Below are 57,671 nucleotides of genomic sequence, written 5' to 3'. Positions count from 1 at the left end.
TCCCCATCATCACGCTCATGATGATCTGCATGAGGTAGGTGAGGTAGGCCGTCAGCGCGCCCACCTCCATCGCCCCGGACTCCACCCGGTGGCCGCCGAACCACAGCACGGCGACCGAGGCGACGTTGGCCACGAGCATCACCACGGGGAACATGCCGGCCTGCCAGCGACCGGCCCGGATCGCGACCACGGTCAGCTCGTCGTTGGCCTGCGCGAAGCGCCGGGTCTCGTGCTCCTCGCGGACGAACGCCCGGACCACCCGGACGCCGGTCACCTGCTCGCGGAGCACCCGGTTGACCTCGTCGATGCGCACCTGCATCACCCGGAAGCTGGGCACCATCTGCCGCACGATCAGCCCGACGGACAGGGCGAGCACGGGCACCACGACCACGATGAGCCACGACAGCCCGACGTCCTCGCGCATCGCCATGACGACGGCGCCGACCATCATGATCGGCGCGGAGACGAACATCGTGAAGCCCATCAGGACCAGCATCTGCACCTGCTGGACGTCGTTGGTCTCGCGGGTGATCAGCGACGGGGCGCCGAAGTGCTGCACCTCGCGGGCCGAGAAGGTGCCGACGCGCTGGAAGATCGCCGCCCGGATGTCGCGGCCGAAGGACATCGCGGTCCGCGCGGCGAACCACACCGCGGCGACCGCGCACAGCGCCTGGACGATCGAGACGGCGAGCATCACCGTGCCGCGCTCGACGATGTAGGCGTTGTCGCCGAGCACGACCCCCTGGTCGATGATCTGCGCGTTGAGGCTGGGCAGGTAGAGCATCGCCAAGGTCCCGAGGAACTGGAGCGCGACGATGGCGGCGATCGGGCGCTTGTACGGCGCGAGGTGGGTGCGGATGAGCCGGAGGAGCATCAGTCGCCCTTCGTGAGCAGGCCGTCGAGGACGGTGGAGACGATCTCCTCGGCGGTCAGGATCCGGCCGTCGGAGAGGTGGGGGTGGCTGCCGGAGAAGGTCAGCAGCCGCGTGACGTGGACGAGCTGCGCCACCGGGACGCGGACCTCGTCGGCGTGCGGGGCGAGCAGGTCGGCCATCACCCGGGCCGCCTCCTCGCGGGGGTGGTGCTCGTGGCTGCGCCCCTTCGGCGGACCGACCATGCCCACCGCCGTCATCAGCGTGAAGATCCCGCGGAAGCGGCTCTGGAGCAGCGTCACCATCTCGGTGACCAGGGCCCGCAGCGGCTGGTCCGGGTCGATGCGGCGCAGGTCCTCGAGGAAGGGCCCTATCTCGAAGGCGTGGTCGAGGGTCGCCTGGACGAGGTCGTCCTTGGACTCGAAGACCCGGAAGATCGTGCCCTCCGCGACACCGGCCGCCTCGGCGATCTGGCGGGTCGTGACGGTCCGGCCGTGCTCGAGGAGCAGGGGCAGGGTGACGTCGACGAGGGCGCGGCGGCGGTCGTCGGCGGACATGGCGGTGGCACGGGTTCGCACCGCGTCAGCCTAGGTGAGTGAGCGCTCACTCACAAGGCGTCGCCCCCCGCCGTCACGGGGCGAGGCGCTCGACGGACCACCCGTCGCCCGCACGCCGGTAGACCAGCCGGTCGTGCATCCGGCTGGCGCGGCCCTGCCAGAACTCGACCATGTCGTGGCGCACCCGGTAGCCGCCCCAGTGGTCCGGCAGGTCCACCTCGTCGGGGAAGCGCTCCTCGACCCGGGCGTAGTCCGCGGCGAGCGCGGCCCGGCTCGGCACCACCGACGACTGTCGCGACGCCCAGGCACCGAGCTGCGCGCCGCGCGGGCGGGAGCGGAAGTAGGCCGCCACCTCGTCGCGCGGCAGCGGGGTCGCCGTGCCCTCGATGCGGACCTGGCGCTCGACCGGGTGCCACGGCAGGAGCAGCGCGCAGCGCGGGTTGGCGGCGAGCTCGTCGCCCTTGCGCGAGGTGTGGTTGGTGAAGAAGACGAACCCCGCGGCGTCGACGCCCTTGAGCAGCACCATCCGCGACGACGGGACGCCGTCGGGCGTGGCCGTCGAGAGGACCATGGCGTTGGGCTCGTGCATCCCCGCCTCGACCGCGTCCCGGAGCCACCGGGCGAACATGTCGACCGGGTCGGGCTCGAGGTCGGGGAGGTCGAGGCCGCCGCGGGAGTACTCCTCGCGCAGGGCGGCCAGGTCGACGGGATGGTCCATGACTCCCGACACTAGACCGGAGGTGCACAATGAGTCGCCCGCCGTCGCGGGCCCCCATCTCAGGGCCGACCACCACAGGCCCCGACGCAGAGGAGCGCACACCCCATGACGCAGGTGCACCACGGACTCGAGGGAGTCGTCGCATTCGAGACCGAGATCGCGGAGCCCGACAAGGAGGGGTCGGCGCTGCGCTACCGCGGCGTCGACATCGAGGAGATCGTCGGCCGGGTCCCGTTCGAGAACATCTGGGGCCTGCTCATCGACGGCTCCTACACGCCCGGTCTCCCCGCCGCCGAGCCCTTCAACCTGCCGGTCCACACCGGTGACGTCCGCGTCGACGTCCAGGCCGCGGTCGCGATGCTCGCCCCCGCGTTCGGCTTCGGCCAGACCTACGACATCAGCGACGAGCAGGCCCGCGCGGACCTCGCCCGCGTCGCGGTCATGGTCCTGTCGTACGCCGCCCAGTCCGCGCGCGGCCTGCACCTGCCGGTCGTCTCGCAGAAGGACGTCGACCAGGGGCACACGCTCGCCGAGCGCTTCCTGATCCGCTGGAAGGGCGAGGCCGACCCCAAGCACGTCAAGGCCATCGACGCCTACTGGTCCTCGGCCGCCGAGCACGGCATGAACGCCTCGACCTTCACCGCCCGCGTCATCACCTCGACCGGGGCCGACGTCGCGGCCGCCTTCTCCGGGGCCATCGGCGCCATGAGCGGTCCGCTGCACGGCGGCGCGCCCTCGCGGGTGCTCGGCATGATCGAGGAGGTCGAGAAGCGCGACGGCGACGCCGCGTCGTACGTCAAGGAGCTGCTCGACAACGGCGAGCGCCTGATGGGCTTCGGCCACCGCGTCTACCGCGCCGAGGACCCGCGGGCCCGCGTGCTGCGCCGCACCGCCAAGGAGCTCGACGCCCCCCGCTACGCGGTCGCCGAGGCGCTCGAGCAGGCCGCGCTCGCCGAGCTGCGCGAGCGTCGCCCCGACCGCGTCCTGGAGACCAACGTGGAGTTCTGGGCGGCGATCGTCCTCGACTTCGCCGAGGTCCCGGCCCGGATGTTCACCTCGATGTTCACCTGCGCCCGCACGGGCGGCTGGTCGGCGCACATCCTGGAGCAGAAGCGCACCGGCCGGCTGATCCGTCCGTCGGCGATCTACACCGGCCCGTCCTCGCGCCCGGCCTCGGACGTCGAGGGCTGGCAGGACGGCTGGGGCGCCTGAGGCCCCAGGCCTGAGCCCGACACCTCGGACCACGCGTCAGACGACGGGCACCGCGAACGCCTGCTCGACGTACCAGCTCGTGCGACCCTTCGCGCCGGCCCTGCTCAGTGAGATGTGCATGTGGTCGCGGTGGCGCAGGGTCACCGAGCAGGTGCGTCGGGTGCGGCAGCCGGAGCTGAGGTACTTCTTCGGCTCGAAGCCGTCCCAGGCGGCGTACATCCGGTCGTTCCAGATGACGTACATGATGCCCATCCGGCGCGCGAGGGCGTCGGTGTCACCGAGCTCGTCGTCGGCGAACGCCTCGACGAGGAACGCGTCGGCGACGGCACGGTCGTCGGCGTCCTTCGCGTCGAGCATCCAGTCGAAGGCCCGGCCGTCCTTGTGCTCGGACTGCCCGCCGCTCCCGCACGAGCGCAGCGTCCCGCCGTACACGCCGCCGCGGGCGACCAGCCACCGGCCGAGCGCCACGGTCCCGGGCTTGTCCTTGCGGGCGCAGGTCCGCTGCGGCTGGTACGGCGCGTAGGACTCCACCGGCAGTGCGTAGCGCTGCGACGTCGAGGTCGCCTGCGAGGGCACCGCGAGCAGGCAGGCGGAGATGGCCAGGGCGAGCACCGTCATCAGTCCCCTGCGCATGTCCCCTCCTCGTCGCCCGTCCGACACGGGACGAGGCTAGGTGCGCCGGGAGGGACGCGTGGGGCGAACGGGGAAAGAAGTGCCTACTGTCCGGCGTGTCGGCTGGACAAGCCCGGCGCGTCCCGGAGCGACTTGCCGAAGCAGCGACTCAGGGGCGAGTCGCGGTAGTAGCCGAAGCCGGCGATCCGCCGGTAGCCCGCGGAGGAGTACAGCTCGATGGCCTCGGGCTGCTTCTCCCCCGTCTCGAGCACGACGGCCTCCAGGCCGGCCGCGTGCGCGGTGACCTCGAGGTGGGCGAGCATCCGGCGGGCCAGTCCGAGCCCCCGGGCGGTGGGTGCGACGTACATCCGCTTGACCTCGGCGGTGAGCCGGGTGCCGTCGACCAGCACGTCCGTACGACGCCGCCAGGCGCCCGAGACCACGGGCACCGCGCCGAGCCGGCCGACGAAGAACATGCCCGTCGGGTCCTCGAACTCGCTCGCGTCGATCGGAGACTCGTCGCGACCGCCGTAGCGCGCGACGTACTCCTCCTGCACCTGCTCGACGAGGAGGACCGCGTCCGGCGCGGTGATGGGAAGACGCTCGATCACCAGTCCCGCGGCCGCCCCGACAGGTGGACCCGCTGCCACGCCGGGGCCGTCGGATGAGAGGCTGTGCACGCTGACAGCGTAGTCAGGGACCTCTCACCACTGACTCCCGGAAGGCTCCTTCCCGTGAACGACGCGATCCAGATCCCCACCGACCTCCTGCCCGCCGACGGCCGTTTCGGTGCCGGCCCGTCGAAGATCCAGACCAGCCACCTCGACGCGCTGGCCGCGACCGGCAGCACGCTGATGGGCACCTCGCACCGCCAGGCGCCGGTGAAGAACACCGTCGGCCGCGTGCGCGAGGGCCTCGCGTCCCTCTTCGACCTCCCCGAGGGCTACGAGGTCGTGCTCGGCAACGGCGGCGCGACGGCGTTCTGGGACATCGCGACCCACGGCCTGATCCGGCGCAAGAGCCAGCACCTGAGCTTCGGCGAGTTCTCCTCCAAGTTCGCCAAGGCCGCCCAGCAGGCGCCGTGGCTCGACGACCCGACCGTGATCACCAGCGACCCGGGCTCGCGTCCCGAGGCGGTCGCCGAGGAGGGCGTCGACGCCTACGCGTGGGCCCACAACGAGACCTCCACCGCGGTCATGGCCCCGGTCGTGCGGCCCGTCGACGACGACTCGATCGTGCTCGTGGACGCCACGTCCGGCGCGGGCGGCCTGCCCGTCGACCTCGCCGAGGTGGACACCTACTACTTCGCCCCGCAGAAGTGCTTCGCCTCCGACGGCGGGCTGTGGATCGCCCTGATGTCGCCGAAGGCGCTCGAGCGCGCCGCCGAGATCGCGGCGAGCGACCGGCACGTCCCGGCGTTCTTCGACCTGCCGACCGCCATCGACAACTCGGCCAAGAACCAGACCTACAACACCCCGTCGGTCGCCACCCTCTTCCTGATGGCCGAGCAGCTGGACTGGATGAACTCCCAGGGCGGCCTCGCCGGCATGGTCGAGCGGACCACGGCCAGCTCCGACGCGCTCTACGGCTGGGCCGAGCGGACGTCGTACACGACGCCGTACGTCACCGACCCGAGCCACCGCTCGCTGGTGATCGGCACGGTCGACTTCGACGACGCCATCGACGCCGCGGCGATCGCCAAGGTCCTGCGGGCCAACGGCATCGTGGACACCGAGCCCTACCGCAAGCTGGGCCGCAACCAGCTCCGCATCGCGATGTACCCCGCGGTCGACCCGGGCGACGTCGAGAAGCTCACCGCCTGCATCGACCACGTGGTCGAGCGCCTCTGACCCGGACGTCCGAGTGGCGGCCGCGACCTCGTCGCGGCCGCCTCAGGCGTCCTTGAGCAGGCGCAGCACGGCGCGCTCGAGAGCAGCCTGGCGCGCGTCGGCGGTGTCGTACGACGACCGCACCCGGATCGTCTTCCCGTGCTCGTAGGCCTCGACCACCCGCGGGTCGACGTACGCCGTCCGGGCCAGCGTGGGGGTGTTGCCGAGGAACTCGGAGACCTCCTTCATCGTCGCGGCGACGGCCCGCTTGCGCGACGCCTTGGTCTCGCCCGGCTCGTCGGTGTCCGCCAGCGCGGCGGCCGCGATGACCGTGGCGTGCCAGGTGCGGAAGTCCTTGGCGGTGGCCTCGACGCCGGTCGCCTCGCGGACGTAGTCGTTGACCTGCCCGGAGTCGAGGCCGCGCCAGCGACGGCCGTCCTTCCAGGCGAGCAGCCGGTCGCCGCCGCCACGCCGGGCCCGCATCACGTCGAGGGCCTCGATGGTCGGCTCGTCGTCGATCTCGATGCAGTGCTCCACGCCGGACTTGCCGACGAAGCAGAAGGTCAGCTTGCCGCGACGCTTGGTCACGTGCTCGCGCAGCAGGGTGGTGAGGCCGAAGGAGCCGTTGGTGTCGGTGTAGACGTCGTTGCCGATCCGGAAGTAGCCGAGGTCGAGCAGCCGCACGGCGACCGCGCAGGCCCGCTCCTGGGTCATCCCCTCGGTGCCGAGGTCGGTGAGCACCCGCTCGCGGGCCTTGGACATCGCCTTGCCGAAGCCGATGATCCGGTCGAACTTCGCCGCGTCCCGGCTGGCGCGCCAGTGCGGGTGGTAGAGGTACTGACGCCGCCCGGCGTCGTCAGTACCGACCGCCTGGAGGTGGCCGTTGACGTACGGCGTGATCCACACGTCCTCCCACGCCGGCGGGATGACGAGCTCCTTGCAGCGCAGCACGTCCTCGGCTGCGAGGCGGTTCCCGTGCTGGTCGAGGTAGGTGAAGCCCTTGCCCGCACGTCTGCGGGTCCAGCCCGGCTGGTCGGGAGCGGTGCGGCGCAGGCGTGGCATGCGGTGAGGCTAGTGGGGCCTCAGGCTCCTCCACAGCACCCCCAGGGCCAGAACCCCGACCACTCCCCCGACCGCCCAGGGCCAGGCGTCCGCGTCCGGGGGCGTGAACACGTCCTGGGCGACGGTGCCACCGTCCGGGGACGGGCCGGGCGGCGACGACGAGGCCGACGACGACGTCGACGTCGGGGCGGTGGCGGCGGGGGTCGTCCCGGCCATCGCCCGCTCGATGCGCGGTGGGATCCCCACCGCGAGCACCTCCGAGCGCTGGCCCTCGCTGCTGATCAGCAGGCCCCCCTCCGGGGTGACCGCGATCCCCTCGCCCTGCTGCTGCGCGGGCAGGTCCCACGAGCCGAGCGACTCCAGGTCGGGGAAGGTGTAGACGGTGGCGCGCGAGTAGGTGCGGAGCACCACGTGGCGACCGTCGGGGAAGAACGCGCCGTCGGTGACCAGCCCGACGACCTGCCCGACGAGGCCGAGCTGGTTCGGCGCGTCGTCGGCCGGCTCCGGGGGCGCGGCGTAGACCTCGCCGGCGAAGACGCCCTTGGTCACGACGTGCAGGCGACCCGTCGTGGGGTGGACCAGCAGCGCCTCGGCGTCCCGGGCCCCGTCGGGGTAGACGAGGTCGAGGGTCTCCTCGTCGACCGTGCGGTCCCCGTCCCCGACCGGCACCCGGGTGACCCGGATGGAGTCCCGCGCGGCCGCGTTGTCGCCGATGTCGCCCACCCAGACCCGTCCGGGACCGGCCGGGGCGAGCGCCTCGACGTCGACCGGGCCGTCGGCCCAGTAGGTGACGCCCACGGTCTCGCCGGTGGTGCTGTCGACGGTGAACACCCGGCCGGTGTCCCCGGAGTCGTTGGTCGTCCAGGCCCGGTCGCCGGCGGCCACCAGCCCGCTGGACTCGACGACCTCCGGGTCCGCGAAGGTGAAGAGCACCCGGCCGTCGTCCGGCTCCGCGCCGGCGGCCAGCCCCATCGCGAAGGGCGCCGCGACCGCGGCCCCCGCCGCGACGGTGAGCACCCGGCGACGGAGGTCAGTCACGGGAGAGGCCCAGCAGCTCGTCGAGGTGCGGGTGCACTCCCCACGTGGCCACCAGGTCGTCGTACTCGCGTCGCAGGTTGCCCCCGGAGACGGCCTTGCCCGTCCGGGTGGCGCGCAGCAGGGTGTTGCGGGGCGTGTGCTCGCTCCCGACGAACTCGACCACGTCGACGCGGTAGCCGACCAGGCGCAGGATCGCCGCGCGCAGCCCGTCGGTGAGGGTGTCGGCGAAGCGCTCGCGCAGGATCCCGTGCCGGGTGAGCGCGGCGTACGGCGCGGGCGTGGGCGCCTTGCGCAGCTGCGCGGCGATGTCGTGGTGGCAGCAGGGGGCCGCCAGCACGAGGGCCGACTCCCACGCGACCGCCCGGGCCAGCGCGTCGTCGGTCGCGGTGTCGCAGGCGTGCAGGACGAGCACCACGTCGGGCGGCTGCGGCAGCACCGCGTCGCCGATGGTGCCGACGACGAAGTCGGCGTCGATGCCGAGCGTGGCGGCGACGGCGGTGTTGTGGTCGGCCGACTGCTGCTTGACGTCGACCCCGGTGACGCGGACCGGGAGGCCGCGCACCGCCGAGAGGTAGCGGTGGGCGGCGAAGGTCAGGTAGGCGTTGCCGCAGCCGAGGTCCACGACGCGCAGCGGGTCGTCCTCGGTCGGGGTGCGCAGCTGTCCCTTGGCCAGCGCGTCGCCGATCGCCGCGTCGAGCAGGCGCAGGAACTCCTCGACCTGGCGGTACTTCGCCTGCCGCGTGGGCTTGATCCGGCCCTGCGCGTCGGAGATGCCCAGGGCCCGGAGCACCGGGTCGTCCTCGGGCAGCAGGCGCTGCTTGGCCTTGTCGTGCCCTCGCTCCGCCTCGACGGGTGCGGCGCGGTCCTGGGTGTGGGTGACCGCCTCGAGCTTCTTGGTCGCCCGCACCTGGTGGGTCTGGGTGGTGGTGTCGACGTGCCAGCTGCCGAAGGGCTGGTCGAGCAGGTCGTCGACCGCGACCTTGGCCGCCTCGCCCGCGGCGACGTTGGTCGTGTGCGCCTGGGTGTCGTCGTACGACGTGACCTGGAGGTGGCGCCCGGCCTTGAGGTCGACGTAGCGCAGCTCCACACGACGCACAGGACGCCCCGCGACCTCCGGGACCCGGCCGCCGCGCTGGGCGCCGGACGCCACGGCGCGCACCAGCGACTCCGGGTCGAGCAGGTGCCCGCGCATCCGGGAGAGGGCCCGCAGGAGGGGTTCGGTGGCCATGGTCAGTCGCCCCGGCTCACAGGAACGACGCGACGAGGACGATCAGGAGCAGTGCCCCCAGCGCGACCGGGATGACGAGTCGACGCTGACGGGGGTTCATGCCCTCATCGTAGGGCGGTGGTTCACGCCCCACCCAAACGCGATGGCTCGAGCCGGAGGGCGTAGGTGACCACGTCGAGCACCGGCACCGCGCCCGACTCGACGTCGCGCACGGGGACCCACGCGACCGCGTCGGTGGTGCCACCGACCTCGACGACCCGCGCCTCGGCGTCGTCGGGCACGGTGGCCGCGAAGACCAGGTGGACGCCGTGGTAGTCCTCCCACCGGCCGCTCGGGGACGTCCCGGAGAAGTGCGCGTCGTGCACCCCGAGCAGGTCGCCGACCTCGCAGGCGACACCGCACTCCTCGGCGACCTCGCGGGCCAGGGCCGCGACCGGCGCCTCGCCGTGGTCGAGGCCGCCCCCGGGCAGCGTCCACGCGCCGGGGTGCGCGGCCCGCCCGGAGAGACGGGTGAGCAGCACCCGGTCGTCGCGCCGGAGCAGGGCGTACGCCGCGACCCGCTGCAGGCGGAACGGCCGGTGGTCGGCGAGCGCCTCGGTCACCGTGGCCACCACCGGCACTGCGCCCGACTCCACGGCCGACACCGGGTGCCAGGCTGCCTCGACGGTCGAGCCGCCCACCTCCACGACCCGCGGTGACGGGGCGTCGGCGGGCACCCACGCGTCGTACACGATCCGCAGGGCGTGGAAGTCGGTCAGCACCCCGTCGCGCGAGGCCCGCGGCAGGTGGGCGCTGTAGACGCGCGCCGAGTCCCCGACGACGGCCTCGAGGCCGGTCTCCTCGACGATCTCGCGCAGCAGCGCGTCACGCGGGTCCTCGCCGTGGTCGAGGCCGCCGCCCGGGAGCGTCCAGAGCTCCTGGCGGCTGATGCGTGGCGCGAGCCGGCACAGCAGGATCTCGGGGTCGGTTGCGGCGCCGCCGGCGGTGCTGGGTCCCGAGGAGGAGGCCGGGGTCCGCAGGATGACGGCGTACGCCGCCACGCGCTGTCGTCTGGGGAGAGAGGCCATGGCACCAACCTGCCATGAGCGGGGTCGTCTGCCGTAGCCTCACCCCGTGGCACCCGCGCAACGAGACCCATGGCTCGACAACACCAAGATGGTGCTCGTCACCCTCGTCGTGGTCGGCCACGCGATCGGTCTCGTCGAGGCGACCCAGGGCAGCCACTGGGTCTACGACTTCATCTACCTGTGGCACATCCCCGCGTTCGTCTTCGTGAGCGGCTACCTGTCGAAGTCGTTCGAGTGGGACCGGCGCCGGATGAAGAACCTGGTCTACACGCTGCTGGTGCCCTACCTGATCTTCGAGCCGGCGCTCTTCTACTACCGCCGGATCGTGGTCGACGAGAACGTCACCGGGCCACTGTGGATCGAGCCGCACTGGACGATGTGGTACCTCATCGTGCTGCTGATGTGGCGCCTCGTCACCCCGATCCTCAAGCTGCACTGGCTCTTCCTGCCGCTGTCCGTGATCGTCAGCCTGGCCGGCGGCCTCTGGGACACCGAGGCGCTGATGTTCCCGCGCTTCCTGGGGCTGCTGCCGTTCTTCGTGCTCGGCCTGCACCTCAAGCCGCGCCACCTCGCGCACCTCGACGACGTCTGGGTGCGGGTCGCCGCCGTGCCGATGCTCATCGGCATCGGGGTCATGGCGGTCTACACGGACACGTGGGCCGAGACCGCGCTGCTCTGGTACGACACGGGCTACAACGATCTCCCGATCGACAACGAGATCGCCTTCCAGACCCGCCTGACGGTGATGATGGTCGGCCTGCTCGGCGCCTTCGCCGCCATGTCGCTGGTACCGCGCCGCTCGCTCGGCTGGTTCACCACCATGGGCGGCGCCACGATGGTCATCTACCTCTTCCACGGCTTCGTGATCAAGACCTTCAAGGCGCTCGGCTGGCCCGAGTTCACCGCGTCCTACCCCTCGCTCGGCCTGGTGCTGACGATCCTCGGGGCGATCGCCCTCGCGCTGCTGCTGGCCAGCCCGCCCGTGCGCCGGGTGCTCGAGCCGTTCACCAACCCGCTGGGCTGGCTGGAGTCCCGGCGCCACCGCGCACACGGGTCGACCGCCCCGGCCGCAGCGCCTGCTGCTCCCGCTGCGGGCCCGGCCACGAAGGCCCCTACGGCAGGGGCAGCGGACCCCACGTCGGAGGCACCGCCGAGCGAGGCACCGAGTCCAGCTCCTCCGCCTCGCGTCGACTCGGAGCCGCTCCACCCAGGTGGGCCGGGTGCCACGTGGCCCGTTCCCCCGGTCGCTGCCGGTGGTGGGGCAGACCCTGCAGCCCCTCCAGCAGCGACGTCATCCGACGACCGAGGTCCCGCGTCCACTCCGTGAGGTCGTCCCCGGGCGCCACGGTGACGGGCTCCCCCAGCGCGACGTCTACCCGGCGCCCGCGGGCGAGGCTCGGTCGTGGCGGACGGCCGAGGTCGTCGGGCATCCCGACGCTCCAGATCCGCTGGCTGCCCCAGAGGGCCACCGGGAGCACCGGGGCTCCGGTCTCCCGAGCCAGGCTCGCGACGCCGCGCATCAGCGAGCGCACGGTGTAGGAGTACGAGACCCCGGCCTCCGGGAACACGCACACGGCCTCACCCTCGTGCAGCAGCCGCCTGGCCCTCAGGTAGGCCCCCGCGGGCGCCTCGCGATCGACGGGCACGTGCTTCATCCGGTCCATGGCGGCCCGCACGCCCGGGACGTCCCACACGTCGTGACGACACATGAAGCGGACGTAGCGCTCCCGCTCGATCGCGGCCTTCTCGAGGAAGAGGAAGTCGGGATAGCTGACGTGGGTCGCCGCCATCAGCACCGGCCCGCTCGTGGGGAGGTGCTCCGCGCCGGAGGTGTGCGTGTCGATCCCCAGCACCCGCAACGCCGCCCGGCCCAGGGCGTTGGTCATCCGGTAGCAGGCCTCGCTCATGCACCCTCTTCGTTCCGGACACCGGCCGCGGATCGGCCGGGCGGCAGGGTATCCCGGGCGGCCGCGCGTCGTGAGGCAGGTGTCAGGCGAACGGGGGCCGCGCGTCGCGGGCGATCGAGCGCCGCCCCGCCCAGCGCCACACCCGGGCGGCCCGGTCGCGGTCGTCGTCGTCGACGAGGTTGCCCATCCAGCGCAGCGCGAGCGTCATCAGCCAGTCCGACCGCATCCCGGCCGGGCCGAGCGCCGCGACGACCTGCGGCACGGTGGCGACGCCGGCCAGCCGGCGGGCGATCGAGAAGGCCTCGCCGTAGTGCTCGCGCAGGACTCCCGGCCAGACGGTGCCGAGGTGCTCCCCCGCGGCCATCGCCTCGGCCACGAACCGGCCGGTCTCGAGCCCGTAGTCGATGCCCTCGCCGTTGAGCGGGTTGACGCAGCCGGCGGCGTCGCCGATCAGCGCCCAGTTGTCCCCGGCGACGTGGGACACGGCACCGCCCATCGGCAGCAGCGCCGAGGTGGGCACCCGCAGCTCACCGGAGAGCCTGAACTCCTCGCGGCGCTGGTCGGCGTAGTAGGACATGAGCGGCTTGACGGCGATGTTGGCAGGTCGCTTCGCGGTGGCCAGGGTGCCGACGCCGATGTTCACCTCACCGGTGCCGAGCGGGAAGATCCAGCCGTAGCCGCTGAGGATCTCGCCGTCCTCGCCACGCAGCTCGAGGTGCGAGCTGATCCACGGGTCGTCGGACATCTCGGAGGCGACGTACGCCCGCCCGGCGACGCCGTAGACGGTGTCGCGGTGCCACTCGCGGCCCAGCAGCTTGCCCAGCGGCGAGCGGACCCCGTCGGCCACGACGAGCCGCTGGCAGGCGATCTCGAAGGTCTCCTCGCCGCGGCGGAACACGACGGCGGCGACCCGCGACCCCTCCATGCGTACGTCGACCGCGCGGACACCGTCGAGGGCCAGCGCGCCGCTCTTGATGGCGACGGTGCGCAGGTGGTCGTCGAGCTCGGTGCGGGCGACCGCGGACCCCCACGACGGCAGGCTGCTGCCCGGCTGCGAGGGCCACGGCAGCAGCAGGGTCTGGCCGAAGCCGTGCGCGCGGAGCCCGTGGTTGACGGTGTGGGCGCGGAGCCAGTCCTCGAGCCCGAGCCGCTGCAGCTCGCCGGTCGCGCGGGGGGTGAGGCCGTCGCCGCACGTCTTGTCGCGCGGGAAGACCTGCGCGTCCACGAGCACCGTGTCGAGCCCGGCCCGGGCACTCCAGGCGGCGGCCGCCGACCCGGCGGGTCCGGCGCCGACGACGAGGACGTCGGTGGCTGTGGGGGTGGTCACCCGGAGATTCTCCCCCGTGGCCCCAACGCCGGCGAAACCGCCGTCCCGGGGGCCTGTCCGACGATCCCCCAGCCCCGCCCTCTTGTGCCGCATGTTTGACACAAGTCGTCCGTCGGCGCCACACTTGTTTGTGCCAAGGGCTTGGCACAAACATCACCACCAGGGGGCACCATGTTCGTCGGCCTGTTCACCATGCTCATCCCCGTCCTCTGTGGCGCCGGCCTGGCGTGGGGCCTGTCCCGACGCCCCGTCGAGGTCCTCGACCAGGACGATCGCGACCTCGTGTGCCGCCTCCGCCGACGGGCGCAGGTGTCGCTGCTCGCGGGCACCCTGGCCGGCGCCGTCGCGGCGTACGCCGTGGCCTGGGGGGTGCCGGACGTGCTCCTCAGCGGCCTGGGGGTCGGTGCCGCGGTCGCCCCGCTGGTCGGGGCCAGCGTGCTGCTGCTGTGCCTGTGCGTCGCGGAGCTCACCACCCCGCACGTCCGGTCCTCCGTGCGGACCGCGTCCCTCGGCACCCGCCGTCTGGCCGACGTCCTGGACGCCCGGAGCCGGGTGGCGGCGATCTCCGGCGTCGGGCTCCTGACGACCCTGCTCCTGATCGGGTGGCTGATGGGCGACCCGGACGACCTCGGCCGGGCCGGGCGGACGCTGGCCACGCAGTGCGGCTCCCTCGCCCAGGCGCGCGGACCGTGGCCCGGCTCGTACTACGGCGCGCCGATGCTCCTCGCGCTCGTCGTCGTGGTCGTCACCGCGGTGGCGACCCTGGTGGCGATCACGCGCCGGGCCCGCACCAGCGCCGCCACGGTGGCGGGGGACGACGCCGTACGCCGCGCGGCCGGGCGCCGCGTGCTCCTGACCACCGCCGCCGTGACGCTGTTCTCCTCCGTCCCGGTCGGCGTGCTGATGGCCTCCGCCCTGCTGGCCCTCGACTGCCGGCCCGACTGGTACCCGGTCCTCGGCACCGTGCTCCTGGCGGTCTGCGCCCTGGCGGGGCTCGTCGGCGCCGCCTGCTTCGGCTCGGCAGTCGTGGGTCCCCGCATCGTCGTACGACACGACCGGGCGACCAGGACCTCGCGGTGACGGCCACCCTGCGGGTGGACCTCGACGACCCCACCCCGCCGTACGAGCAGCTGCGGCGCCAGCTCGTGGGCATGATCGCCGCGGGGGACCTCCGGGTCGGTGACCGGCTGCCTCCCCTGCGCCAGCTCGCCGGCGACCTGGGACTGGCGGTCGGGACGGTCGCGCGCAGCTACCGCGAGCTGGAGGCCGCCGGGCTCGTCACGTCCCGGCGGGGCGGTGGCACCCGGGTGGCCGCGACCCCGGCCCCGCCCGACGGGTCCGGCACCCTCGGCGAGGAGGCCCGCCACTTCGCGCACCGCGCCGCGAGCCTGGGCGTCGGCCTGGAGGACGCGGTGCGGGCGCTCCGCGACGCCTGGTCCTGACCGGCCGGTCCCGCGCGAGGATCACGCCCAGATGGCGGCCGGCCACCCGTCGGAGAACGTCTCGGGCACCTCCGGGTGCGACCGCGCCTCCCCGCGCGCCACCCGGGCGGCCGTCCACGCGACGACGCACGCGTCGAGCAGGTCGTCCTCCCCGACACCACGCCGCGGTCGCTCCGGCGGCTCGATGCCGGCGTCCCGCAGCGCCGTACGCCGCGCCTGCTGGCCCTCGGGACTCTTCTTGCCCTCGGCCACCGGCGCCCCCAGCAGCACCGCGAAGGACGTCTCGGGGTGCACCTCGACGACGCGCACGGGGACTCCACCCCGCACCCAGGAGTCGACCTCGAGGATCTTGTGCCGCAGTCCCCACGACTGCTGGCTGAAGCCCGTGCCGGTAGCGGCACGCTGCACGAGCTGCCCCTCGGCGTACGACGGCGCGGCGTACGCCTCCCGCACCAGCGTGCTGAAGACCGTCGACCGACGGCGACCGAGCAGGACGCGGACGAGACCCTCGGCTGCCCGGGGGCCGTCGTCGGGCAGGCCGATGGGCATGTCGATGCCGACGCACTCCAGCCCCGGCCCGGCCGCCTCGACCAGCTCGGCGATGGTCGGCGCGACGTACACGATCGGGACCGGGCCGCCCAGCCGGACGCCGACCCAGCCGCCCCGGCAGCCGTCGACCCCGAGCACCGCCGGCCACGTCATGCCGGCCAGCCTAGGTCGATGGACTCCGGGAAATGCACCGAGCCCCGGCCTCCCGTGAGGGAGACCGGGGCCCGGTCGTGACTACGTCGAGATTAGTTCTGGTACGAACCGAAGTCGAAGTCGTCCAGCGCGACGGCCTGGCCGCCGTTGCCGAAGTCGTAGTCGTAGCTGTCGTAGCCGGTCACGGAGTACGCCGCGGCGCGGGCCTCCTCGGTCGGCTCGACCCGGATGTTCCGGTACCGCTCCAGGCCGGTGCCGGCCGGGATCAGCTTGCCGATGATCACGTTCTCCTTCAGGCCGCGGAGGCTGTCGGAGCGACCGTTGATCGCGGCGTCCGTGAGCACCCGGGTGGTCTCCTGGAAGGAGGCCGCCGAGAGCCACGACTCGGTCGCGAGCGAGGCCTTGGTGATGCCCATGAGCACGGGACGACCCGAGGCGGGCTTGGTGCCCTCGGAGACCGCGCGGCGGTTCTCCTCCTCGAAGCGCACACGGTCGACCAGGTCGGACGGCAGCAGGTTGGTGTCGCCCGACTCGATGACCGTGATCCGGCGCAGCATCTGCCGCACGATGATCTCGATGTGCTTGTCGTGGATCGACACACCCTGCGAGCGGTACACGTTCTGCACCTCGTCCACCAGGTGCTCCTGCGCCTTGCGGACGCCCAGGATGCGCAGGACGTCCTGCGGGTCCTCGGTGCCGACGGTGAGCTTCTGGCCGACCTCGATGTGGTCGCCGTCGGTCACCAGCAGGCGCGAGCGCTTGCTGACCGGGTACTCCTGGACCTCCGAGCCGTCGTCCGGGGTGACCAGGACCTTGCGGGCCTTGTCGGTCTCCTCGATCTCGACACGACCGGCGGCCTCCGAGATCGGCGAGCGACCCTTGGGCGAGCGGGCCTCGAAGAGCTCGACCACGCGGGGCAGACCCTGCGTGATGTCGTCGGCCGAGGCCACACCACCGGTGTGGAAGGTACGCATCGTCAGCTGCGTGCCGGGCTCACCGATCGACTGGGCCGCGATGATGCCGACGGCCTCGCCGATGTCGACGAGCTTGCCGGTCGCCAGCGATCGGCCGTAGCACTTCGCGCAGGTACCGGTGCGGGCGTCGCAGGTCAGCACGGAGCGGACCTTGACCTCCTCGATACCGGCCGCGATGAGCTCGCCGATCTTGACGTCGCCGAGGTCGTCCCCGGCGCCCGCGAGCACCTCGCCCGAGTCCGGGTGGGTGATCTCGACGGCCGACGAGCGGGCGTACGCCGCGGTCTCGGCGTTCTCGTGCTTGCGCACGATGCCGTCCTCGCCCCGCTCACCGATCCGCTTGGGCAGGCCGCGCTCGGTGCCGCAGTCGTCCTCACGGATGATGACGTCCTGCGAGACGTCCACCAGACGACGGGTCAGGTAACCCGAGTCGGCGGTACGCAGCGCGGTGTCGGCGAGACCCTTGCGGGCACCGTGGGTGGAGATGAAGTACTCCAGGACCGACAGGCCCTCGCGGAAGTTGGCCTTGATGGGCCGCGGGATGATGTCACCCTTCGGGTTGGCCACCAGTCCACGCATGGCCGCGACCTGACGGATCTGCATCATGTTTCCGGAGGCACCGGAGTCGACCATCATGTAGATCGGGTTGGTCCGGTCGAAGTTGGCCTCCATCGCCTTGGCGACGTCGTTGGATGCCTGGGTCCAGATCTCGATGAGCTCCTGGCGACGCTCGTCGTCGGTCACGAGACCGCGCTCGAACTGCTTCTGGACCTTCTCCGCCTGCGCCTCGTAGTCGGCGAGGATCTCGGCCTTGTTGCCCGGCGTCGTCACGTCGTCGATGGAGACGGTCACACCGGAGCGGGTGGCCCAGTGGAAGCCGGCGTCCTTGAGGGCGTCGAGCGAGGCGGCGACCTCGACCTTGGTGTAGCGCTCGGCGAGGTCGTTGACGATCGCGCCGAGGGCCTTCTTGCCCACCTCGTAGTTCACGAAGGGGTAGTCGGCCGGCAGGGTGTCGTTGAAGAGCACCCGGCCCAGCGTGGTCTCGAGCAGGACCGAGCGGCCCTCCTCCCAGTCCGCGCCGGACTCGTCCTCGAGCGGCGGGACGATGTCGTCGAGACGGATCCGCACCTTGCTCTGCAGGGTGATCTCGGCCCGGTCGTAGGCCATGATCGCCTCGGACGGGGTCGAGAAGACCCGGCCGTCGCCGACCTGGTCGTCACGGTCGGTCGTCAGCCAGAACAGGCCGATGATCATGTCCTGCGAGGGCATGGTCACCGGACGGCCGTCCGACGGCTTGAGGATGTTGTTGGTCGACAGCATCAGGATCCGCGCCTCGGCCTGGGCCTCGGCGGACAGCGGCAGGTGCACCGCCATCTGGTCACCGTCGAAGTCGGCGTTGAACGCGCCGCAGACGAGGGGGTGGATCTGGATCGCCTTGCCCTCGATCAGCTGGGGCTCGAAGGCCTGGATGCCGAGTCGGTGCAGCGTGGGCGCACGGTTGAGCAGCACGGGGTGCTCGGTGATGACCTCTTCGAGGACGTCCCACACGACCGGGCGGGCGCGCTCGACCATCCGCTTGGCGGACTTGATGTTCTGCGCGTGCGACAGGTCGACGAGGCGCTTCATCACGAACGGCTTGAAGAGCTCGAGCGCCATCTGCTTCGGCAGGCCGCACTGGTGCAGCTTGAGCTGCGGACCCGACACGATGACCGAGCGGCCCGAGTAGTCCACGCGCTTGCCGAGGAGGTTCTGGCGGAAGCGACCCTGCTTGCCCTTGAGCATGTCGGACAGCGACTTGAGCGGGCGGTTGCCCGGACCGGTCACCGGCCGGCCGCGACGACCGTTGTCGAAGAGGCTGTCGACGGCCTCCTGCAGCATCCGCTTCTCGTTGTTGACGATGATCTCGGGAGCACCGAGGTCGAGCAGGCGCTTGAGGCGATTGTTGCGGTTGATGACGCGGCGGTACAGGTCGTTGAGGTCGGAGGTCGCGAAGCGGCCACCGTCGAGCTGCACCATCGGACGCAGGTCCGGCGGGATGACCGGGACGGCGTCGAGGACCATGCCGATGGGCTGGTTGCCGGTCTTGCGGAAGGCGTCGACGACCTTGAGGCGCTTGAGGGCGCGGACCTTCTTCTGGCCCTTGCCGTTGGCGATGGTGTCGCGCAGCGACTCCACCTCGGCCTCGATGTCGAAGTCCTGGAGGCGCTTCTGGATCGCCGTGGCGCCCATGAAGCCCTCGAAGTACTTGCCGAACCACGTCTTCATCTCGCGGTAGAGGAGCTCGTCGCCGAGCAGGTCCTGCACCTTGAGGGACTTGAACGTGTTCCAGACCTCGTCGAGGCGGTCGATCTCGCGCTGCGCACGGTCACGCAGCTGCTTCATCTCCCGCTCGGCGCCGTCCTTGACCTTGCGGCGCTGGTCGGCCTTGGCACCCTCGGCCTCGAGGGCCGCGAGGTCCTCCTCGAGCTTCTTGGTGCGGTCGTCGATGGAGGTGTCGCGACGCTTCTCGAGGCGCTCGCGCTCCAGGCCGACCTTGCCCTCGAGCGAGGACAGGTCGCGGTGACGCGCGTCCTCGTCGACGGAGGTGATCATGTACGCCGCGAAGTAGATGACCTTCTCGAGGTCCTTCGGGGCGAGGTCGAGCAGGTAGCCGAGGCGCGAGGGGACGCCCTTGAAGTACCAGATGTGGGTCACGGGAGCGGCGAGCTCGATGTGGCCCATGCGCTCGCGACGCACCTTGGAGCGGGTGACCTCGACGCCGCAGCGCTCGCAGATGATGCCCTTGAAGCGCACGCGCTTGTACTTGCCGCAGTAGCACTCCCAGTCCCGGGTGGGACCGAAGATCTTCTCGCAGAAGAGGCCGTCACGCTCGGGCTTGAGCGTGCGGTAGTTGATGGTCTCCGGCTTCTTGACCTCGCCGTGGCTCCACGTGCGGATGTCGTCCGCGGTGGCCAGGCCGATCTGAAGCTGGTCGAAGAAGTTCACGTCGAGCACGATGGCTGCAACCCTTCAGTTGGTACGAAATTCAGTGGGTGAGGGACCGAGGAGGGGCGGTGCGCCGGGGACCGGCGCACCGCCTCGTCACTCAGACTTCTTCGACCGAGCTCGGCTCACGACGCGACAGGTCGATGCCCAGCTCCTCGGCGGCCCGGAAGACGTCTTCCTCGGCGTCCTTGAGCTCGATGGCCGACCCGTCGTGCGACAGCACCTCGACGTTCAGGCACAGCGACTGCATCTCCTTGACGAGCACCTTGAACGACTCGGGGATGCCGGAGTCCGGGATGTTCTCGCCCTTGACGATCGCCTCGTAGACCTTGACGCGACCGGGCACGTCGTCGGACTTGATCGTGAGCAGCTCCTGCAGGGCGTAGGCGGCGCCGTACGCCTCCATCGCCCAGACCTCCATCTCACCGAATCGCTGGCCACCGAACTGGGCCTTACCGCCCAGCGGCTGCTGCGTGATCATCGAGTAGGGGCCGGTGCTGCGCGCGTGGATCTTGTCGTCCACGAGGTGGTGCAGCTTGAGGATGTACATGTAGCCGACCGAGACGGGCGCCGGGAACGGCTCGCCGGAACGGCCGTCGAAGAGCGACGCCTTGCCGGTCTCGTCGATCATCCGGACACCATCGCGCGTCGGGTACGTCGCACCCAGCAGGCCGGTGATCTCGTCCTCGCGCGCACCGTCGAAGACGGGGGTCGCGACCTTCGTGCCGGGCTCGGACTTCTCGGCGTGGATCGACATCAGTCGGTCCTTCCACTCCGCGGAGCCCTTGTCGTCGTGCAGGTCGAGGTCCCAGCCCTGCTTGGCGAGCCAGCCGAGGTGGAGCTCGAGGATCTGGCCGATGTTCATACGACGCGGCACACCCAGGGGGTTGAGCACGACGTCGACCGGGGTGCCGTCCTCCATGAACGGCATGTCCTCGATCGGCAGGATCTTGGCGATGACGCCCTTGTTGCCGTGACGGCCGGCAAGCTTGTCACCCACCGAGATCTTGCGCTTCTGGGCGACGTAGACGCGGACCAGCTGGTTGACGCCCGGGGGCAGCTCGTCGCCGTCCTCGCGGTCGAAGACGCGGACGCCGATGACCGTGCCGGACTCACCGTGGGGCACCTTCATCGAGGTGTCGCGCACCTCGCGCGCCTTCTCACCGAAGATCGCGCGGAGCAGGCGCTCCTCGGGGGTCAGCTCGGTCTCGCCCTTGGGCGTGACCTTGCCGACGAGGATGTCACCGGTGGTGACCTCGGCGCCGATGCGGATGATGCCGCGGTCGTCGAGGTCGGCCAGGCCCTCCTCGGAGACGTTCGGGATGTCCCGGGTGATCTCTTCGGGGCCGAGCTTGGTGTCGCGGGCGTCGACCTCGTGCTCCTCGATGTGGATCGAGGTGAGGACGTCCTCCTGCACCAGGCGCTGGCTGAGGATGATCGCGTCCTCGTAGTTGTGGCCCTGCCACGGCATGAAGGCCACGAGCAGGTTGGTGCCGAGCGCCATCTCCGCCTGGTCGGTGCACGGACCGTCGGCGATCGGCGAGCCGACCTCGAGGCGGTCGCCCTCCACCACCAGCGGGCGCTGGTTGATGCAGGTGCCCTGGTTGGAGCGCTTGAACTTGGCCAGCTTGTAGGTCTGGTAGGAGCCGTCGTCGTTCATCGTCTCGATGGCGTCGGCGGACACCTCCTTGACGACTCCGGCCTTCTCGGCGACGACGACGTCACCGGCGTCGACGGCGGCGCGGTACTCCATGCCGGTGCCGACCAGGGGCGAGTCGCTCGTGATGAGCGGCACGGCCTGGCGCTGCATGTTGGCGCCCATGAGGGCACGGTTGGCGTCGTCGTGCTCGAGGAACGGGATCAGGGCCGTCGCGACCGACACCATCTGGCGCGGCGAGACGTCCATGTAGTCGACCTCCTCGGCCAGGATCGCGTCGACCTCGCCGCGCTGCTGGCGCACGAGCACGCGCTCCTCGACGAACTTGTTGTTCTTGTCGAGGGGGGCGTTGGCCTGCGCGATGACGTAGCGGTCCTCGTCGTCGGCGGTGAGGTAGTCGATCTTGTCGGTGACGACACCCTTCTCGACCCGGCGGTAGGGCGTCTCGACGAAGCCGAACGGGTTGATCCGTCCGTACGACGCGAGCGAGCCGATCAGGCCGATGTTGGGGCCTTCCGGGGTCTCGATCGGGCACATGCGGCCGTAGTGCGACGGGTGGACGTCACGGACCTCCATGCCGGCGCGGTCGCGGGACAGACCACCGGGGCCGAGCGCGGAGAGGCGACGCTTGTGCGTCAGGCCCGCGATCGGGTTGGTCTGGTCCATGAACTGCGAGAGCTGCGAGGTGCCGAAGAACTCCTTCAGCGCCGCGACCACGGGACGGATGTTGATCAGGGACTGCGGCGTGATGGCCTCGACGTCCTGGGTCGTCATCCGCTCGCGGACCACACGCTCCATGCGGGCCAGGCCGGTGCGGAGCTGGTTCTGGATCAGCTCGCCGACCGTGCGCATGCGGCGGTTGCCGAAGTGGTCGATGTCGTCGGCCTGGACCTTGACGGGCTTGTCGTCGGGACCCATCACCACGTTGCCCGCGGCGTCGACGAAATCGGGCGCCTCGACGGGCGCGCCGGCAGCGTGCAGCTCGACGATGTAGCGGATCGCGGCGACGATGTCGTCGACGGTCAGCGTCTGCTGGTCGAAGGCCTCGGTCACGCCGAGCTTCTTGTTGATCTTGTAGCGACCGACCTTGGCCAGGTCGTAGCGCTTGCCGTTGAAGTAGTAGTTGTTCAGCAGCGTCTGCGCAGCCTCGCGCGTGGGCGGCTCGCCCGGGCGCAGCTTGCGGTAGATGTCGAGGAGCGCCTCGTCCTGCGTCTGCGGGGTGTCCTTGTCCAGCGTGAGCATCATCGACTCGTACTGGCCGAACTCCTCGCGGATCTGCTCGGTGGTCCAGCCGAGCGCCTTGAGCAGCACGGTGACGTTCTGCTTGCGCTTGCGGTCGAGACGCACGCCGACGAGGTCGCGCTTGTCGATCTCGAACTCGAGCCAGGCGCCGCGGCTCGGGATGAGCTTGGCGGTGTAGATGTCCTTGTCGGACGTCTTGTCCGCGGCACGCTCGAAGTAGACGCCGGGCGAGCGGACGAGCTGCGACACGACGACGCGCTCGGTGCCGTTGATGATGAAGGTGCCCTTGCGGGTCATCATCGGGAAGTCACCCATGAAGACCGTCTGGCCCTTGATCTCGCCGGTCTCGTGGTTCATGAACTCGGCGGAGACGTAGAGGGGGCGGGAGTAGGTGAAGTCCTTCTCCTTGCACTCCTCCTCGGTGTACTTCGGGTCGACGAACACGGGGTTGTCGAACGAGAGCATCATCGTCTCGGAGAAGTCCTCGATCGGGGAGATCTCCTCGAAGATCTCCTGAAGACCGGACTTCTCCGACACGTCCTCGCCCGCGGCCCGACGGGCCGCGACCATCTCTTCCCACTTGTCTCCGCCGACGAGCCACTCGAAGCTGTCGGTCTGGAGGGAGAGGAGAGCGGGAACCTCGAGAGGTTCGGCGATCTTCGCGAAAGAGGTGCGGTTGGACTTGAGCAGGGAGTTACCAGCGGAGCTGCGCGCGGCCAAGAGGGTGTCCTTCGAAGGATCGTGATCCAAGAGATCGCCAACCGACCACCGCGACACCCGTCCTGACAGGGTGAAGGGCATATGAGGGCAGGCGCAAAGTGACAGGCTACCGCAACACAGGGCTCGCTTCAAAGGCGGGGTCGATGGCTCCGCACTCGTCGTGCTGGCCGTTCGCTCACGCGTTGCCGACGATGATGACCCCCGACCGGGGACAGGTCAAGCACCGACCCGCCTCCGGACCGCACCGCCACCCTCCCGGGTGCCCCGGTCCGGCCCCGTCAGCCCTGCGCCGGCGAGGTGACCAGGTTGTCGACCAGCCACTCGTCGCCGACCTTCTGCATGGTCACGGTGACCTGGTCCTTGTAGGTCTCCGGCTCCGGGGTGATCTTGTTGGTCGTGGGCCGGTCGACGAAGACGAGCACGTCGACGCGGTCCACGCCCGAGCGCACGATCCCCGACGCCACCACCTCGGCGTCGACGGTGGTCTGGGTCTGCGGCGCGTTGTCGGAGATGACCGCGAAGAGCTGGTCGTAGTCCTCGCGGTAGTCGGACGTGAGGTAGCCCTGCGCGCGGGCCTGGTCCTCCTCCAGCGTCTCGAAGCCGTAGGAGAGGACCGGCACGATCGCGCGCTCCGCCGCAGCCTGGGCCGCCCGGGTCGCCTCCTCCTCCGTCTCCCCCGAGGTGGACTGCCACGCCCAGGCGCACCCGGCGACCAGCGCGACGAGCACCAGCCCGGCCACGGCCAGCAGCCAGGTGGGGACGCCGCGGCCTGCGGGGGCCGCAGTCTCAGGAGCGGCACCCCGGGGGCCCTCCTCCACCAGCGGGGGCGCGAGGCGGCCTTCCTCGACCGGCGATGCCGGCGGCTCGGTCTCGTTCGAGGCATCCGTCTCGGGCTCGGCCAGCGTCGCGTCGTACGCCGCTCGCCGCCGCGGATCGAGGAGCACCTCGGCCGCCGCGTTGAGCGAGGCGAAGCGCCGCGAGCCGGACTCGAGGTCGGCGATGCTCGCGCGCCAGGCCGCGCGCACCTCGTCGGCGGAGGCGGCACGGTCGACGTCCAGGACGTCGTACCAGCTGGGGCTCCGGGTCGAGGACTGGGTGTCGGTCATCGCTGCGCCCCCTCGGGCTCGGTCGGGGCGGCCTCGTCGGTCGTCACCGGGTCGAAGTCGTCGACGCGCCACTCGCCGCCGACCTTGACCAGGGTGACCTCGATGCGGAACGGGATCGGCTCCTGCTCGACCGTCTCGCCCTTGACCTCGTAGGAGTCGCTGAAGGTGCCGGCGACGAGAGTGCGGGCCGAGTCCTGGTCGATGCTGGAGACGCCGGTGGCGAAGACGTCGGCGGTCCGGTCGACCCCGGCCTGTGCCACCAGCTGCTCGGCGGTGCCGGCCTCGGAGTCGAAGGACGCAGCGAACTTGTCGGTGATGACGCCCTTGACGCGCTCGCGGTACTCCGGCATGGCGCCCTGCTCGTCGAGCAGGGCGGGTCCGTAGGTGCCCATCCGCAGCATGAACTGCTCGCTCTGTGCCATGACCTCCTCGCGGGAGGACCGGACGTCGTCGCCGTCGCCGCCGCGCGCGAGGAGCACCCACGCGAGGAGGCCGGCTGCCGCCACGGCGAGCGCCACCAGGACGGCGAGCAGCACGGTGCGGAACCGGGCCGGGTGCGTCGGGGTGGTGGTCGGGCTCGTCACTGCTGCGTCATGAGGGGCTGGAGGAACAACCACTTCCACGACTCCTTTCCTAGGGTGGCCGGGGCCGCGCTCGAGCGCGACTCCAGCCTGCGTGCCTCGGCCTCGCCCCAGACCAGCTCACCGGTCCCGGGGTCGAAGGCGGCGACGGGCGGGTCGTACGACGCCGCGGCGCGCGGGGCGTACGACGCGCCGGCGCGCGGGGCGTGCTGGCCGCCGCGGGCGTTGGACTCGGACGCCGGCTCGGTGCAGCGGGCGGCCTCGTTCATGGGTCGGTTCTCCCCGTCCTGCGGGGGCCGCCGGTCGGTGCCCTCGTAGCCGCGGGTGCACACGTGCGGCTCCGTGGTGAGCACCATGCCGAAGTGGGCGTCGTAGTTGCCGGTCGAGGGGGTCCTCGACACGACGGTGAAGCCGCCCTCGACGACGTACGGGTAGATGACCAGGAGCTGCTCGACGCCGGCGATGTTCTCGACGACGACCTCGCCGGTGGTGACCAGGTTGTTGAGGAGCTCGCCGAGCTCGACCTCGTTGTCCTCGATGAAGGTGCGCAGCTGGGTCGCGGTCGCGCTGCCGTTGTCGATGACCGAGCGGAGGTCCTCGTCGGAGCCGGCCAGCGAGGTGGAGAACGTGCTGAGGTCCCGGGCGAACGATCGCAGCGCGCTCTCCGAGGCGATCTGGCCGTTGAGCACGGTGTTGCCGTCCCGGATCAGCTTGGTGGTGATCTCGAAGTTGGCGTCGGCGGCGTTGATGAACGCGCTCCCGGAGTCGATGATCGTCTGGAGGTCCTGACCCGCCCCGCCGAAGGCCGCTCCGAACTCGGTGGTGACGGTCTGGAGGTCCCGCTCGTCCACGCTGCGCACGGTGTCGGACAGGTTGGTCAGCAGCGTGTCGGTCTGGATCGGGGTGCTGGTGCGGTCCGCGTCGATCTGCGAGCGGTCCTCGAGGAACGGTCCGCCGTCGACCTGCGGCTGGAGCTCGACGTACTGCTCCCCCACCGCGGACCGGTTGCCGACCAGCGCGAGGCTGTCGGCGGGGATCCGGTCCTGCTCCTTGTCGATGTCGAGGTGGATGTCCACGCCCTCGTCGGTGAGGACCATCTCCGACACCTCGCCGATCCGGACCCCGCGGTAGGACACCTCGGCCCCGGCGAACGCGCCGCCGGAGTCCCTGAAGTGCGCGACCACCGTGTAGGTGTCGTCGATGAAGACGCGGTCGAGGCGGGCGTAGCGGGCGCCGACGTAGCTGACGCCGACCAGCGTGATGATCGCGAAGACCAGCAGCTGCAGGCGGGTGCGGCGGGTGATCATCGCAGCACCATCCCCGGGACGAGCAGGCTCACGAGGGCCGGGTCGAAGGAGTCCATCAGCTCTCCGTACGTCGGGCCCCGGACGGTCCGCTCCTGGGTGCCGGCCCGGCCGAGGCCCGGCACGGTGGGCAGGCTCGGCAGCGGGACCGGGACGCCCGGGACGGAGGTCGTCTCGGTGGGCAGCGGCAGGTTGGGCAGCTGGTTGATCTCGCGGCACACGTCCTTGTCCTTGTTGCGCTCCTCGCGGCACTCCTGCTGCAGCTTGAGCAGGTCGGTGGGTGTCGCGAGGACCTTCTCGCAGGCGGCGCTGGTGAGGTCACCGCTGGCCAGGCAGTCCAGGACGTTGTTGACGATCACGGTCGGGTCGACCTGCGTGGGCAGGTTGGTGGGCAGCGTGGGGAGCCCGGTCGTGCCCTGCGAGAGGTCGATCTCGAGGGTCACCGACAGGTTGGTGTAGTCGCCCATGTGCAGGTTGCGGGCCACCTGCGGGTCACGGCCGACGACCTCGTCGACGAACGGGTAGGTCAGAAACACGTGGAACGCCTTGGTGAAGTCGTCCCCCGACGCCGCGAGCTGGGTCAGCACCGGGTCGAGCGCCTCGAGCGAGTCGATGGTGGCCTCCTTCGACGCGCGGATCACCCGGACCCCGACCGAGCTGAGGTCCTCGAGCGACTCCAGCATCGCCACGAGGTCCTCGCGCTGGCGGTCGATCGAGTCGAGCGCGCTGGGCAGCTCCTCGAGCGCGGCGTCGATCGTCGGCTGCTCCTCGCGGACGCTGAGGGCCAGCCGGTTGAGCTTCTCGATCGCGTCGACGATGTCGCCCTTGTTGTCGTCGAGCTGCTGCATGAAGTCGCGGACCTGGCGCAGCACCGACCGGGCCGTCCCCTCGCGCCCCTCGAGGGCGAGGTTGAGCTCCTGGGTGATCGTCTTGAGCTGCGCGACGCCACCGCCGTTGAGCAGCAGGCTCAGCGCGCCGAGCACCTCCTCGACCTCCGGGTTGCGGCCGGTGCGCTCCAGCGGGATCTCGTCCCCGCTCTGGAGGCGGTTGTCGCTGGGGGCCTCGGTGGGCGCCGCGAGCGAGACGAACTTCTCGCCGAGCAGGCTGGTCTGGCGGATCTCGGCGACCGCGTTGTCGGGCAGCTCGACGTCGCCGCGCATCTCCAGCTCGACCACGGCGGAGTAGCCGTCGAGGGACACGCCGGTCACCTGCCCGACGGTGACGTCGTTGACCTTGACGGTCGACTTGGGCACCAGGTCGAGCACGTCGACGAAGTGCACCCGCACCGTCATCGGGTCGGAGCCGACGTCCGGGCCACCGGGCAGCGGCAGCTCGTAGACGTCGAAGTCGCACGCCGACAGGGTCAGCGCGGTCAGCAGGAGCAGCACCACGGCCTTGACGCGCTTCATCGCGACACCTCCACGAGACCGCCGAGGGTCGGGTCGAACTGCTGGTCCGGCCGGGCCGGGACGGGCCCCTTCGGGAGCTTGCCCGCGCGCGGGAGCACCTGCTGGATCGTGTCGCACACACCGCCGGCGCCCTTGACCTGGCTGGTGAGCCCGCAGAGGTACGTCGCGGGGTCGGCCTCGATCTGGCCGAGGAGCTCGCCGATGTTGGCTCGGGTGTCGAGGGTGCCGGCCTGCGGGTTGTAGGTCAGGGCGAGGTTGTTGAGCGCGAGCGGCCCGACCTTCAGGATCTCGTCCAGCGCGTCGCGCTGCTTGACCAGCACCTTGGACACCCGGTTGAGCCCCGAGATGTTGCGGCCCAGGACCTCGCGGTTGTCCTTGACGAACGACGACACCTCGGTGAGCGCGACCGACAGGTTGCGCAGGGAGGCCGAGAGCTCCTCCTTCTCGCCCTCGAGCAGGCCGGAGACGTCGGACAGCGACTGGTTGAAGCTGCGGACGGTCTGGTCGTTCTCGGCGAGGGTGCTGATGAACTTGCCGAGCTGCTCGGCGCTGCCGAACAGCTCCTCCTTGTTGTTGTCCAGGGTGGTGGTGAGCCTGGCGAAGTTGCCCAGGGTGGAGCGCAGGTCGGCGCCCTGGCCGTCGAAGTTGTCGGCCGTGACCGCGAGCAGGTCGGAGAGCGCTCCGTTGCGGTTGGCACCGTTGGGGCCGAGCGCGACGTTGAGGGTGTCGAGGCTCTCGTAGATCTGGTCGAGCTCGAGGGGCACCGCAGTCTGCTCGACCGGGAGCGCGACGCCGTCGGCCAGCACCTCGCCGCCGGTGTAGACGGGGGTGACCTGCACGTAGCGGTCGCCGACGATCGACGGCGCCACGATCGCGGCCTTGGCGTCGGCGGGCAGCTGGACCTCGCTGTCGTAGGTCATGGTCACCACGACGTCGGTCCCCGAGGGCTCGACCGACTCGACGGCGCCGATCGGCACGCCGAGGACGCGCACCTCGCTGCCCTCGTAGACCGAGATCGTCCGGGGGAAGTGGGCGACCAGCCGCTTGGAGTCGGAGCCGGTGAACATCGTGATGGCCGCCGCGGTCACCAGGGCGATGACGACGAGCGGGACGGCGAGCTTCCTCAGGGTCTCCATGTCAGCCCACCTGCGGTGCCGGAGGCAGGTTCTGGATGTAGGTGTCGAACCACGGGCCGGTGCCGAGCGTGCTGGCGAAGACCCGGTAGAACGGCGCCATCAGCCGCAGGCTGTTGTCGAGGTTGTCCTCGTTCTTGTTGAGCACGGCGACGACGTTCTCCAGGTTCGTCAGGGCGGGCTTGAGGTCGTCGCGGCTCTGGCGGACCAGCAGCGTGAGCTCGCGCGACAGGGTCGAGGTCGACTCGAGGAGGTTGTGGATCGCCTCGCGCCGGCCCACCAGCGCGCGGAAGAGCACGTCGGCGTCGCGCATCAGGGCGATGATGTCCTCGTCGCGCTCGTCGAGCACACCGGCCACCTTGTCGAGGTTGACCAGCAGCTCGTTGATCTGCTGGTCCTTGGCGGCGACGTTGGCCGAGAGCCGGGTGACCCCGTCGAGCGCCGAGCGGAACTCCTCGGGGGTGTTGCGGGTCAGGTCGGCGAGCGTGGTCAGGGCGCCGGCGAGCTGGTCGGTGTCGATCCTGTCGGTGGTGTCGGCCAGGCCCTCGAAGGCGTCCACGACGTCGTACGGCGAGGACGTGCGCTCGACCGGGATGGTCGAGCCCTCCTCGAGCCTGCCGCCGCCGGCGGGCTCGAGGGCGAGGTACATCGCCCCGAGCAAGGTCTTGACCTTGATCGCGGCCCGGGTCTCCGGACCGAACGCCTCGTCCGAGTCGACCTTGAAGGTGGCGACGACCAGGCCGTCGTCGAGGGCGACCTCGTCGACCTTGCCGACCCGGACGCCGGCGATCCGCACCTCGTCGCCCTTCTTGAGCCCGCCGGACTCGGTGAAGGCGGCGCGATAGGTGTCGCCGCCGCCGATGAGCGGCAGGTCGTCGGCGCGCAGGGCTGCGGTGAGCACCAGCCCCAGCGCGAGGAGGCTGACGAACCCGATGACCACGGGGTTGCGCTCGCGGAAGGGTTTCATCCGAGATCACACCTGTCGGAGCCCGGCTGGTAGGAGACCGGGACGTTGAGGTTGCCGGGCAGCTTGACGCGGCCCTGGAACTCGCAGAGGTAGAAGTTGAACCACGAGCCGTAGATCGCGGTGCGGCCGACCTTCTCCAGCTTGATGGGCAGCACCTGGAGCGCCCGGTCGAGCTCGGCCTTGTTCTTGTCGATGTTGCCGGCGACGGTCCGCAGCTCCTTGATGTCCTTGACGAAGGGCTTGCGGATGCCGGAGAGCAGGCTGGAGGTCTCGACCGACAGGTCGGAGATCTCCTGCAGGGAGCCGAGGATGGCCTGCCGGTCGTCCTTGAGCCCCCCGATGAGGGTGCGGAACGAGCCGATCAGCCGGGACAGCTGCTCGTCGCGGTCGCCGATGTGGACCAGCACCTGGTTGAGGTTCTCGATGAGGTCGCTGATCACCTCGTCGCGGTCGGCGAGGGTCGACGTCACCGACGCCGTGTGCTGGAGGAGCCCCTCGAGGGTGCCGCTCTCGCCCTGGAAGACCTGCACGATCTCGTAGGACAGCTGGTTGATGTCGGTCGGCGAGAGCGCCTGGAACAGCGGCTTGAAGCCGTTGAAGAGGACGGTGAGGTCCAGCGCCGGCTTGGTGCGGTCGACCGGGATCGTCGCGTTGTCGGGCAGCCGGGCGGTGTCGCCGATCTCCTGGGTGAGGGCGATGTAGCGCTGGCCGACGAGGTTGCGGTAGCGGATGGTCGCGAAGGTGCCGCCCGTGACGGCGGTGTCCTCGTCGACGGTGAAGCTCACCATCGCCCGGGTGCGGTCCACGATCTCGATGTCCTTGACCACGCCGACCTTGACCCCGGCGACCCGGATGTCGTCGCCCTTGACCACGCCGGTGGCGTTGACGAACTCGGCCCTGTAGGCGCGGGTCGCACCGAAGGTGAGGTTGCCGATGGTGACCACGAGCACGGCGGTGGCCAGCGTCGTCACCAGGATGAAGATCATCAGCTTGGTGAGGTCGATCGAGGTCTTCACGTCGAGCAGCGGCATCAGCGGGCCTCCCCCAGCGTGACGGTGGCGCCGCGCGCCATGGGTCCGACGAGCAGCACCCCCAGGTCGGGGACGTCCTCGGCGGACGAGCCGATGGACGTGCCGAGCAGCCCCTTGAGCAGAGCCGCCTCGTCGCGGCCGCCGGTGTAGCCGTCGCCGCCGGACCAGCCGGACGCCCGGTCGGTGGCCCGGTCGGTGGCCCAGTCGGTCGCACTGCGCGAGGTGCCCTTGCCGGTCGGCTCGTCGATGCCGTCGACGAAGTCGGGCTGCGTGTTCAGCGGGTTCTCCTGGCTCCATGGCGGGGCGGGCAGGGAGCCGCAGTGGGGACCGCGGGTGTCGCCGTACACGGGGGCGTCCTGAGGCCCGTAGCCGCGCGGCTGGTTGGGCAGGGTCTCGAGCACGATGTGCAGGGTGAAGCCGCGGAACGCCTCGGCCTGCAGGTCACCGGCCTTGACGATGCCCTCGAGCAGGCAGGGGTACTGCGGGGCGTACTTGGCGAGGAGGCGCAGCTGGGTGCGGCCGAGGTCGCCGAGGCGGATCAGGTTGTCGCCGTTGGCGTCGAGGAAGCGCTCGGTGGTCGCGGAGAAGCGACCGATGTCCTTGAAGAGCGCGTTGAGCTTGTCCTCGCGACCCTCGAGGGTCTGGGTCGTGGTGATGGTGTTGCGCAGGATGGTGGCGACCTCGGGCAGCACGTCGGCGTAGATGTCGGACACCTGCGCGGTCAGCCGCAGGTCCTCGACGAGCGCCGGGATCTCGGGGTTGAAGCGCCTGAGGTAGCCGTCGACGACCTCGAGGTTCTCGCCGATCTGTTCGCCGCGTCCCTCGAGGGCGGTGGCGATGGCGTTGAGCGTCATGTTGATCTCGGCCGGCTGCACGGCACGCAGCAACGGGTAGAGGTCCGACAGCACCTGCTCGACCTCGGTGGAGACCTCGGTGCGCTCGATGGTCGCGTCCACCGCGATGCTCTCGCCGGAGGCCTGCTCGGGGACGACCAGGGAGACGTACTTCTCGCCGAAGAGCGTCTTGGGGACGATCGAGCCGGTGACGTTGGCGGGGATCTGGCCACGCTCGTCGGGGTAGAGGCCCAGCGTGAGGCTCGCCCCGTCGGTGTCGGCGTCGATGGCGATGACCTCGCCGACCTGCACGCCGCGGATCTTGACGTCGGCGCGCATCGGCAGCTGGAGGCCGATCTTGGAGGTCCGCAGGGTGACCTCGTCGTAGTCGGTGAACTTCTTGGTGAAGACGCCGTACGCCGCCCAGACCCCGGTGAGGATCAGGCAGAGGAAGACGACGCCGAGCACCTTGTGGTGGCCCGCGATCGAGCGCAGTGGACTCACGGCCGCCTCACCCCGCCAGTCTCACGGTCGTGGTGGTGCCCCAGATGGCCATCGACAGGAACAGGTCGATCACGTTGACGGCCACGATGCTGGTGCGCACCGCTCGACCCACGGCCACGCCCACCCCGGCCGGACCGCCGGAGGCGTTGTAGCCGTGGTAGCAGTGGATGAGGATGACCGTCACAGCGAAGACGAGCACCTTGCCGAAGGACCAGAGCACGTCGCCCGGGGGCAGGAACGCGTTGAAGTAGTGGTCGTAGGTGCCGGTCGACTGGCCGTAGAAGGTGGTGACCACGAGCCGGCTGGCGAAGTAGGACGACAGCAGCCCCACGACGTACAGCGGGATGATCGCGATCAGCCCGCCGACGACGCGGGTGGCGACGAGGAACGGCATGGACGGGATCGCCATCACCTCGAGGGCGTCGATCTCCTCCGAGATCCGCATGGCGCCGAGCTGGGCGGTGAAGCCGCAGCCGACGGTGGCCGCGAGGGCGATGCCGGCCACGAGCGGCGCGATCTCGCGGGTGTTGAAGTAGGCGGAGACGAAGCCGGAGAACGCCGCGGTCCCGAGCTGGTTGAGCGCGGCGTAGCCCGACAGCCCCACCTGCGCCCCGGTGAAGAAGGTCATGCCGAGGATGACGCCGACGGTGCCGCCGATGACGGCCAGGGCCCCCGAGCCGAGGGTGACCTCGGCCAGGATCCGCAGGATCTCCTTGGGGTAGCGGGTGATCGAGCGCGGGATGGCCCGGAGCACGCCGATGTGGAAGGCGAGCTGCCCGCCGAGGTCGTCGAGCGACCCGAAGGGCTTGCGGTAGATGTCTCTCAGATCGGCCATCACGTCATCCCGTCTTCGGGGGCACGATCTGGAGGTAGATCATGCTGAGGACGAAGTTGGCCACGAAGAGCAGCAGGAACGTGATGACGACGGACTCGTTGACCGCGTCGCCGACGCCCTTGGGACCGCCGCCGGCGTTCATGCCCTTGTAGGACGCCACGATGGCGGCGATGAGGCCGAACACGATGGCCTTGAAGAGGCCGATCCACAGGTCCGGCAGCTGGGCGAGCGCGGTGAAGCTGGCGACGTACGCCCCGGGGGTGCCGTCCTGGAGGACCACGTTGAAGACGTAGCCGCCGGCGACGCCCACGACGCTCACCATGCCGTTGAGGAAGAACGCGACGAGCATGCAGGCGAGGACGCGGGGCACCACGAGCCGGTGGATGGGGTCGATGCCCAGCACCATCATCGCGTCGAGCTCCTCGCGGATCTTGCGGGCGCCGAGGTCGGCGGCGATCGCGGAGCCGCCGGCGCCGGCGATCAGCAGGGCGGTGCCGATCGGTGCCGCCTGCTGGATGACCGCCAGCACCGACGCGGAGCCGGTGAAGGACTGGGCGCCGAACTGCTTGATGAGGCCGCCGACCTGGAGCGCGATCACCGCGCCGAAGGGGATGGCGACCAGGGCGGTCGGGACGATGGTGACCGAGGCGATGAACCAGGCCTGCTGGAGGAACTCGCGCAGCTGGAAGGGGCGCCGGAAGAGCGCTCTGCCGACGTCGAGGGCGAAGGCGAAGAGCTTGCCTGCGGCTCCGACCGGGGCGAGGGCCCGGGATGCGGTGAGGGACGACACGATGCGATCAGGCCCCCGGAGCCAGGCCGGCGTTGGAGCTCTCGAAGGACCCGGGAGGCGGGGTGACGCCGTTGTCGCGGCACCACTCCCCCGGCGCGCGCTGGGTGCGCCGCGGGATGCCGTTGGACGGGTCGAGCTGCATCGGGATGGGGGGCAGCGGCGGCAGCTCCTGGCCCTGCTCGGCGGCGAGCTCGTCGGCGTCCTTCTCCTCGGACATGCCGATCGGGCCGACCTTCTGGGCGTTGAGGAACTGGCGGACCACCGGCTCCTCGGAGCTGAGGAGCATCTCGCGCGGTCCGAACATCGCGAGGTGCCGGTGGTAGAGCAGGCCGATGTTGTCGGGGACCGTGCGGGCGGTGTTGATGTCGTGGGTGACGATGAGGAACGTCGCGTCGATCTGCGCGTTGAGGTCGACGATCAGCTGGTTGAGGAACGCGGTGCGCACGGGGTCGAGGCCCGAGTCGGGCTCGTCGAAGAGCACGATCTCCGGGTCGAGCACCAGGGCCCGGGCCAGCCCGGCGCGCTTGCGCATGCCACCGGAGATCTCGCCGGGGAGCTTGTCCTCGGCGCCGACGAGGCCGACGAGGTCCATCTTCTCCATGACGACGTCGCGGACCTCGGACTCGGACTTCTTCGTGTGCTCGCGCAGCGGGAAGGCGACGTTGTCGTAGAGGTTCATCGAGCCGAACATGGCGCCGTCCTGGAAGAGGACGCCGAAGAGCTTGCGGATCTCGTAGAGGTCCTTCTCCGAACAGCTCGCGATGTCCGTGCCCTCGATGAGGATCGAGCCCTTGTCGGGCTTGATGAGCCCGATCAGGGTCTTGAGGAAGACCGACTTGCCGGTGCCGGAGGGGCCCAGCATCACGCAGATCTCGCCTGCCGGGATGGTCAGGCTCACGTCACCCCAGATCAGCTGCTTGCCGAACGACTTGGTGAGGTCGTCGACCTTGATCTCCACGCCCATGGCGCAGCCCTCCCTCCGAGACGACGTCGTCGTACGACGCGTGACACAGCGATCCGCGTCGCTCCCTACGGGGGGACCAACGCGGACGTGGCGGCGAGGTTACGGGGAAATTGCCGCGGCGTCACCAGATGTACGCAGCGTGTCACTCCGAGTGACGATTTCTCGCCCGGTCGGGGGGTGGAGGACGGGACGTCAGCCCGCGCGGCGACGCCGGATCTCGGCGTTGATGGCCGGGACGACCTCGTGGAGGTCACCGATGACGGCATGGGTCGCCTTGGTGACCATCGGCGCGTCGGGGTCGGTGTTGATGGCCAGGATCGCCTTGGCGCTGCTGCACCCGGCCCAGTGCTGGATGGCCCCGCTGATGCCGCAGGGGATGTAGAGGTCGGGCGAGATCCGGCTCCCGGTCTGTCCCACCTGCTCGTGGTGGGGACGCCATCCCAGCGAGGTGACGACGCGCGAGACGCCGAGGGGCGCCCCGAGCAGGTCGGCGAGCTCGAGCAGGTCGTCGAAGCCGCCCTCGCTGCCGGCGCCGCGACCGGCGCCGACGACGACCCGCGCCGACTTGAGGCTGCCGGACAGGTCGGGGGCCGGCTCCTCGGTGGACACGACCCGGGCGACGAGGTCGGACTCCGCGACCTCGGGCGCGTGCTCGACGAGCGTCGCCGGGCCGGGCGTCGCCGCCGGCGCCGCCTCGACCGCATGGCCCGCGACGGTGAAGACCGTGGGCCTGGTGGACAGCTGCATCTCCTCGACCGCCTGCCCGCCGACGACCTGGCGTCGTACGACGAACGGGGCGAGGCCGTCGAAGGCGACCACGTTGGCGGCCATCGCGACCCCGGAGCGGGCCGCGAGGTGGGCGAGCACCTCCCCACCGCGGGGCGTCCCCGCGGCCATCACGACGACCGAGCGGGACGCGGCGAGCACGGTCTCCAGCCCCGAGGCCCACGCGGCACCCGCGAACGCCGCGAAGCCCGGGCCGCCGAGGGCGTGCACGTCGCGCACGCCGTACGCCGCCAGCTGCGACTGCAGCGCGGGCGACACGTCGCCGACGACCACCGCGTCGACCGGGACACCGCCACCGGCGTCGGAGAGCGACCGGGCGAAGGTGAGGGTCTCCAGCGAGACCTCGACGGCGGCGCCGGCGAGGTCCTTCTCCACGAGGACGAGGATCATCGGGCCAGCACCCCCAGCTGCTCGAGCAGGTCGACCACGGCAGGGGCGGCCTCGGGCCCCTTGCCGAGCACGTGCACGTCGCTGGGCGCCGCCGGGGGCAACGACCAGCGCACCCGGGCCGGACCGGCGGGTGCCGCGGCGAGCTCCCGCTCCTCGACGGGGATCTTCTTGGCCTTCATCCGTCCGGGGACGGTCGGGTAGCGCGGCTCCACGCCACCCTCGAGCACCGTGACGACCGCGGGCAGCGGGACGCGGTAGGTCTCGTGCCCGTCCGGGCCGTCGCCGCTCGCGGTCACGACGGGCCGTCCGTCGACCTCCTCGACGGTCACCCGGGTGACGCCGTTGACGACGGGGCGACCGAGCTCGTAGGCCAGCCGGATGCCGACCTGGAAGTCGCCCGTGTCGGCGGCGTCGTGCCCAAGCAGGACCAGGTCGTGGGGGCGCCCCGCGGCCTCGTGGTCCCGGACGACCGCGGCGATCTCGCGGGCGACGTCGGCGGGGCCGAGCTGCTGGCTGTCGGCCACCACGTGGGTGGCCGCGGTGCAGCCGACCGCGAGCGCCGCCCGTACCTGCTCGAGGGCGTCGGCGTCACCGAGGGTGAGCACGGTGGCCTCGCCCCCAGTCGCCGAGGCCGTCTGGACGGCGAGCTCGACGGCGCACTGCTCGTGCTGGCTCATGGTGAAGCCGGCGAAGCGGCCGTCGACCGCCTGTCCGTCGTCGGTCAGCACGATCTCGCTGCTCGAGTCGGGGACCCGCTTGACGCAGACCAGCACGCTCGCCATCTACCTGATCCGCTCGTTGGTCGGGTCGAGGAGCGGGGTCGCGTCGACCGAGCCGACGGTGACCGGGTAGAGCTCCTCCATGTAGGAGACCGCCAGCCGGGTGCCGAGGACCGCCTGCTCGGGCGGGAGGTAGGCGAGCAGCACGTGCTTGCCCAGCGACGGCGCCGATCCGGCCGAGGTGACGTAGGGGTGGTGACCGTGCCCGTCGGTGAGCAGCGCGCCCTCGGGGGTGAGGATCGGCTCACCGCCGAGCATGTACCGCTTCATGCCGCTGGCCGAGGTGTGGTCGTCGACCGTCAGCGTGCACAGGACGGCGGCCGGGTCGGCCTCCCGCTGCGCGAGGTAGGCCTCCTTGCCGACGAAGTCGGCCTGCTTGACCTTGGGTCGCTGCATGCCCGCCTCCACGATCGAGCGCTCGCTGTCGAGCTCGGCGCCGTAGGCGCGGTAGCCCTTCTCGATGCGGCCGGTGGTGCCGTAGACGCCGATGCCCGCCGGCACGGCGCCGTGCGGCGCCCCGGCCTCGAGCAGCGCCTCCCACTGGTCGGCGGCCGACTCCATGGGGACGTAGAGCTCCCAGCCGAGCTCACCGACGTAGGAGATGCGCGAGGCGAGGACGGTCGTGCCGCGGACGTCGATCTCGCGGCAGGACAGGAAGCCGAAGCCGCTGTCCGAGACGTCGTCCTCGGTGAGGGACGCCAGGATGTCGCGCGCCCGGGGACCCCAGATGCCGATGGTGGAGACGTCGTCGGTGAGGTCGGTGAGGGTGGTGGCGCCGTCGTCCTCGGGCAGGTGGCCGGCGAACCACGCCCGGTCGGCCATCCCGTGGGCGCCTCCGGTGACGACCCGGAAGTGGTCCTCCCCCAGCCGCATCACCGTCAGGTCGGAGCGGAAGCCGCCCTTGGCGTCCAGCACCGGGGTGTAGACGACCTTGCCCACCGCCACGTCGCACTGCGCGACGCAGGTGCCCTGGACGGTGGCCAGGGCGCCCGGCCCGGTGATGTCGAAGATGCAGAACGCCGACAGGTCGATCACCGCCGCCGCCTCGCGCATCCGCAGGTGCTCGGCGTTGATGATCGGGCTCCACCAGCGGGAGTCCCACTCGTGCTCGCGCGGCATCACCGCGTCGCCGTACTCCTCGAGCAGGCCGGCGTTGGACTCGTACCAGAACGGCCGCTCCCAGCCGGCCGTCTCGAAGAAGACCGCCCCGAGCTTCTGCTGCGACGCGTGCATGGGCGAGAGCCGCTGGTCGCGGTCGGAGGCGTACTGCTCGGCCGGGTGGATGATGCCGTAGGTCTTGATGAAGGACTCGGTGGTGCGTAGCCGGGTGTGCTCGCGACGCTTCTGGTGGTCGTGGAAGCGGGCGATGTCGCTGTGGTGGACGTCGATCTCGGAGTGGCCGTGCGTCATCCACTCGGCCATCGCCCGGCCGACCCCCGGGCCCTCCTTGATCCACACGGCCGCGGCGGTCCAGAGGCCGGCGACCTCGCTCTCGCCGAGGATCGGGTTGCCGTCGCAGGTCAGCGAGAGCAGGCCGTTGATGGCGTAGCGCATCTCGGCCCCCTCGGCGCCGAGCAGCTCGGGCATCAGCTCGTAGGCCTGCTCGAGCTGGGGGTCGAAGTCGTCGGAGGTGAAGGGCATCTCGGTGGGCGACAGCTTCGCCTGCTCGATCGAGGGGATGTCCTCGGGCTCGTGCAGGATCGCGCGGTGCGCGTAGGAGCCGACCTCCATGTCGGCGCCGTGCTGGCGCTCGTAGCAGAAGGTGTCCATGTCGCGGACGATCGGGAAGGAGATCTCCCCCTCCCGCTCCGCCAGCTGCGGGCAGGGGCCCACGCTGATCATCTGGTGCACGGCCGGGGTGAGGGGGATGCTGATCCCGGCCATGTCGCCGAGCTTGGGGCTCCAGACGCCGGCGGCGATGACGACCGTGCCGGCCTCGATGTCGCCGCCCGTCGTCCGCACCCGGGTGATCCGCCGACGCCCGTGGGACGCCTCCTCGGTGTCGAGGCCGACGACCTCGACGGTCGGCACGACGGTCAGCTCACCGGTGGCCAGGGCCTGCTCGCGCATGATCGTGCCGGCCCGCAGCGAGTCCACCACGCCGACGCCGGGGGTCCAGAACGCGCCGATGAACTGGTCCTCCTCGATGAAGGGGACCTTCTCCTTGACGAACGCGGGCGAGACCAGCTCGGCCTCGATGCCCCACGCCTTGGCGCTGGACATCCGGCGGCGCAGCTCCTCCATGCGCTCCTCGGTCCGGGCGATCTCGAAGCCGCCGGACTGCGTGAAGACGCCCATCTCTTGGTACTGCCGCACGGAGTCCAGGGTGAGGTCGGTGATCTCGCGCGAGTGGTCCACGGTGAAGATGAAGTTGGACGCGTGACCCGTCGAGCCGCCCGGGTTGGGCAGGGCGCCCTTGTCGATCTGCACGACGTTGCGCCACCCGAGGCGCGTCAGGTGGTGGACCAGGCTGTTGCCCACGATCCCCGCGCCGATGACGACCACGTCGGCGGTTGCCGGAACCTCTGCCATGCCGGACTCCTGTTGCGTAATGCGCAACGTGTTGCGCTATGTGCGTCTCGACGAAATGTACGCCGCCGTCCCCCGGCGGTGTCAAGGCACGCGGGGGACGGCGGCGTACGACGTGTCAGGCGCGAGGCTCCGTGATGGGCCCCGACGTGGGACCCGCCGCGGGCGGCTCGTCGTCGGGCACGGGCGCCGGGTCGGCGCCCAGGCTGGCCAGCGCCACCGTCTGGTGGTCGGCCAGGTCGTACTTCTGCGCGTGCAGCACCGCCCGCCGGACGCGGGAGGGCAGGGTCGACTCGTAGGGCTCCGTGCGCAGCGACTTCATCAGCGAGACGCACATCGCCACGATCACCAGCATGAAGGGGCCGGCCACGATGATCACCAGCGTCTGCAGCGCGCCGAGCCCTCCGGACCACAGCAGGATGGCGGCCACCGCACCCTGGGCGACACCCCAGAAGACGACCAGCCAGCGCATCGGCTCCTCCTTGCCGTGCTGGCTGAGCATGCCCATCACGATGGACGCGGAGTCGGCCCCGGTGATGAAGAAGATGGCGATCAGGAAGACCGCGAGGACCACGGTGACCGACGAGAGCGGGTACTCGCGGAGCATCGTGAAGAGCGCGCTCTCGGTCCCCTCCTCGGCCAGCACCCCGCCCAGGTCGCGCACCCCGGTGAGCTGCACGTCGAACGCCGAACCGGCCATGATCGAGAACCACACGAACGACACCAGGCTCGGCACCGCGATGACGTAGACCACGAACTGGCGGATCGTGCGCCCCTTGGAGATGCGGGCGATGAACATGCCGACGAAGGGGGTCCACGACACCCACCAGGCCCAGTAGAAGATCGTCCACCCGCTGATGAAGGCGTCGCCCCCGAACGCCCCGGTGCGGAACGACATGGCGGGCAGGTGCGTCAGGTAGCCGCCCAGGGACTCGGTGAACGTGCTCATGATGAAGACCGTCGGCCCCACCACGAAGAGGAAGAAGACCAGCACCAGCGCGGCGACCGCGTTGGCGTTGGAGAGGAACTGCACCCCCTTCTCGACACCGGTGACCGCCGAGGCGACGAAGCAGGCGGTGAGGAAGGCAATGACCGCGACGGTGACCCAGTTGGACTCCCCCGTGCCGAACACGTCGTCGAGGCCGCCGGTGATCTGCAGGGCACCCAGCCCCAGCGAGGTGGCCGAGCCGAAGAGCGTGGCGAAGATCGCGATCACGTCGATCGCCTTGCCGGGACCCTGGGTGGCGCGTCGCCCGAGCAGCGGCCCGAAGGCTCCCGACACCAGGTTGCCGGCGCCCTTGCGGTAGGCGAAGTAACCGATGGCCAGGCCGATCACGGCGTACATCGACCACGGGTGCAGGCCCCAGTGGAAGAAGGCGTACTCCATCGCGGTGCGCGCCGCCTCGGGCGTGCCGGCCTCGGCCCGGCCCGGCGGGATGCTGCCGTCGGTGGTGGCGGTGAGGTAGGTGAGCGGCTCCGCCACCCCCCAGAACATCAGACCGATGCCCATGCCGGTCGCGAACATCATCGACACCCAGGAGAACGTCGAGAACTCCGGCGTCGAGTCGTCCGGGCCGAGCCGGATGTTGCCGTAGCGGGTGGCCGCGAGGTAGACGGAGAAGATCAGGAAGCCCGCGCTCACGAGCACGAACATCCAGCCGAAGTGGCTGGTGAGCCAGGTGAGGGCCTTGCCGGTGCCGGTCGTCATGCCGTCGGAGTCGAGCGCCCCCCAGAGCAGGAAGGCGACGACGAGTGCGGCGGCCACCCCGAAGGTGACCTTGTCCAGCGGGACGGCGCCGGTGCTGCCGCGGTACTGCTCGTCGCCCGGTCCGGGCGGGGCCTCGTGGGTGGTCTGGGCCATGTCCTGCTCCTTCTCCGGGCCAGGGTTGCGTCCTCCGCAACATGAAGGCGGAGGACGCAACCACTGTCGTGCGTGGAGCGGATCACGTCAAGGCTCCCCGACCGCCGGGGTCGGCGCGGGGTCGGCGCGACGGCGATGCTGGAGACCCTGCTGGAGCCCTACTGCAGCCAGGCGTCGACCTTGTCCTGGTTCTCCTCGACCCACTTGGCGGCGGCGTCCTCGGGAGACATGCCGCCGGAGGCGATGTAGCCGGCCACGACGTTCTGGTCCTCGTTGGTCCAGGTGAAGTTCTGCACCAGGTCGACGGCCGTGGAGTCGGACGCCGCCCAGTCGGTGCCGACGATCTTCTTCAGCTCGGTCTCCGGGTAGTCGCACGCGACGGTCTGCGGGTCGTCCTGGCAGCCCTCCTCGTACGGCGGGAGGGCGACCCGCTGCATCGCCACCTCGGCGTTGAAGTACTGCGGCTCGTACCAGTACCCGATGACCCACTCCTTGTTCTCCTCGGCCTTGCGGAACGCCTCGATGGAGGCGGCCTCCGAGCCGGAGAAGACGACCTTGAAGTCCAGGTCGAGGTTGCTCACGATCGCCTCGTCGAACTGCACGAACGACGGGTCCGCGCCGAGGAACTGGCCCTTGCCGTCGGACTCGGACGTCGCGAACTCCTGGGCGAACTGGTTGAGGTTCTCGTACTGGAGGATCTCCGGGTGCTCCTCGGCGAGCCACGGCGGCACGAACCAGCCGATGATGCCGACGTTGCCCTGCGGCCCCATGTCCATCGCGGACCCGTCGCCCTCGCCCTCGAAGAACTTCTTCTCCAGGTCGGGGTGACCCCAGTCCTCGATGACGACGTCGACCTCTCCGGTGCCGAAGCCCTGCCAGGAGACGTCCTCCTTCAGCTCCTTGTACTCGACGGTGCAGCCCAGCTGGTCCTGGGCGACGGTGCCCACGACGTACGCGCTGGCCTCGTAGCCGACCCACGGGTTGACGGCCATCTGGAGGTCCCCGCACTCGCCGCCACCCTCCGCGGCCTGCGACTCGTTGGCCTCGGTGGCGTCGTCGACGGATCCGCCGCCACAGGCGGAGAGCGCCAGCGTGGCGACGGCGGCGAGGGCCCCCAGACGAGCCCCCCGGCTTCTGGCAATCCTCATGATGCTGCTCCTCTGATCTCGTGGTTGGTTCGAAACTCTGCGGTGGTCACCGGGGCGGCCCGATCGGCAGCCGGATGTTGAAGGCGCGCCGCGGGCCCGGCCCGTCGTCGCGCCGCATGTCGGCGGCCGCCCGGGTGATCCGGTCGAGCATCACGCCGAGCAGGACGATGGTGATCCCGGCAGCGGCGCCCTTGCCCCACGCCTCGCTCCGGGAGAAGCCGTAGACCACGTCGAACCCCAGTGCGCCCGCTCCCACCAGCCCGCCGATGACGGTCATGGACAGCACGTAGAGCAACCCCTGGTTGGTGGCGAGCACCAGCGAGCCCCGGGCCATCGGCAGCTGCACCTTGGTGATCTCCTGCCAGGTCGTCTGGCCGGTGGAGCGGCCCGCCTCGATGGTCGTGGGCGAGACCGCCTTGACCCCGTCGGCGACCAGCTTGATGGCGGCCGGCGCGGCGTAGACGATGGCGGCCACGATCGCGGTGAAGCGGGTCGGACCGAAGAGGGCGAGCACCGGGATCAGGTAGACGAACGGCGGGATGGTCTGGCCGGCGTCCAGCAGCGGACGGATGCCGAGGTCGAAGCGGCGGTCGCGTGCCATCCAGACGCCGAAGACCAGGGCCAGGACCATCACCAGGACGGTGGCGACCAGGGTCATGGTCAGGGTGATCATCGCGTCGTGCCAGAGGTCGAAGAACCAGATGCCGGTGAGGCAGACGAGGGTGGACACGAGGGCGCGCATGCCTCCGAACACCAGGGCGAGGGCGGAGATGGCGACGTAGGAGACGTACCAGGGCGACTCCGCCAGCAACGACTGCATGGGGTTGAGGAGCCAGTTGGTGACGAAGTCCTTGAAGACTTCGGTGACGCCCCCGAACGTGTCGGTGACCCAGTCCATGACCTCGTTGACGCCGTCGGCGAGCCGGTCGCCGATCGTGTAGACGGGGAACTCGGCCAGGCTGAGGTAGGTGCGGGAGAGGTAGACCGCGACGAGGGTCGCGACGGCGCCGACCGCGAGGACGATGCGCCGCATGCGCACGTTGCCACCGCCGCCGCGGGCGACCTTCTCCGCGCGCTCGCTCGCCGCCGTGGTGGTGCGGTCGAGCATCACGGCCATCACCACGATCAGCACGCCCGGCACGAAGGCGGCGCCGACGTCGTTGATGCGCAGGCCGGCGAGGACGGGCTTGCCGAGACCGGGACCGTTGACGAAGGCGGCCAGGGTGGCCATCGAGAGCGCGGCCAGCGTCGTCTGGTTGAGGCCGACGATGATGGTCTTGCGCGCCATCGGGAGCTGCACCTTGCGCAGCCGCTGCCAGTAGGTCTGCCCGGCGGAGTCGGTCGCCTCGATGGTCGTGGTCGACACCTCCCGGATCCCGAAGCCGGCGATCCGGACGAGGGGCGGGAGCGCGTAGAAGATCGTACTCACGACCGCCGCACTTACTCCGATGCCGAAGAACAGCACGACGGGCAGGAGGTAGACGAAGGTCGGCATCGTCTGCAGCAGGTCCAGGACGACGGTCACGACCTTGTTGGCCCGAGGGCTGGTGCCGATCAGGACCGCCAGCGGCATCCCGATGACCACGACGATGGCGACCGACATGCCCGTGACGATCAGCGTGTCGAGCGAGTCCTGCCAGAAGCCGAGGACGCCGAAGGAGAGGAAGGAGAGGCAGACCAGCACCGCGATGCGCCAGCTGGCGATCATGAGGCCGATGTACGTCGCGATCGCGACCACGCCGAGCCAGCCGATCTCCGGCACCGGTCGAGGCGGGCTGGGCACCACGATCATCCGCTGCACCCACTCGAAGGCGCTGCGGAGCATGTCGGCGATGGAGTTGGTGAACTGCATGACCGGGTTGGTGTCGCGGCCGGCGAGCAGCGCGTTGTTGATCTCCGTGAGCTCGTCGTGCAGGTCGGTGCGCGCGACGCCGGGCAGGGCCAGCGTGTTCGTGCCCTTGGTGAAGTACCAGACCACGATCCACACGGCGACGACCCCGGCCGCCGGGATCCAGCGGCTGACCCGGGTCCGTTCGGGCGGCGGCGGCTCGGCCCCGGGCTCGACCGGCTTCGGGGCCGCCGGCGCCGGGGCCGTCGTGGTCACACCGCCTCCTCGGCCACGACGACGCGCATGATGTCCTCCTCGTCCACGACGCCGACGAGGCGGTCGCCGTCGAGGACCCGGATCGGTGCGTCCGACGCGATCGCCGCGCGGGCGGCGTGGCGCACGATGGTCGAGACCGGCAGCGTCGGCCCGTCCATCGACTCCCCCGGACGCGGGTCGCGCATGACCCACTTCAGCGTGAGCACGTGCGCCTTGGGCACCTCGGAGACGAAGTCCTTGACGTAGTCGTCGGCGGGCTGGGCCACCACCTCGTCGGGCGTGCCGATCTGCACGATCGCCCCGTCGCGCAGGATCATGATCCGGTCCCCGAGCTTGAGCGCCTCGGCCAGGTCGTGGGTGATGAAGACCATCGTCTTGCCGAGCTCGCGGTGCAGCCGGATGACCTCGTTCTGCATGTCGCGCCGGATGAGCGGGTCGAGCGCCGAGAACGGCTCGTCGAAGAGCAGCATCTCGGGGTCGCCGGCCAGGGCGCGCGCCAGGCCGACCCGCTGCTGCATGCCGCCGGACAGCTGGTCGGGGTAGGACATCTCGTAGCCGGTGAGCCCGACGAGGTCGACGATCTCGGACGCCTTCGCCCGGCGCTCCTTCTTGGAGACGCCCCGCACCTCGAGGCCGTAGGCGACGTTGTCGATCACCTGGCGGTGCGGCAGCAGCCCGAAGTGCTGGAAGACCATCGAGACCTGCGTGCGGCGTACGTCGCGCAGCTGGCTCTCCGAGGCCGAGGTGATGTCCATCCCGTTGAGGGTCACGGTGCCGCTGGTCGGCTCGATCAGCCGCGTCAGCAGCCGGACCAGGGTGGACTTGCCGGAGCCCGACAGCCCCATCACGACGAAGACCTCCCCCGGTGCGACGTCGAAGGAGACGTCCCGGACCCCGACGACGTTGCCCGTCTTGGTCTTGAGCTCGGCGCGCGAGAGCTCTGCGTCGGGCGTGCCGATGATCTTGTCCGAGCGCGGGCCGAAGATCTTCCAGAGACTGTCGACCGACAGGGCTGCCGTCATGACTGCTCCTCCACTACATGGTCGGTGACGTCGTTGCGACGGTCGCCGGGCGGGTACAGCGGTGAGCCGCCATGGTGGCGGTAGAACGGCACGTCGGCGGGCGGGAGCGGCGTACGTCCCGAGATCAGGTCAGCGGTCTTCTCGGCGACCATCATCACGGGGGCGTAGATGTTGCCGTTGGTGATGTAGGGGAACACCGAGGCGTCGACGACCCGCAGACCCTCGGTGCCGTGCACCCGCATGCTGGTGGGGTCGACGACCGAGAGGTCGTCGGTGCCCATCTTCGCGGTGCACGAGGGGTGCAGCGCCGTCTCGGCGTCCTCGCGGACCCAGTCGAGGATCTCCTCGTCGGTCTCCACCGACGGCCCCGGCGACAGCTCGCCGCCGTTGAACGGCGCGAACGCCGCCTGGTTGAGGATGGAGCGGGCCACCCGGACCGCCTCGACCCACTCACGCCGGTCGTTGGGGGTCGAGAGGTAGTTGAACAGCATCCGCGGCTTCTGCCGTGCGTCGGTCGAGGAGATCCGGACCCAGCCCCGGGTGTCGGCGTACATCGGACCGATGTGGACCTGGTAGCCGTGGGCGTACTTGTCCTGCCCCGCCGGCGGCGAGCCGTCGTAGCGGATCGCGATGGGCAGGAAGTGGAACATCAGGTTGGGCCACTCGACGTCCTCGTTGGACCGGCAGAAGCCGCCGCCCTCGAAGTGGTTGGAGGCCGCGGTGCCGGTGCGCCTGAACAACCACTCCAGGCCGACCAGCGGGCGGTTGCGCCACTTGAGGCCCTCGACGATCGACACCGGCTGGAGCGAGGCGTACTGGATGTAGACCTCGAGGTGGTCCTGGAGGTTCTCCCCCACCCCCGGGAGGTCGTGGACCATCTCGACGCCCAGGGGGCGGAGGTGCTCGGGGTTGCCGATGCCCGAGAGCTGCAGCAGCTGGGGCGAGTTGATCGCACCGCCGCACAGGACGACCTCGCCCGCTCCCACGTACTCGTGCCGTCGCCCGGCGCGGAAATACTCGACGCCGACCGCGCGCGTGCCCTGGAAGCGCACCTTGGTGGCGTGGGCGAAGGTCTCGACCGTGAGGTTGGGACGCCCCATCACCGGGTGCAGGTAGGCCCGCGCCGCCGACATCCGCACGCCCTTGACGATGTTGCGGTCGAAGCGCCCGAAGCCCTCCTGCCGGTAGCCGTTGACGTCGTCGGTCAGGGGGTAGCCCGCCTGCTCCGCCGACTCGAAGAAGGCGCTGAAGAGGGGGTTGGTGGCCGGGCTCCGCTCCAGCCGCAGCGGGCCCGACCCACCGCGCCAGGCGTCCGCGCCGACCTGCCCGTCGGGCATGACCAGCGACTCCATCCGCTTGAAGTAGGGCAGGCAGTGGGCGTAGTCCCACGTCTCCATGCCCGGGTCCGCGGCCCACCGCTGGTAGTCCATCGGGTTGCCGCGCTGGAAGATCATCCCGTTGATCGAGGACGACCCCCCGAGCACCTTGCCGCGGGCGTGGTAGACGCGACGGCCTCCCATCGCCGGCTCCGGCTCCGACTCGTACCTCCAGTCGTAGAGCGGGTTGCCGATCGGGAAGGGCAGCGCACCGGGGGCATGGATCAGCGGGTCGAACCGGTCCGTGCGCCCCGCCTCCAGCACCAGCACCGAGGTCGAGGGGTCGGCCGAGAGCCGGTGGGCGAGGGCGCACCCGGCCGAGCCTCCACCCACGATGACGACGTCGTACCGGTCCTTGCCCATGTCTAGTCCCCGGACTCCTGCTCGGCGCCGAACCAGTGCTGCACGGCGGGCCTGATGTTGTGCCAGACGTGCTTCGTCTCGCGGTACTCGTCGAGCCCCGCCGCGCCGAGCTCGCGCCCGGTGCCGGACTGCTTGTAGCCGCCCCACTCCGCCTGCGGGACGTAGGGGTGGTAGTCGTTGATCCAGACGGTGCCCATCCGCAACCGGCCCGCGACCCGCTGCCCGCGCCCCGCGTCGCGGGTCCACACCGCGCCGGCCAGGCCGTAGATGCTGTCGTTGGCGATCGCGACCGCCTCGTCCTCGTCGCGGAAGGTCTCGACCGTGAGCACCGGCCCGAACGACTCGTCCTGGGTCACCGACATCGCGCTGGTGCAGCCGTCGAGGACGGTCGGCAGGTAGTAGAAGCCGTCCGCGAGGGCCGGGTCGTCGGGTCGCGTGCCGCCGCAGCGCAGGACCGCGCCCTCGGCGAGGCCGCGGGCGACGTACGCCTCGACCTTGTCGCGGTGAGCGGCACTGGTGAGCGGTCCCGTCTCGGCCTTGTCGTCGAAGGGCCCGCCCAGCCGGATCTGCCTCGCGCGGGCGACCAGCTCGTCGACGAAGTCGTCGTGGACCGACTCCTCGACGAGCAGCCGGGCGCCGGCCGAGCACACCTGGCCGGAGTGCAGGAAGACAGCGGTCAGCGCGTAGTCGAGCGCGACCTCGAGGTCCGCGTCGGCGAAGACGATGTTGGGGTTCTTGCCGCCCAGCTCGAGGGCGACCTTCTTGACCGTCGGGGCGGCCGCGGCCATCAGCCGGCGTCCAGTCTCGAGCCCGCCGGTGAAGGAGATCAGGTCGACGCGGGGGTCGGTGGCCAGCGGCGCCCCGGCCGTGGCCCCGGCGCCGAGAATCAGGTTGCCGACGCCGGCCGGGAGCCCCGCCTCCTCGAGCAGCCGCATCAGGTGGATCGCGGAGTGCGGCGTGAGCTCGCTGGGCTTGAGCACGAAGGTGTTGCCGGCCGCCAGGCAGGGGGCGACCTTCCAGGAGACCTGGAGGAGCGGGTAGTTCCACGGGGTCACCAGGCCGCAGACCCCGACGGGCTCGTGCACGATGCGGCTGACGACGTCGGCGTTGCCGGTGTCGACGACGCGCCCGGCCTCCTCGGCGGCGACCCGCCCGTAGTGGCGGAATACCGAGACGATGTCGGCTACGTCGTACTCGCTCTCGACGTACCGCTTCCCGGTGTCGAGCGACTCCATCCGGGCGACGACCGCCGTGTCGCGCTCCAGCAGGTCGGCGACCCGCAGGAGCAGGTCGCCCCGCTCACGGCTGCTGGTGCCGGGCCAAGGCCCCTCGTGGAAGGCGCGGTACGCCGCGGCGATGGCCGCGTCGGTGTCCTCGGCGTCCGCCTCGTCGACCTCGGCCACGAGGGTGCCGTCGGCGGGGCACCGGATCTCCCGGCGTCCGCCGGCGAGCGCGCTCGTCCACATCGCGTCCACGTAGAGCTCAGGCAAGGCCAACCACCTTCCGGGCGGCAGCGTGGCGGCGAAGCCGACACGCTCGGCCCATCTCGTACCGCGGGCGGCAGCGTGACGGCGAGGTCGACACGCTCAGCCCATGGATCCCGTGTTGCGTATGTCGCAACCGGATGCTCCGAGCGCAACCAGCCAGACACTCCGAGGATGCTGCGAGGACACCGTGCCGTCAAGGGCGATTGGACCAGCCCCGAGACATGGAGACCTACCTGTGACCCCAGCCGAGCCGGTGCGAGACCTCGACGGCGGCCTCGGTCACGAGCCGCACGACCTCCGCGAGGCGCTCGGGCGTCAGCCGGAACGACGGCCCGGAGACGCTCATCGAGGCCACCACGTCGCCGTGCGCGTTGCGGACGGGTGCGGCCACCGCGGTGAGGCCGACCTCGAGCTCGTCGACCGCGAGCGCGTAGCCCTGGGCGCGGACGCGTTCGAGCTCCTCGCGCAGCAGCGGTCGGCGGGTGATCGTGTGGGGGGTGTACGTCGCGAGGGTGCCGAGGACCGCTTCCAGCGACGACTCCTCGAGGCCGCTCAGCAGGACCTTGCCGTTGCTCGTGGCGTGCAGCGGGATGTGCTGGCCGACCCAGTTGTGGGGCTGGAGGGCCGACGAGCCCGCGACCTGGTCGAGGTAGAGCGCCGAGCTCTCGGAGAGGACCGCGATGTTGACCGTCTCCCCGGTGTCCGCGGCCAGCTGGCGACAGATCGGACGGGCCTCCTGCACCAGGTCGAGCCGGGCCGTGGTGGCACCGGCCAGCCGCAGGATGCCGACCCCGAGGCGGTAGCGCCCCCGGTCCACGGTCTGCTCGACGAGGCGGTGCGCCTCCAGCGTGGCGACCAACCGGAAGGCGGTGCTCTTGTGGACGCCGAGCTCGGCGGCGATCTCGGTGACCCCGGCCTCCCCGGTGCGGGCCAGCACCTCGAGGATGCCGAGGGCCCGGTCGACCGACTGGACGCCCTGGCCAGTGACGGCCGTGGGCAGCTCCGCCGCCGCGGAGGCCGTCGGGACCCCGGTCGCGGACACGACCTCGCCATCGACCTCGCCGTCGACCGGGACAGCCTTGCTCATGGCGGGAGACTAGCGCACCGGCTGTTGCGTATCGCAGACTGCGTTCCGTCGAGCGCAACAACCACGACCACCGAGTCCGACCCCCGAGGAGCCCCCATGGTGCAGGCGACGAGCGCCTCCGACCAGGCCGCCGCGCCGGACAGCACGGCGCCCGACAGCTACGTGCTCGTCCTCTCCAGTCCCGACCGGCCGGGCATCGTGCACGCGGTGTCGGGCTTCCTCGTGGAGCGGGGCGGCAACATCGTGGAGAGCCAGCAGTTCGGCGACCGCCTCACCGACCGCTTCTTCATGCGGATCGACTTCACGGTGTCCGGCCCCGCCACCGCCGACTCGCTGCGGGCCGACTTCGCGACCGTGGCCGCGCGCTTCGACATGGACGTCGAGCTCTGGGCCGCGCGGGCGCCGTACCGCACGCTCATCATGGTCTCCAAGCACCTGCACTGCCTCAACGACCTGCTCTTCCGGGCCAGCACCGGCGCGCTCCAGATCGAGATCCCCGCCGTGGTCAGCAACCACCGCGACGCCGAGGCCCTGGTGCGCTCCTACGGCCTGGAGTTCCACCACGTGCCGGTCACGCCGGACACCAAGGCGGACGCGGAGCGGCGGCTCATGGAGCTGGTCGACGAGACCGGCGCGCACCTGGTCGTGCTGGCGCGCTACATGCAGGTCCTCTCCGACGACCTGTGCCGCCAGCTGTCGGGTCGGGCCATCAACATCCACCACTCGTTCCTGCCCAGCTTCAAGGGGGCCCGGCCCTACCACCAGGCCTTCGACCGGGGCGTCAAGCTCGTCGGCGCCACCGCGCACTACGTCACCGCCGACCTCGACGAGGGGCCGATCATCGAGCAGGACGTCATCCGGGTCGACCACACCTACGACCAGGACCAGCTCGTGGCCGCCGGCCGCGACGTCGAGGCGCAGGTGCTGTCCCGGGCGGTGCGCTGGCACGCACAGTCCCGGGTCCTGCTCAACGGCGACAGGACCGTCGTCTTCCGCTGAGCGCACACAGTCGAGAGAACAGGGCCAGTCGGGCAGAGGGTTCGGCGACCACAGGAGCACCACCGAGGAGGGACCCAGCCATGCTGTCGGACATCGAGATCGCCAACGCCGCCACCCTGCAACCGATCCGCGACGTGGCCGCCGCCACCCTGGGGATCTCCGAGGAGCACCTGGTCCCCTACGGCCACCACAAGGCCAAGGTCGACCTGGCCCACCTCGCCTCCCTCGCCGACCGCCCCCTCGGACGGCTGGTCCTGGTCACCGCGCTGTCCCCCACCCCGCCCGGCGAGGGCAAGACCACCACCACCGTGGGCCTCACCGACGCGCTGCACGGCCTCGGCCACCGGACCGTCGCGTGCCTCCGCGAGCCGTCCATGGGCCCGGTGTTCGGCATGAAGGGCGGTGCGGCCGGCGGCGGCTACAGCCAGGTCGTGCCGATGACGGAGATCAACCTGCACTTCACCGGCGACTTCGCGGCGATCGCGGCCGCCAACAACCTGCTGGCCGCCCTCATCGACAACCACGTGCACCACGGCAACGAGCTCGACATCGACGTCCGCAGCGTCACGTGGAAGCGGGTCCTCGACACCAACGACCGCGCCCTGCGCGAGGTGACCGTGGGGCTCGGCGGGCACGCCAACGGCTTCCCCCGCGAGGACGGCTTCGACATCGTGGTGGCCTCGGAGCTGATGGCGATCTTCTGCCTCACCGAGTCCTGGGCCGACCTCAAGCAGCGGATCGGCGACATCGTCATCGGCTACACCCGCGCGATGGCGCCGGTGACGGCCCGCGAGCTCGGTGCCGACGGGGCGATGGCCGTGCTGCTGCGCGACGCGCTCGCGCCCAACCTGGTCCAGACCTTGGAGGGCGCGCCGGCCTTCGTGCACGGCGGCCCCTTCGCCAACATCGCCCACGGTTGCAGCTCGGTGATGGCCACCCGTGCCGGGCTGAGGCTGGCCGACATCGTGGTCACCGAGGCCGGCTTCGGCGCCGACCTCGGTGCCGAGAAGTTCGTCGACATCAAGTGCCGCAAGTCCGGGCTGCGACCCGACGTCGCGGTCGTCGTGGCCACCGTGCGGGCCCTCAAGTACCACGGCGGCATCGCCCTGGCCGACCTCGGCACCGAGGACGTCGCCGCGGTCGAGGCCGGCATGGTCAACCTGCGCCGGCACCTCGACAACGTCCGCGGCGTCTACGGCATCCCCTGCGTCGTCGCGGTCAACCGCTTCCCCACCGACACCGACGCCGAGGTGGCGAAGGTCGTCGAGCTCGTCGCCGCCGAGGGCGTGCAGGCCTACCCGGCCACCCACTTCGCGGACGGTGGCGTCGGGGCCCACGACCTTGCCAAGGGCGTGCTCGCGACCTTCGACGAGCCCTCGCCGTACGACTTCTCCTTCACCTACGAGGACGACCTCTCGCTCACCGCCAAGGTCGAGGCGATCGCCACCAGGCTGTACGGCGCGGGGCAGGTCACGTGGGAGGCGAAGGCACGTCGACGGCTCCAGCGCATCGAGCGCGACGGGTACGGCGCGCTGCCGGTGTGCGTCGCCAAGACGCAGTACTCGTTCTCCACCGACCCCACCTCGCTCGGAGCCCCCTCGGGCCACGAGCTGCACGTGCGCGAGGTCCGCCTCTCGGCGGGCGCCGGGTTCGTCGTGGTGGTCTGCGGCGACATGATGACGATGCCCGGGCTGCCCCGCGACCCGTCGGCCTCGCGCATCGACCTGGCCGACGACGGGACGATCAGCGGCCTGTCGTAGGCCCGCTCAGTCGCCGAGCTCCCGGCGACGCCGGATGACGTACTCCTGCAGCTCCTGGCGGATCGCGTCGTCCAGGGGCGGCTGCTCGTAGTCGTCGAGCTTCTTCCGGTAGATCTCGGTGGCCCGGGCGTTGGCGTCGTGGCCGCCGTTGCGCATCCACTTCTCGTAGTTGTCCGAGGAGGAGAGCATCGGGCGGTAGAAGCAGGTGCGGAAGCGCTCCATGGTGTGCATCGCCCCGAGGAAGTGCCCACCGTGGCCGACCTCCTCGTGGGCGCCGAAGGCCATCGAGGCCTCGTCGATCTCCAGCGGCGTGAACTCGTGGCGCAGCATCTGGAGGAGCTCGACGTCGACGATGAACTTCTCGTAGCCCGCCACCAGGCCGCCCTCGAGCCACCCGGCGGAGTGCATCACCCAGTTGGCGCCGGCGAGGAAGGTCGGCATCAGGGTCATCAGCGCCTCGTAGCCCGCCTGCGCGTCGGCCACCTGCGACGACGTCAGCCCGCCGCCGGTGCGGAACGGGAGCCCGAAGTGGCGAGCGATCTGGCCGGTGCAGAGCAGGCCGATCCCCGACTCGGGGGTGCCGAAGGTCGGCGAGCCGGACTGCATGTCGATGTTGGAGAGGAACGACCCGAAGATCACCGGGGTCCCGGGCCGGATCAGCTGGGAGAGCGCGATGCCGGAGAGGGCCTCGACGATCTGCTGGACCAGCGCGGCCGGGATGGTCACCGGCGACATGGCGCCCATCAGGATGAACGGGGTGAGCACGACCGGCTGGCCGGCCGCGGAGTACTCGAACTGGGCCTCCAGCATCCGGTCGTCCCAGCGCAGCGGCGAGTTGCAGTTGATCAGCGAGATCGTGGCCGGCGTCTCCTCGATCGCCTCGCGGGAGCCGAAGAGGATCGAGGTCATGGCCAGGGTGTCGGCGGCATTGACCCCCGACACCACGTTGCCCATGTAGACCTTGTCGGTCAGCGTCTGGAGGGCGTAGGTCATGTCGAGGTGACGGCTGTCGAGCGGGGTGTCGTTGGGCTCGCAGATGATGCCGCCCGCGGAGTCGAGCACCGGGAACGACTGGGCCAGCTTGGTGAAATTGGTGAAGTCGTCCATCGTCGCGTCACGGCGTACGTCGCCCTGCCGCACGAAGGGCGGCCCGTAGACCGCACCGAAGGCCATCGAGTCGCCGCCGATGTGGATGTCGTGCTCGTGGTTGCGGGCCTGCACGTCGAACTCCCGCGGCGCCTTGGCGACCTGGGCGAGGACGAAGTCGGGGTCGAGGAAGACCGTGTGGCCCTCGACCCGCTGGCCCGCCTTGCGGAAGAGCTCGAGCGCGCGCTCGTCCATGAACTCGACGCCGATCTCGGTCATCAGCTTGCGCCAGCCCTTGTCGAGCATCGCCATGGCGTCCTGGGACAGCACCTCGTAGCGCGGCATCGTGTTGCGGAACACGGGTCCTCCTGGGTGTCGACGGGCCGGCCCATCGGTGGACCGGTGCTTGACCGGACCGCGCGACGGCTCCTAACCTCATGATGTGGAACCACGGTTCCACATCATGGAACCCATGGGAACCCCCCGACGCAAGGAGTCCGCGTGAGCGAGTCGGCAGCGAGCGGCGGTGCCAGCGGCACGCGTGCCGTGGACCGCGCCGCCGACCTGGTGGCCACGGTCGTCCGCGCCGACGAGCCGCTCACCTTCGCCGAGCTCCAGGACGCCAGCGGGCTAGCCAAGTCGACGACCTCGCGCATGCTCACCGCCCTGGAGCGGTCCGGCCTGCTCGAGCGCGACGCCGCGGGGTCCTACGTCGCCGGGCGGCTCTTCTGGCTGTACGCCGCGCGCCACGACCCGTGGGACGAGCTGGTGCGGCTGGCCCGCCCGGCCATGGAGGCCATCGGCGAGGACACCGGCGAGACGGTGCACCTGAGCGTCACCCGCGGCGAGCGTGTCGTGCAGGTCGCCCAGGTGGACTCGACGTACCTCCTCGGCACGCGGGACTGGACCGAGGTCGACGTGCCGGCCCACTGCTCCGCGCTGGGCAAGGTGTTCCTCGCCTGGGGTGCGCTCGAGCCCTCCGGTGCCGGACTCGAGCGCTTGACCCCGCACACGATCACCGGCCCCGAGGCCCTGCGGCGCGAGGGCGTCCGCACGCGCGAGCGGGGCTGGGCCCTCACCGCCGATGAGCTCGAGATCGGCCTCACCGGCCTCGCCGTCCCGGTCTTCGGGGTGCACGGCGACGTGGTCGCGGCGCTCGGCATCTCCGGGCCCACTCCCCGACTCGGGGACCGGCTCGACGAGCTCGGTCCGCGGCTGCTGGAGCACGCCACCCGGCTCTCCAGCCTGCTGCGCGGCAGCACCCACGGCACGCACACCCGGGCAGCACACAAGGAGGAGGTGGTCGCATGACTCCGGAGGAGATCCTGCAGGCCCTGTACGACGAGACCCTGGTGGGCAACGCCCCGCGGGTCCTCGAGCTCACCAACGAGGGCCTCGGCCTCGACATTGAGCCGCAGACCCTGCTCTTCGACGCCCTGATCCCCTCCCTGGAGGAGGTGGGCGCCCGCTTCGAGCGTGGTGACTTCTTCGTGCCCGAGATGCTGATCGCCGGCCGCGCGATGGCCGGGGCGATGGAGCGGCTGCGCCCGCTTCTGGCCGAGACCGGCGTGCAGACCATCGGCAAGTTCCTGATGGGCACCGTCAAGGGCGACGTCCACGACATCGGCAAGAACCTCGTCAACATCATGCTGGAGGGCGCCGGCTTCGAGGTGATCGACCTCGGCGTGCAGGTGGCCCCGGAGAAGTTCGTGGAGGCCATCGACCTGCACCAGCCCGACATCGTCGGTTTCTCGGCCTTCCTCACGACCACGATGCCGATGTTCAAGGCCAACATGAACGCCCTCGAGAAGGCCGGGATCCGCGACAGCGTGATCGTCATGGTGGGTGGCGCGCCCGTCACCCAGGAGTACGCCGACGCGGTCGGCGCCGACGGCTATGCCGCCGATGCCTCACAGACGGTCAAGCGGGCCAAGAAGCTGCTCGACGAGAAGCGCTCGAAGGTGCTTGCCTGATGGCCGCTCCCCGGCTCGAGACGGTGCTCCGCTCCGCCACCCAGCAGGTCGTCATCGGCCACGACACCCGCTTCTGCCTCATCGGCGAGCGGATCAACCCGACCGGTCGCCGGATCTTCCAGGACCAGCTCCGCGCGGGCGACCTCTCGGCGATCGAGCGCGACGTCAAGGCCCAGGTCGAGGGCGGGGCCGACGTGCTCGACGTCAACATGGGCGTCCCGCTCACCGACGAGGCCGACCTGCTCGCCCGGGCCATCACCCTGGTCCAGCAGCTCACCGACAAGCCGATCTGCATCGACTCCTCCGTGGTCGAGGCGCTGGAGGCCGGCCTGTCGGTCTACCAGGGCCGCGCCCTGGTCAACTCGATCACCGCCGAGGACGAGCGGATGGAGCAGATCCTCCCACTGGTCAAGAAGTACGACGCCGCGGTCATCGCACTGCCCAACGACGCCGACGAGATCCCGATGGAGGTGGAGAAGCGCATCGTGCTGACCCGCAAGATCATCGAGGTGGCCACGAAGGAGTACGGCATCGCGGCCGCGGACATCGTCATCGACCCCTTGGCCATGCCGATCGGCGCCGACCAGGAGGTCGTCAACACCACGCTGGAGACGATGCGCCGCATCCGCGACGAGTTCGGCGTCAACATGACCTGCGGGGCGTCCAACGTCTCCTTCGGCATGCCCGCGCGGCACAGCCTCGGCGCGGCGTTCCTCCCGATGGCCATGACTGCCGGCCTCACGTCCGCGATCATGGACACCCGCACCCCGCAGATCGTCGAGGCCGTCAAGGCCGCCGACCTGCTGCTGGGCCACGACGAGTGGGGCGGCAGCTGGATCGCCGCCCACCGCGCGCGGCAGGCGAGGGAAGCCGCAGCGGCCCAGTGAGGGGAGCCGCGTGAGCACCCCGGACGGGCCCGACTTCACTCTCGGGGACGTGGCCCGCGAGGGCCTGATCGAGCGCCCGGGGACCGACCCGGTGCCGCATGACGGCACCGGGCGGGTGGACCTCTCCTTCACGGTCCACACGCTGGCCGAGGACGGTGGCGCGGTGCCGCCGACCCAGCGCGGCGTACGCGTGCCCCCCGGGGTGACGGTCTTCGACGCCGCCTCGTGGAACGGCATCGCCATCGACTCCACCTGCGGCGGCCACGGCACCTGCCACAAGTGCAAGGTGCGGGTGGAGGGGGGCGACGTGCCGGTCACCCGCCACGACGTGCGCACGTTCACCGGGGGCCAGCTCGCCGAGGGCTGGCGGCTCGGCTGCCTCGTGCACGCGACCCGCGACCTGGCCGTCGAGGTGCCGCCGCTCACCACGCGACCCAAGGCCGCCACGGTCGGCATCGGGCGACAGGTGATCCTGCGTCCCGCCATCCAGAAGCGGTACGTCGAGCTGGCCGAGGCCACCCTGTCCGACCAGCGCACCGACCTGGCCCGGCTGACCGACGCGATCGACGACCTCGAGCTCACCGCCGACCTGCACGTCCTGCGGCGTCTCGCCACCGTGCTGCGCGAGGCGGACTTCAAGGTGACCGCGGTGGTCATCGACGAGGACCTCATCGACGTGGAGCCCGGCGACACCACGTCCACCCGCTACGCGATCGCCTTCGACCTCGGCACCACCACCGTGGTCGGCACCCTGCTCGACGTCGGGACCGGCACCCCGCTCGCGGTCGCGTCGACGCTCAACCGGCAGCAGCCCTTCGGCGGGGACGTCATCACCCGGATCAGCGCGACGATGATGGACAAGGAGGCGCTGGGCCGGCTCCAGTCCGCGGCCGCGGTCACGCTGGCCGACCTCGCCTCCCGGGTGTGCCGCGAGGCGGGCATCGACCCCGGGCACGTCTACGAGGTCGCGATCGCCGGCAACGCCACCATGACCGCCCTCGCCCTGGGCATCGACCCCGAGCCGCTCGGCGTCGCGCCGTTCGTCATGTCGTCGGCCCAGCCGCCGTCGGTCCTCGCCACCGACGTCGGGCTGTCCCTGCACCCGCGGGCGCGGGCCTACTTCTTCCCCGCCCTCGGGGCGTACGTCGGCGGCGACATCGTCGCTGGCATGCTCGCCACCGGCATGGACCGCGACAAGCGGACCCGCCTCTTCATCGACGTCGGCACCAACTGCGAGATCGTCCTCAGCGACGGCGAGACGATCCTGTCCACCGCGGCCCCGGCCGGCCCCGCCTTCGAGGGCGGGGCGATCAGGTGCGGCATGCGGGCCGCGGACGGCGCCATCGAGGTCATCAAGGTCGACCCGCACGCGACCGGGGACGACCCGGCGGTGACGCTGGGGGTGATCGGTGACGTCGAGCCCCGCG

General features: G+C 70.8%; 46 protein-coding genes and 1 pseudogene (2 of these 47 only partly in view). 11 read left to right on the top strand and 36 right to left on the bottom strand.

The genetic code is table 11. The annotated features are described in order from the left end of the window. The 3 genes in view from DAE25_RS02130 to pdxH are tightly spaced (at most 52 nt apart) and all read right to left on the bottom strand, a layout consistent with a single transcriptional unit that may run on beyond the window. Positions 1-874, bottom strand: partial view of an ABC transporter ATP-binding protein gene (locus tag DAE25_RS02130; RefSeq protein WP_107764573.1) — the 5' portion only. The gene continues 860 nt to the left of window position 1, outside the view; the window shows 874 of its 1,734 coding nt (coding positions 1-874); the start codon lies at positions 872-874; the stop codon falls past the left edge of the window. Continuing rightward, complete coding sequence (locus DAE25_RS02125) at positions 874-1,449, bottom strand: TetR/AcrR family transcriptional regulator (protein ID WP_234410795.1); 576 nt, start codon at positions 1,447-1,449, stop codon at positions 874-876. Before DAE25_RS02125 ends, DAE25_RS02130 begins: the two co-directional genes overlap by 1 nt. Before the next feature lie 52 nt (positions 1,450-1,501). After that, positions 1,502-2,146 (bottom strand): pyridoxamine 5'-phosphate oxidase, encoded by a 645-nt coding sequence (pdxH, locus tag DAE25_RS02120; RefSeq protein WP_107764571.1) that lies wholly within the window; start codon positions 2,144-2,146, stop codon positions 1,502-1,504. Positions 2,147-2,251: 105 nt separating this feature from the next. Here pdxH and DAE25_RS02115 point away from each other — a divergent pair, with 105 nt between their 5' ends. After that, complete coding sequence (locus tag DAE25_RS02115) at positions 2,252-3,358, top strand: citrate synthase 2 (protein ID WP_107764570.1); 1,107 nt, start codon at positions 2,252-2,254, stop codon at positions 3,356-3,358. A 36-nt stretch (positions 3,359-3,394) separates the two neighbouring features. Here the strand turns inward: DAE25_RS02115 and DAE25_RS02110 are convergent, their stop codons facing one another. Further along, positions 3,395-3,991 carry a hypothetical protein gene (locus tag DAE25_RS02110; RefSeq protein WP_159083517.1) on the bottom strand — a complete coding sequence of 199 codons (597 nt, stop codon included), beginning with the start codon at positions 3,989-3,991 and terminating at the stop codon, positions 3,395-3,397. An 83-nt stretch (positions 3,992-4,074) separates the two neighbouring features. Then, positions 4,075-4,650: a GNAT family N-acetyltransferase gene (locus DAE25_RS02105; RefSeq protein WP_234410794.1), complete on the bottom strand. Its 576-nt coding sequence runs from the start codon at positions 4,648-4,650 to the stop codon at positions 4,075-4,077. Positions 4,651-4,704: 54 nt separating this feature from the next. On the opposite strand from DAE25_RS02105, the gene serC reads away from it, so the two are divergent. Then, positions 4,705-5,820: a phosphoserine transaminase gene (gene serC / locus DAE25_RS02100; RefSeq protein ID WP_107764568.1), complete on the top strand. Its 1,116-nt coding sequence runs from the start codon at positions 4,705-4,707 to the stop codon at positions 5,818-5,820. Between the two features lie 42 nt (positions 5,821-5,862). Here the strand turns inward: serC and DAE25_RS02095 are convergent, their stop codons facing one another. From DAE25_RS02095 to DAE25_RS02080, 4 genes are all read right to left on the bottom strand, one after another. After that, a complete protein-coding gene (locus DAE25_RS02095; RefSeq protein ID WP_107764567.1) occupies positions 5,863-6,861 on the bottom strand; it encodes a DNA topoisomerase IB in 999 nt (332 codons plus the stop codon). A 9-nt stretch (positions 6,862-6,870) separates the two neighbouring features. Further along, a complete protein-coding gene (locus tag DAE25_RS02090) occupies positions 6,871-7,899 on the bottom strand; it encodes a hypothetical protein (protein WP_107764566.1) in 1,029 nt (342 codons plus the stop codon). Beyond that, a complete protein-coding gene (locus DAE25_RS02085) occupies positions 7,892-9,127 on the bottom strand; it encodes a class I SAM-dependent methyltransferase (protein ID WP_107764565.1) in 1,236 nt (411 codons plus the stop codon). The genes DAE25_RS02090 and DAE25_RS02085 overlap by 8 nt, the downstream gene beginning before the upstream one ends. 122 nt (positions 9,128-9,249) lie before the next feature. Then, positions 9,250-10,194, bottom strand: coding sequence for an NUDIX domain-containing protein (locus tag DAE25_RS02080; RefSeq protein WP_107764564.1), 945 nt, complete (start codon positions 10,192-10,194; stop codon positions 9,250-9,252). Positions 10,195-10,240: 46 nt separating this feature from the next. Between DAE25_RS02080 and DAE25_RS23690 the strand changes: the two are divergent. Beyond that, positions 10,241-11,143 (top strand): annotated as a pseudogene (locus DAE25_RS23690) (acyltransferase family protein); the annotation flags it as partial. A gap of 163 nt (positions 11,144-11,306) precedes the next feature. Here the strand turns inward: DAE25_RS23690 and DAE25_RS23685 are convergent. Together DAE25_RS23685 and DAE25_RS02065 are read right to left on the bottom strand one after the other, a co-directional pair. Further along, complete coding sequence (locus DAE25_RS23685; RefSeq protein ID WP_107764562.1) at positions 11,307-12,101, bottom strand: lysophospholipid acyltransferase family protein; 795 nt, start codon at positions 12,099-12,101, stop codon at positions 11,307-11,309. Between the two features lie 82 nt (positions 12,102-12,183). Beyond that, positions 12,184-13,428, bottom strand: coding sequence for a geranylgeranyl reductase family protein (locus DAE25_RS02065; protein ID WP_234410793.1), 1,245 nt, complete (start codon positions 13,426-13,428; stop codon positions 12,184-12,186). A gap of 171 nt (positions 13,429-13,599) precedes the next feature. On the opposite strand from DAE25_RS02065, the gene DAE25_RS02060 reads away from it, so the two are divergent. Beyond that, on the top strand, positions 13,600-14,508 hold the full coding sequence (locus DAE25_RS02060; protein WP_107764560.1) for a hypothetical protein: 909 nt from the start codon (positions 13,600-13,602) through the stop codon (positions 14,506-14,508). Next, complete coding sequence (locus tag DAE25_RS02055) at positions 14,505-14,870, top strand: GntR family transcriptional regulator (protein ID WP_107764559.1); 366 nt, start codon at positions 14,505-14,507, stop codon at positions 14,868-14,870. Before DAE25_RS02060 ends, DAE25_RS02055 begins: the two co-directional genes overlap by 4 nt. Before the next feature lie 21 nt (positions 14,871-14,891). Here DAE25_RS02055 and DAE25_RS02050 read toward each other — a convergent pair whose 3' ends face one another. From DAE25_RS02050 to DAE25_RS01935, 24 genes are all read right to left on the bottom strand, one after another. Beyond that, entirely contained in the window at positions 14,892-15,572 is a 681-nt protein-coding gene (locus DAE25_RS02050; protein ID WP_107764558.1) for a DUF429 domain-containing protein, read from the bottom strand. A 92-nt stretch (positions 15,573-15,664) separates the two neighbouring features. Continuing rightward, positions 15,665-19,540 (bottom strand): DNA-directed RNA polymerase subunit beta', encoded by a 3,876-nt coding sequence (locus tag DAE25_RS02045; protein WP_107764557.1) that lies wholly within the window; start codon positions 19,538-19,540, stop codon positions 15,665-15,667. 91 nt (positions 19,541-19,631) lie between these two features. Beyond that, positions 19,632-23,150, bottom strand: a complete 3,519-nt coding sequence (gene rpoB, locus DAE25_RS02040) for a DNA-directed RNA polymerase subunit beta (RefSeq protein ID WP_056887650.1) — start codon at positions 23,148-23,150, stop codon at positions 19,632-19,634. A gap of 278 nt (positions 23,151-23,428) precedes the next feature. Beyond that, the gene (locus DAE25_RS02035) at positions 23,429-24,256 is read right to left on the bottom strand and encodes a J domain-containing protein (protein WP_107764556.1); all 828 of its coding nucleotides are present in this window, start codon (positions 24,254-24,256) and stop codon (positions 23,429-23,431) included. Beyond that, complete coding sequence (locus DAE25_RS02030; protein WP_107764555.1) at positions 24,253-24,840, bottom strand: hypothetical protein; 588 nt, start codon at positions 24,838-24,840, stop codon at positions 24,253-24,255. The genes DAE25_RS02035 and DAE25_RS02030 overlap by 4 nt, the downstream gene beginning before the upstream one ends. Continuing rightward, positions 24,837-26,144 (bottom strand): MCE family protein, encoded by a 1,308-nt coding sequence (locus DAE25_RS02025; protein ID WP_107764554.1) that lies wholly within the window; start codon positions 26,142-26,144, stop codon positions 24,837-24,839. Before DAE25_RS02025 ends, DAE25_RS02030 begins: the two co-directional genes overlap by 4 nt. After that, positions 26,141-27,550: an MCE family protein gene (locus DAE25_RS02020; RefSeq protein WP_107764553.1), complete on the bottom strand. Its 1,410-nt coding sequence runs from the start codon at positions 27,548-27,550 to the stop codon at positions 26,141-26,143. Before DAE25_RS02020 ends, DAE25_RS02025 begins: the two co-directional genes overlap by 4 nt. Next, positions 27,547-28,686, bottom strand: coding sequence for an MCE family protein (locus DAE25_RS02015; RefSeq protein ID WP_107764552.1), 1,140 nt, complete (start codon positions 28,684-28,686; stop codon positions 27,547-27,549). Before DAE25_RS02015 ends, DAE25_RS02020 begins: the two co-directional genes overlap by 4 nt. Position 28,687: 1 nt before the next feature. Continuing rightward, a complete protein-coding gene (locus tag DAE25_RS02010; protein WP_107764551.1) occupies positions 28,688-29,650 on the bottom strand; it encodes an MCE family protein in 963 nt (320 codons plus the stop codon). Continuing rightward, complete coding sequence (locus tag DAE25_RS02005; RefSeq protein WP_107764550.1) at positions 29,647-30,681, bottom strand: MCE family protein; 1,035 nt, start codon at positions 30,679-30,681, stop codon at positions 29,647-29,649. Before DAE25_RS02005 ends, DAE25_RS02010 begins: the two co-directional genes overlap by 4 nt. Beyond that, entirely contained in the window at positions 30,681-32,018 is a 1,338-nt protein-coding gene (locus tag DAE25_RS02000; protein ID WP_234410792.1) for an MCE family protein, read from the bottom strand. Before DAE25_RS02000 ends, DAE25_RS02005 begins: the two co-directional genes overlap by 1 nt. Before the next feature lie 7 nt (positions 32,019-32,025). Beyond that, complete coding sequence (locus DAE25_RS01995) at positions 32,026-32,853, bottom strand: MlaE family ABC transporter permease (RefSeq protein ID WP_107764549.1); 828 nt, start codon at positions 32,851-32,853, stop codon at positions 32,026-32,028. A 4-nt stretch (positions 32,854-32,857) separates the two neighbouring features. Beyond that, positions 32,858-33,643 carry an MlaE family ABC transporter permease gene (locus DAE25_RS01990; protein ID WP_107764548.1) on the bottom strand — a complete coding sequence of 262 codons (786 nt, stop codon included), beginning with the start codon at positions 33,641-33,643 and terminating at the stop codon, positions 32,858-32,860. A gap of 7 nt (positions 33,644-33,650) precedes the next feature. Next, positions 33,651-34,607, bottom strand: a complete 957-nt coding sequence (locus DAE25_RS01985) for an ABC transporter ATP-binding protein (RefSeq protein WP_107764547.1) — start codon at positions 34,605-34,607, stop codon at positions 33,651-33,653. A gap of 192 nt (positions 34,608-34,799) precedes the next feature. Next, positions 34,800-35,783, bottom strand: coding sequence for an electron transfer flavoprotein subunit alpha/FixB family protein (locus tag DAE25_RS01980; RefSeq protein ID WP_107764546.1), 984 nt, complete (start codon positions 35,781-35,783; stop codon positions 34,800-34,802). Further along, entirely contained in the window at positions 35,780-36,565 is a 786-nt protein-coding gene (locus DAE25_RS01975) for an electron transfer flavoprotein subunit beta/FixA family protein (RefSeq protein ID WP_107764545.1), read from the bottom strand. The genes DAE25_RS01980 and DAE25_RS01975 overlap by 4 nt, the downstream gene beginning before the upstream one ends. Further along, positions 36,566-39,094: a GcvT family protein gene (locus tag DAE25_RS01970; protein WP_107764544.1), complete on the bottom strand. Its 2,529-nt coding sequence runs from the start codon at positions 39,092-39,094 to the stop codon at positions 36,566-36,568. A 115-nt stretch (positions 39,095-39,209) separates the two neighbouring features. Beyond that, the gene (locus DAE25_RS01965; RefSeq protein WP_107764543.1) at positions 39,210-40,952 is read right to left on the bottom strand and encodes a BCCT family transporter; all 1,743 of its coding nucleotides are present in this window, start codon (positions 40,950-40,952) and stop codon (positions 39,210-39,212) included. Positions 40,953-41,110: 158 nt separating this feature from the next. Next, positions 41,111-42,100: an ABC transporter substrate-binding protein gene (locus DAE25_RS01960; protein ID WP_107764542.1), complete on the bottom strand. Its 990-nt coding sequence runs from the start codon at positions 42,098-42,100 to the stop codon at positions 41,111-41,113. A gap of 46 nt (positions 42,101-42,146) precedes the next feature. Continuing rightward, on the bottom strand, positions 42,147-44,204 hold the full coding sequence (locus tag DAE25_RS01955; protein WP_107764541.1) for an ABC transporter permease: 2,058 nt from the start codon (positions 44,202-44,204) through the stop codon (positions 42,147-42,149). After that, positions 44,201-45,226: a quaternary amine ABC transporter ATP-binding protein gene (locus tag DAE25_RS01950; protein ID WP_107764540.1), complete on the bottom strand. Its 1,026-nt coding sequence runs from the start codon at positions 45,224-45,226 to the stop codon at positions 44,201-44,203. Before DAE25_RS01950 ends, DAE25_RS01955 begins: the two co-directional genes overlap by 4 nt. Continuing rightward, a complete protein-coding gene (gene betA, locus DAE25_RS01945; RefSeq protein ID WP_107764539.1) occupies positions 45,223-46,965 on the bottom strand; it encodes a choline dehydrogenase in 1,743 nt (580 codons plus the stop codon). Before betA ends, DAE25_RS01950 begins: the two co-directional genes overlap by 4 nt. Positions 46,966-46,967: 2 nt before the next feature. Then, complete coding sequence (locus DAE25_RS01940) at positions 46,968-48,455, bottom strand: aldehyde dehydrogenase family protein (RefSeq protein WP_199907388.1); 1,488 nt, start codon at positions 48,453-48,455, stop codon at positions 46,968-46,970. 226 nt (positions 48,456-48,681) lie between these two features. Next, positions 48,682-49,539, bottom strand: coding sequence for an IclR family transcriptional regulator (locus DAE25_RS01935; RefSeq protein ID WP_107764538.1), 858 nt, complete (start codon positions 49,537-49,539; stop codon positions 48,682-48,684). A 96-nt stretch (positions 49,540-49,635) separates the two neighbouring features. Between DAE25_RS01935 and purU the strand changes: the two genes are divergently transcribed. Both purU and DAE25_RS01925 read left to right on the top strand, forming a co-directional pair. Continuing rightward, positions 49,636-50,538 carry a formyltetrahydrofolate deformylase gene (gene purU, locus DAE25_RS01930; RefSeq protein ID WP_107764537.1) on the top strand — a complete coding sequence of 301 codons (903 nt, stop codon included), beginning with the start codon at positions 49,636-49,638 and terminating at the stop codon, positions 50,536-50,538. Positions 50,539-50,618: 80 nt separating this feature from the next. Then, the gene (locus DAE25_RS01925; RefSeq protein WP_107764536.1) at positions 50,619-52,298 is read left to right on the top strand and encodes a formate--tetrahydrofolate ligase; all 1,680 of its coding nucleotides are present in this window, start codon (positions 50,619-50,621) and stop codon (positions 52,296-52,298) included. Between the two features lie 6 nt (positions 52,299-52,304). Here DAE25_RS01925 and DAE25_RS01920 read toward each other — a convergent pair whose 3' ends face one another. Next, positions 52,305-53,744 (bottom strand): trimethylamine methyltransferase family protein, encoded by a 1,440-nt coding sequence (locus tag DAE25_RS01920; protein ID WP_107764535.1) that lies wholly within the window; start codon positions 53,742-53,744, stop codon positions 52,305-52,307. A 141-nt stretch (positions 53,745-53,885) separates the two neighbouring features. Here DAE25_RS01920 and DAE25_RS01915 point away from each other — a divergent pair, with 141 nt between their 5' ends. The 4 genes in view from DAE25_RS01915 to DAE25_RS01900 are tightly spaced (at most 10 nt apart) and all read left to right on the top strand, a layout consistent with a single transcriptional unit that may run on beyond the window. Beyond that, positions 53,886-54,695, top strand: coding sequence for an IclR family transcriptional regulator (locus DAE25_RS01915; RefSeq protein WP_107764534.1), 810 nt, complete (start codon positions 53,886-53,888; stop codon positions 54,693-54,695). Next, positions 54,692-55,357, top strand: coding sequence for a corrinoid protein (locus DAE25_RS01910; RefSeq protein ID WP_107764533.1), 666 nt, complete (start codon positions 54,692-54,694; stop codon positions 55,355-55,357). The genes DAE25_RS01915 and DAE25_RS01910 overlap by 4 nt, the downstream gene beginning before the upstream one ends. Then, positions 55,357-56,244, top strand: a complete 888-nt coding sequence (locus tag DAE25_RS01905) for a dihydropteroate synthase (RefSeq protein WP_107764532.1) — start codon at positions 55,357-55,359, stop codon at positions 56,242-56,244. Before DAE25_RS01910 ends, DAE25_RS01905 begins: the two co-directional genes overlap by 1 nt. A gap of 10 nt (positions 56,245-56,254) precedes the next feature. Next, positions 56,255-57,671, top strand: partial view of an ASKHA domain-containing protein gene (locus DAE25_RS01900; RefSeq protein WP_107764531.1) — the 5' portion only. Its footprint extends 566 nt past the window's final position; 1,417 of the gene's 1,983 nt are visible here — the first part of the coding sequence; the start codon lies at positions 56,255-56,257; the stop codon falls past the right edge of the window.

Source organism: Nocardioides terrigena, assembly GCF_003047265.1.
Taxonomy (GTDB): Bacteria; Actinomycetota; Actinomycetes; order Propionibacteriales; family Nocardioidaceae; genus Nocardioides; species Nocardioides terrigena.
The sequence above is the reverse complement of the archived record's forward strand: the minus strand, read 5'-3'. Positions and strand labels throughout refer to the sequence as shown.

Bases quoted from the DNA above. Each gene is read 5' to 3' on its own strand.
- pdxH (WP_107764571.1), bottom strand. From the start codon at position 2,146: ATGGACCATCCCGTCGACCTGGCCGCCCTGCGCGAGGAGTACTCCCGC.
- DAE25_RS02115 (WP_107764570.1), top strand. From the start codon at position 2,252: ATGACGCAGGTGCACCACGGACTCGAGGGAGTCGTCGCATTCGAGACC.
- DAE25_RS02110 (WP_159083517.1), bottom strand. From the start codon at position 3,991: ATGCGCAGGGGACTGATGACGGTGCTCGCCCTGGCCATCTCCGCCTGC.
- DAE25_RS02095 (WP_107764567.1), bottom strand. From the start codon at position 6,861: ATGCCACGCCTGCGCCGCACCGCTCCCGACCAGCCGGGCTGGACCCGC.
- DAE25_RS02085 (WP_107764565.1), bottom strand. From the start codon at position 9,127: ATGGCCACCGAACCCCTCCTGCGGGCCCTCTCCCGGATGCGCGGGCAC.
- DAE25_RS02080 (WP_107764564.1), bottom strand. From the start codon at position 10,194: ATGGCCTCTCTCCCCAGACGACAGCGCGTGGCGGCGTACGCCGTCATC.
- DAE25_RS23685 (WP_107764562.1), bottom strand. From the start codon at position 12,101: ATGAGCGAGGCCTGCTACCGGATGACCAACGCCCTGGGCCGGGCGGCG.
- DAE25_RS02060 (WP_107764560.1), top strand. From the start codon at position 13,600: ATGTTCGTCGGCCTGTTCACCATGCTCATCCCCGTCCTCTGTGGCGCC.
- DAE25_RS02050 (WP_107764558.1), bottom strand. From the start codon at position 15,572: ATGACGTGGCCGGCGGTGCTCGGGGTCGACGGCTGCCGGGGCGGCTGG.
- DAE25_RS02035 (WP_107764556.1), bottom strand. From the start codon at position 24,256: ATGACCGACACCCAGTCCTCGACCCGGAGCCCCAGCTGGTACGACGTC.
- DAE25_RS02025 (WP_107764554.1), bottom strand. From the start codon at position 26,144: ATGATCACCCGCCGCACCCGCCTGCAGCTGCTGGTCTTCGCGATCATC.
- DAE25_RS02020 (WP_107764553.1), bottom strand. From the start codon at position 27,550: ATGAAGCGCGTCAAGGCCGTGGTGCTGCTCCTGCTGACCGCGCTGACC.
- DAE25_RS02015 (WP_107764552.1), bottom strand. From the start codon at position 28,686: ATGGAGACCCTGAGGAAGCTCGCCGTCCCGCTCGTCGTCATCGCCCTG.
- DAE25_RS02010 (WP_107764551.1), bottom strand. From the start codon at position 29,650: ATGAAACCCTTCCGCGAGCGCAACCCCGTGGTCATCGGGTTCGTCAGC.
- DAE25_RS02005 (WP_107764550.1), bottom strand. From the start codon at position 30,681: ATGCCGCTGCTCGACGTGAAGACCTCGATCGACCTCACCAAGCTGATG.
- DAE25_RS01995 (WP_107764549.1), bottom strand. From the start codon at position 32,853: ATGGCCGATCTGAGAGACATCTACCGCAAGCCCTTCGGGTCGCTCGAC.
- DAE25_RS01985 (WP_107764547.1), bottom strand. From the start codon at position 34,607: ATGGGCGTGGAGATCAAGGTCGACGACCTCACCAAGTCGTTCGGCAAG.
- DAE25_RS01980 (WP_107764546.1), bottom strand. From the start codon at position 35,783: ATGATCCTCGTCCTCGTGGAGAAGGACCTCGCCGGCGCCGCCGTCGAG.
- DAE25_RS01975 (WP_107764545.1), bottom strand. From the start codon at position 36,565: ATGGCGAGCGTGCTGGTCTGCGTCAAGCGGGTCCCCGACTCGAGCAGC.
- DAE25_RS01970 (WP_107764544.1), bottom strand. From the start codon at position 39,094: ATGGCAGAGGTTCCGGCAACCGCCGACGTGGTCGTCATCGGCGCGGGG.
- DAE25_RS01965 (WP_107764543.1), bottom strand. From the start codon at position 40,952: ATGGCCCAGACCACCCACGAGGCCCCGCCCGGACCGGGCGACGAGCAG.
- DAE25_RS01960 (WP_107764542.1), bottom strand. From the start codon at position 42,100: ATGAGGATTGCCAGAAGCCGGGGGGCTCGTCTGGGGGCCCTCGCCGCC.
- DAE25_RS01950 (WP_107764540.1), bottom strand. From the start codon at position 45,226: ATGACGGCAGCCCTGTCGGTCGACAGTCTCTGGAAGATCTTCGGCCCG.
- betA (WP_107764539.1), bottom strand. From the start codon at position 46,965: ATGGGCAAGGACCGGTACGACGTCGTCATCGTGGGTGGAGGCTCGGCC.
- DAE25_RS01935 (WP_107764538.1), bottom strand. From the start codon at position 49,539: ATGAGCAAGGCTGTCCCGGTCGACGGCGAGGTCGATGGCGAGGTCGTG.
- purU (WP_107764537.1), top strand. From the start codon at position 49,636: ATGGTGCAGGCGACGAGCGCCTCCGACCAGGCCGCCGCGCCGGACAGC.
- DAE25_RS01925 (WP_107764536.1), top strand. From the start codon at position 50,619: ATGCTGTCGGACATCGAGATCGCCAACGCCGCCACCCTGCAACCGATC.
- DAE25_RS01910 (WP_107764533.1), top strand. From the start codon at position 54,692: ATGACTCCGGAGGAGATCCTGCAGGCCCTGTACGACGAGACCCTGGTG.
- DAE25_RS01905 (WP_107764532.1), top strand. From the start codon at position 55,357: ATGGCCGCTCCCCGGCTCGAGACGGTGCTCCGCTCCGCCACCCAGCAG.